Origin of the sequence: Liquorilactobacillus mali KCTC 3596 = DSM 20444 (genome assembly GCF_000260415.1) — a bacterium.
Taxonomy (GTDB): Bacteria; Bacillota; Bacilli; order Lactobacillales; family Lactobacillaceae; genus Liquorilactobacillus; species Liquorilactobacillus mali.
In genome coordinates this window covers 1-57,671 of sequence record NZ_BACP01000068.1, presented here as the reverse complement: position 1 = coordinate 57,671, position 57,671 = coordinate 1, and the positions used below count along the sequence as shown (strand labels likewise).

Annotated in this window: 54 protein-coding genes, 1 tRNA gene and 1 pseudogene (1 of these 56 running past the window's edge); 13 read left to right on the top strand and 43 right to left on the bottom strand. The window is 36.4% G+C overall.

Annotated features, from left to right (window positions below; translation table 11 throughout):
* Together mfd and pth are read right to left on the bottom strand one after the other, a co-directional pair.
* On the bottom strand, positions 1-480 hold the beginning of the coding sequence (gene mfd, locus GSM_RS12665) for a transcription-repair coupling factor (protein ID WP_010078375.1). The gene continues 3,078 nt to the left of window position 1, outside the view; 480 of the gene's 3,558 nt are visible here — the first part of the coding sequence; the start codon lies at positions 478-480; its stop codon lies beyond the left edge, outside the window.
* 26 nt (positions 481-506) lie between these two features.
* A complete protein-coding gene (gene pth / locus GSM_RS12660; RefSeq protein ID WP_003687302.1) occupies positions 507-1,070 on the bottom strand; it encodes an aminoacyl-tRNA hydrolase in 564 nt (187 codons plus the stop codon).
* Between the two features lie 259 nt (positions 1,071-1,329).
* On the opposite strand from pth, the gene GSM_RS12655 reads away from it, so the two are divergent.
* Both GSM_RS12655 and cbpA read left to right on the top strand, forming a co-directional pair.
* A complete protein-coding gene (locus tag GSM_RS12655; protein ID WP_003687299.1) occupies positions 1,330-2,292 on the top strand; it encodes an L-lactate dehydrogenase in 963 nt (320 codons plus the stop codon).
* A gap of 386 nt (positions 2,293-2,678) precedes the next feature.
* Positions 2,679-3,314: a cyclic di-AMP binding protein CbpA gene (cbpA, locus tag GSM_RS12650; protein ID WP_003687297.1), complete on the top strand. Its 636-nt coding sequence runs from the start codon at positions 2,679-2,681 to the stop codon at positions 3,312-3,314.
* Between the two features lie 311 nt (positions 3,315-3,625).
* On the opposite strand, the gene GSM_RS12645 is transcribed toward cbpA, so the two are convergent.
* From GSM_RS12645 to GSM_RS12600, 10 genes are all read right to left on the bottom strand, one after another.
* Positions 3,626-3,994 (bottom strand): type II toxin-antitoxin system PemK/MazF family toxin, encoded by a 369-nt coding sequence (locus GSM_RS12645; protein ID WP_003687295.1) that lies wholly within the window; start codon positions 3,992-3,994, stop codon positions 3,626-3,628.
* The gene (locus GSM_RS12640) at positions 3,991-4,260 is read right to left on the bottom strand and encodes a hypothetical protein (protein ID WP_003687292.1); all 270 of its coding nucleotides are present in this window, start codon (positions 4,258-4,260) and stop codon (positions 3,991-3,993) included. Before GSM_RS12640 ends, GSM_RS12645 begins: the two co-directional genes overlap by 4 nt.
* A gap of 80 nt (positions 4,261-4,340) precedes the next feature.
* Positions 4,341-5,462: an alanine racemase gene (gene alr, locus GSM_RS12635; protein ID WP_003687291.1), complete on the bottom strand. Its 1,122-nt coding sequence runs from the start codon at positions 5,460-5,462 to the stop codon at positions 4,341-4,343.
* A gap of 20 nt (positions 5,463-5,482) precedes the next feature.
* Positions 5,483-5,845 (bottom strand): holo-ACP synthase, encoded by a 363-nt coding sequence (acpS, locus tag GSM_RS12630; protein WP_029327456.1) that lies wholly within the window; start codon positions 5,843-5,845, stop codon positions 5,483-5,485.
* 330 nt (positions 5,846-6,175) lie between these two features.
* A complete protein-coding gene (cshA, locus tag GSM_RS12625; RefSeq protein ID WP_003687288.1) occupies positions 6,176-7,687 on the bottom strand; it encodes a degradosome RNA helicase CshA in 1,512 nt (503 codons plus the stop codon).
* 36 nt (positions 7,688-7,723) lie between these two features.
* Positions 7,724-9,091 (bottom strand): UDP-N-acetylmuramoyl-tripeptide--D-alanyl-D-alanine ligase, encoded by a 1,368-nt coding sequence (locus GSM_RS12620; RefSeq protein ID WP_003687286.1) that lies wholly within the window; start codon positions 9,089-9,091, stop codon positions 7,724-7,726.
* Positions 9,092-9,348: 257 nt separating this feature from the next.
* Positions 9,349-10,131 carry a hypothetical protein gene (locus GSM_RS12615; RefSeq protein WP_003687284.1) on the bottom strand — a complete coding sequence of 261 codons (783 nt, stop codon included), beginning with the start codon at positions 10,129-10,131 and terminating at the stop codon, positions 9,349-9,351.
* Between the two features lie 31 nt (positions 10,132-10,162).
* The gene (gene htpX, locus GSM_RS12610; protein ID WP_003687281.1) at positions 10,163-11,047 is read right to left on the bottom strand and encodes a zinc metalloprotease HtpX; all 885 of its coding nucleotides are present in this window, start codon (positions 11,045-11,047) and stop codon (positions 10,163-10,165) included.
* Between the two features lie 24 nt (positions 11,048-11,071).
* Positions 11,072-11,629 carry a LemA family protein gene (locus tag GSM_RS12605; RefSeq protein ID WP_003687279.1) on the bottom strand — a complete coding sequence of 186 codons (558 nt, stop codon included), beginning with the start codon at positions 11,627-11,629 and terminating at the stop codon, positions 11,072-11,074.
* A 571-nt stretch (positions 11,630-12,200) separates the two neighbouring features.
* Positions 12,201-12,632 (bottom strand): GNAT family N-acetyltransferase, encoded by a 432-nt coding sequence (locus GSM_RS12600; protein ID WP_003687277.1) that lies wholly within the window; start codon positions 12,630-12,632, stop codon positions 12,201-12,203.
* Positions 12,633-12,826: 194 nt separating this feature from the next.
* On the opposite strand from GSM_RS12600, the gene GSM_RS15295 reads away from it, so the two are divergent.
* Complete coding sequence (locus GSM_RS15295) at positions 12,827-12,964, top strand: hypothetical protein (protein ID WP_003687276.1); 138 nt, start codon at positions 12,827-12,829, stop codon at positions 12,962-12,964.
* A 203-nt stretch (positions 12,965-13,167) separates the two neighbouring features.
* Here the strand turns inward: GSM_RS15295 and GSM_RS12590 are convergent, their stop codons facing one another.
* From GSM_RS12590 to GSM_RS12560, 7 genes are all read right to left on the bottom strand, one after another.
* Positions 13,168-14,475 carry an NCS2 family permease gene (locus tag GSM_RS12590; protein WP_003687275.1) on the bottom strand — a complete coding sequence of 436 codons (1,308 nt, stop codon included), beginning with the start codon at positions 14,473-14,475 and terminating at the stop codon, positions 13,168-13,170.
* Between the two features lie 242 nt (positions 14,476-14,717).
* Complete coding sequence (locus GSM_RS12585; protein ID WP_003687273.1) at positions 14,718-14,975, bottom strand: type B 50S ribosomal protein L31; 258 nt, start codon at positions 14,973-14,975, stop codon at positions 14,718-14,720.
* Positions 14,976-15,078: 103 nt separating this feature from the next.
* On the bottom strand, positions 15,079-16,302 hold the full coding sequence (gene rho / locus GSM_RS12580; protein ID WP_050901475.1) for a transcription termination factor Rho: 1,224 nt from the start codon (positions 16,300-16,302) through the stop codon (positions 15,079-15,081).
* Positions 16,303-16,398: 96 nt separating this feature from the next.
* Entirely contained in the window at positions 16,399-17,661 is a 1,263-nt protein-coding gene (gene murA / locus GSM_RS12575; protein WP_003687269.1) for a UDP-N-acetylglucosamine 1-carboxyvinyltransferase, read from the bottom strand.
* 356 nt (positions 17,662-18,017) lie between these two features.
* The gene (pyrG, locus tag GSM_RS12570; RefSeq protein WP_003687266.1) at positions 18,018-19,613 is read right to left on the bottom strand and encodes a CTP synthase; all 1,596 of its coding nucleotides are present in this window, start codon (positions 19,611-19,613) and stop codon (positions 18,018-18,020) included.
* A 191-nt stretch (positions 19,614-19,804) separates the two neighbouring features.
* Positions 19,805-20,380: a DNA-directed RNA polymerase subunit delta gene (rpoE, locus tag GSM_RS12565; RefSeq protein WP_003687265.1), complete on the bottom strand. Its 576-nt coding sequence runs from the start codon at positions 20,378-20,380 to the stop codon at positions 19,805-19,807.
* 43 nt (positions 20,381-20,423) lie between these two features.
* Positions 20,424-20,876, bottom strand: coding sequence for a YwiB family protein (locus GSM_RS12560; protein ID WP_003687263.1), 453 nt, complete (start codon positions 20,874-20,876; stop codon positions 20,424-20,426).
* A gap of 126 nt (positions 20,877-21,002) precedes the next feature.
* Between GSM_RS12560 and GSM_RS12555 the strand changes: the two genes are divergently transcribed.
* Positions 21,003-22,364: an HD domain-containing protein gene (locus tag GSM_RS12555; RefSeq protein WP_029327455.1), complete on the top strand. Its 1,362-nt coding sequence runs from the start codon at positions 21,003-21,005 to the stop codon at positions 22,362-22,364.
* A gap of 231 nt (positions 22,365-22,595) precedes the next feature.
* On the opposite strand, the gene GSM_RS12550 is transcribed toward GSM_RS12555, so the two are convergent.
* The 6 genes from GSM_RS12550 to GSM_RS12525 all read right to left on the bottom strand — a co-directional run bounded on the left by GSM_RS12550 (position 22,596) and on the right by GSM_RS12525 (position 26,790).
* Positions 22,596-22,913, bottom strand: a complete 318-nt coding sequence (locus GSM_RS12550) for a hypothetical protein (protein WP_003687259.1) — start codon at positions 22,911-22,913, stop codon at positions 22,596-22,598.
* Between the two features lie 14 nt (positions 22,914-22,927).
* Positions 22,928-23,326, bottom strand: coding sequence for a hypothetical protein (locus GSM_RS12545; RefSeq protein ID WP_003687257.1), 399 nt, complete (start codon positions 23,324-23,326; stop codon positions 22,928-22,930).
* A gap of 163 nt (positions 23,327-23,489) precedes the next feature.
* Entirely contained in the window at positions 23,490-23,855 is a 366-nt protein-coding gene (locus tag GSM_RS14365) for a DUF3899 domain-containing protein (RefSeq protein WP_010078373.1), read from the bottom strand.
* 15 nt (positions 23,856-23,870) lie between these two features.
* Positions 23,871-24,848 (bottom strand): tetratricopeptide repeat protein, encoded by a 978-nt coding sequence (locus tag GSM_RS12535; RefSeq protein ID WP_010078372.1) that lies wholly within the window; start codon positions 24,846-24,848, stop codon positions 23,871-23,873.
* A 78-nt stretch (positions 24,849-24,926) separates the two neighbouring features.
* A complete protein-coding gene (locus GSM_RS12530) occupies positions 24,927-25,694 on the bottom strand; it encodes a YibE/F family protein (RefSeq protein WP_010078371.1) in 768 nt (255 codons plus the stop codon).
* A 1-nt stretch (position 25,695) separates the two neighbouring features.
* Positions 25,696-26,790, bottom strand: a complete 1,095-nt coding sequence (locus GSM_RS12525) for a YibE/F family protein (RefSeq protein WP_003687245.1) — start codon at positions 26,788-26,790, stop codon at positions 25,696-25,698.
* Between the two features lie 158 nt (positions 26,791-26,948).
* Between GSM_RS12525 and GSM_RS12520 the strand changes: the two genes are divergently transcribed.
* Entirely contained in the window at positions 26,949-27,917 is a 969-nt protein-coding gene (locus tag GSM_RS12520) for a biotin--[acetyl-CoA-carboxylase] ligase (RefSeq protein WP_003687244.1), read from the top strand.
* A gap of 374 nt (positions 27,918-28,291) precedes the next feature.
* On the opposite strand, the gene nagB is transcribed toward GSM_RS12520, so the two are convergent.
* Together nagB and GSM_RS12510 are read right to left on the bottom strand one after the other, a co-directional pair.
* Positions 28,292-28,999, bottom strand: a complete 708-nt coding sequence (gene nagB / locus GSM_RS12515; protein WP_003687242.1) for a glucosamine-6-phosphate deaminase — start codon at positions 28,997-28,999, stop codon at positions 28,292-28,294.
* Positions 29,000-29,274: 275 nt separating this feature from the next.
* On the bottom strand, positions 29,275-29,955 hold the full coding sequence (locus GSM_RS12510) for a DUF6198 family protein (RefSeq protein ID WP_003687240.1): 681 nt from the start codon (positions 29,953-29,955) through the stop codon (positions 29,275-29,277).
* A gap of 171 nt (positions 29,956-30,126) precedes the next feature.
* Here GSM_RS12510 and GSM_RS12505 point away from each other — a divergent pair, with 171 nt between their 5' ends.
* Together GSM_RS12505 and GSM_RS12500 are read left to right on the top strand one after the other, a co-directional pair.
* Positions 30,127-30,714 carry a GNAT family N-acetyltransferase gene (locus GSM_RS12505; protein ID WP_003687238.1) on the top strand — a complete coding sequence of 196 codons (588 nt, stop codon included), beginning with the start codon at positions 30,127-30,129 and terminating at the stop codon, positions 30,712-30,714.
* Positions 30,715-30,782: 68 nt separating this feature from the next.
* On the top strand, positions 30,783-31,742 hold the full coding sequence (locus tag GSM_RS12500; protein ID WP_003687237.1) for an aldo/keto reductase: 960 nt from the start codon (positions 30,783-30,785) through the stop codon (positions 31,740-31,742).
* A 218-nt stretch (positions 31,743-31,960) separates the two neighbouring features.
* On the opposite strand, the gene GSM_RS12495 is transcribed toward GSM_RS12500, so the two are convergent.
* The 6 genes and pseudogenes from GSM_RS12495 to GSM_RS12470 form a co-directional block, all read right to left on the bottom strand.
* The gene (locus GSM_RS12495) at positions 31,961-32,935 is read right to left on the bottom strand and encodes a ribose-phosphate diphosphokinase (protein WP_003687235.1); all 975 of its coding nucleotides are present in this window, start codon (positions 32,933-32,935) and stop codon (positions 31,961-31,963) included.
* A gap of 81 nt (positions 32,936-33,016) precedes the next feature.
* Positions 33,017-34,429, bottom strand: a complete 1,413-nt coding sequence (gene glmU / locus GSM_RS12490) for a bifunctional UDP-N-acetylglucosamine diphosphorylase/glucosamine-1-phosphate N-acetyltransferase GlmU (protein ID WP_003687233.1) — start codon at positions 34,427-34,429, stop codon at positions 33,017-33,019.
* A gap of 200 nt (positions 34,430-34,629) precedes the next feature.
* Positions 34,630-35,469, bottom strand: a complete 840-nt coding sequence (gene purR / locus GSM_RS12485) for a pur operon repressor (protein WP_003687231.1) — start codon at positions 35,467-35,469, stop codon at positions 34,630-34,632.
* Between the two features lie 469 nt (positions 35,470-35,938).
* Positions 35,939-36,985, bottom strand: a complete 1,047-nt coding sequence (locus GSM_RS12480; RefSeq protein WP_003687229.1) for a PTS sugar transporter subunit IIC — start codon at positions 36,983-36,985, stop codon at positions 35,939-35,941.
* 25 nt (positions 36,986-37,010) lie between these two features.
* Positions 37,011-37,984: pseudogene (locus GSM_RS14360) on the bottom strand (D-2-hydroxyacid dehydrogenase).
* Positions 37,985-37,999: 15 nt separating this feature from the next.
* Positions 38,000-39,178 (bottom strand): aminotransferase class I/II-fold pyridoxal phosphate-dependent enzyme, encoded by a 1,179-nt coding sequence (locus GSM_RS12470; protein WP_003687224.1) that lies wholly within the window; start codon positions 39,176-39,178, stop codon positions 38,000-38,002.
* A 602-nt stretch (positions 39,179-39,780) separates the two neighbouring features.
* Here GSM_RS12470 and GSM_RS12465 point away from each other — a divergent pair.
* Both GSM_RS12465 and argH read left to right on the top strand, forming a co-directional pair.
* Positions 39,781-41,016: an argininosuccinate synthase gene (locus GSM_RS12465; protein ID WP_003687223.1), complete on the top strand. Its 1,236-nt coding sequence runs from the start codon at positions 39,781-39,783 to the stop codon at positions 41,014-41,016.
* Between the two features lie 2 nt (positions 41,017-41,018).
* Positions 41,019-42,407 carry an argininosuccinate lyase gene (argH, locus tag GSM_RS12460; protein WP_003687221.1) on the top strand — a complete coding sequence of 463 codons (1,389 nt, stop codon included), beginning with the start codon at positions 41,019-41,021 and terminating at the stop codon, positions 42,405-42,407.
* A gap of 305 nt (positions 42,408-42,712) precedes the next feature.
* On the opposite strand, the gene ispE is transcribed toward argH, so the two are convergent.
* The 8 genes from ispE to GSM_RS12420 form a co-directional block, all read right to left on the bottom strand.
* Positions 42,713-43,573: a 4-(cytidine 5'-diphospho)-2-C-methyl-D-erythritol kinase gene (gene ispE / locus GSM_RS12455; RefSeq protein WP_003687219.1), complete on the bottom strand. Its 861-nt coding sequence runs from the start codon at positions 43,571-43,573 to the stop codon at positions 42,713-42,715.
* A 131-nt stretch (positions 43,574-43,704) separates the two neighbouring features.
* Entirely contained in the window at positions 43,705-43,947 is a 243-nt protein-coding gene (locus GSM_RS12450; RefSeq protein WP_003687218.1) for a Veg family protein, read from the bottom strand.
* Between the two features lie 94 nt (positions 43,948-44,041).
* A complete protein-coding gene (gene rsmA, locus GSM_RS12445) occupies positions 44,042-44,938 on the bottom strand; it encodes a 16S rRNA (adenine(1518)-N(6)/adenine(1519)-N(6))-dimethyltransferase RsmA (protein ID WP_003687215.1) in 897 nt (298 codons plus the stop codon).
* Positions 44,928-45,491 carry a ribonuclease M5 gene (rnmV, locus tag GSM_RS12440; RefSeq protein ID WP_003687213.1) on the bottom strand — a complete coding sequence of 188 codons (564 nt, stop codon included), beginning with the start codon at positions 45,489-45,491 and terminating at the stop codon, positions 44,928-44,930. The genes rsmA and rnmV overlap by 11 nt, the downstream gene beginning before the upstream one ends.
* Positions 45,488-46,255, bottom strand: a complete 768-nt coding sequence (locus tag GSM_RS12435) for a TatD family hydrolase (protein ID WP_003687211.1) — start codon at positions 46,253-46,255, stop codon at positions 45,488-45,490. Before GSM_RS12435 ends, rnmV begins: the two co-directional genes overlap by 4 nt.
* A gap of 68 nt (positions 46,256-46,323) precedes the next feature.
* The gene (metG, locus tag GSM_RS12430) at positions 46,324-48,363 is read right to left on the bottom strand and encodes a methionine--tRNA ligase (protein WP_003687210.1); all 2,040 of its coding nucleotides are present in this window, start codon (positions 48,361-48,363) and stop codon (positions 46,324-46,326) included.
* 119 nt (positions 48,364-48,482) lie between these two features.
* The gene (locus tag GSM_RS12425; RefSeq protein ID WP_003687207.1) at positions 48,483-49,436 is read right to left on the bottom strand and encodes a hypothetical protein; all 954 of its coding nucleotides are present in this window, start codon (positions 49,434-49,436) and stop codon (positions 48,483-48,485) included.
* Positions 49,414-50,700: a hydroxymethylglutaryl-CoA reductase, degradative gene (locus GSM_RS12420; RefSeq protein WP_003687204.1), complete on the bottom strand. Its 1,287-nt coding sequence runs from the start codon at positions 50,698-50,700 to the stop codon at positions 49,414-49,416. Before GSM_RS12420 ends, GSM_RS12425 begins: the two co-directional genes overlap by 23 nt.
* 96 nt (positions 50,701-50,796) lie before the next feature.
* Here GSM_RS12420 and GSM_RS12415 point away from each other — a divergent pair, with 96 nt between their 5' ends.
* The gene (locus GSM_RS12415) at positions 50,797-51,552 is read left to right on the top strand and encodes a hypothetical protein (protein ID WP_003687202.1); all 756 of its coding nucleotides are present in this window, start codon (positions 50,797-50,799) and stop codon (positions 51,550-51,552) included.
* Positions 51,553-51,879: 327 nt separating this feature from the next.
* Here GSM_RS12415 and GSM_RS12410 read toward each other — a convergent pair whose 3' ends face one another.
* Entirely contained in the window at positions 51,880-52,821 is a 942-nt protein-coding gene (locus tag GSM_RS12410) for a Ppx/GppA phosphatase family protein (protein ID WP_003687200.1), read from the bottom strand.
* Positions 52,822-52,858: 37 nt separating this feature from the next.
* Complete coding sequence (gene trpS, locus GSM_RS12405; RefSeq protein ID WP_029327452.1) at positions 52,859-53,875, bottom strand: tryptophan--tRNA ligase; 1,017 nt, start codon at positions 53,873-53,875, stop codon at positions 52,859-52,861.
* A gap of 323 nt (positions 53,876-54,198) precedes the next feature.
* Here trpS and helD point away from each other — a divergent pair, with 323 nt between their 5' ends.
* The 3 genes from helD (at position 54,199) to GSM_RS12390 (ending at position 57,491) form a co-directional block, all read left to right on the top strand.
* Positions 54,199-56,469: an RNA polymerase recycling motor HelD gene (helD, locus tag GSM_RS12400; RefSeq protein ID WP_003687197.1), complete on the top strand. Its 2,271-nt coding sequence runs from the start codon at positions 54,199-54,201 to the stop codon at positions 56,467-56,469.
* 152 nt (positions 56,470-56,621) lie between these two features.
* A tRNA-Thr gene (locus GSM_RS12395) sits at positions 56,622-56,694 on the top strand.
* 206 nt (positions 56,695-56,900) lie between these two features.
* Positions 56,901-57,491 carry a sigma-70 family RNA polymerase sigma factor gene (locus GSM_RS12390; protein WP_003687196.1) on the top strand — a complete coding sequence of 197 codons (591 nt, stop codon included), beginning with the start codon at positions 56,901-56,903 and terminating at the stop codon, positions 57,489-57,491.
* Positions 57,492-57,671 lie beyond the last annotated feature (180 nt).

Here is a 57,671-nt window from a genome sequence, read left to right as displayed (position 1 = left end):
CTCAATCAAGCTATCAATTAACAGACTCTGATCAATATTGTTGCCAATGGTTAAGTTGATTTTTGCTTTTTTCCATACATTGGGCAATGGTACAATACTTTTTAGCCCTCTTGCTGAAGTAATGACGATTTTTGGTGTTTCCTGCTCTTGCAACGCCGTCAGTGCTTTTATTCTTTCACTGCGATATTCAGGTGAACTAATCGCAACCTCTGCTGCCATTGTCTCATCAACTGCAAATAAAAAGACTTGTTCTTTACCTACATAACCTAACAGTTCTTTTTCTAATTGCTGTGCATGATGCAATGAATCTGTCACGAAAAGTATATTTTTTCTCTTTCTTTGCAGCAATTCTGCCAAAAATAAAGGCTTTGCAGATGCAATCAGGCCCGTCAAGAGATTTCTTTGCCCTTTCCCTTCATCTAAGTTCTTCAAAAAGACATTAAGTTCGGGAATCTCCGTAAATATTTCTTGCAACTTCATCTTCTTTTAAAAACCCCCAAAATTATCTACTTGTGATTGTACTTATTCATTGTTCCCATAAAGTTGTCAGTATCAATCCAGTTATCCAAAGCAGCAAGTGCCTCGTTAATTCCTCTCTCTAATTGATTCTGCTGTTCCTTAGTAAATCTTGATAGTACCCAATTAACAACACTCATTCGCTGTGGATGATCAATTCCTATCTTCATGCGTTTGAATTCTTGTGTGCCAAGATGTGAGATTAAGCTTTTAATTCCATTATGCCCTCCAGCTGAACCCTTTTGACGCAATCTTAAGTGTCCTACTGGTAAATCCATATCATCATGGATAACAATCACATCTTCCACTGGGATTTTATAGAAGTCCATTAACGGACGTACACTTCTTCCGGATTCATTCATATAGGTAAGTGGTTTTGCCAAAATTATTTTTTCACCCTTGAACATAAAATCAGCCAAAGTTGCCTCATTTTTAACTTTATTAAAAGAAATTCCTTCTCTTTTGGCTAATTCATCCAAAACCATAAATCCGACATTATGTCTTGTACCATCATATTCTTTGCCAATATTTCCTAAACCAACTATTAATTTCATTGTAAAAACACTCCATATCATTCTTTTTGAAAACTATCCTGTAAATATTTTTGATAAAGTCATTCTGATTTTCAAGAACAGCAAAAAATCGGAACTTTAGCCAGTCCCGCTAGTTTTAATATTTTGCTACACCTGAAAGTATACCATAATTTGATAAAGTGCTTCTGAAAAAAGTTTGAAAGTTTCTTCACATTTTTCAGAAAAACGTGCTATACTATGCTTGTGTTAATAATTTCACTAATGAAGGGAATGCATTATAGTGTCAGAAAACAAAAATCATCAAAAAGTTATTTTAGTCGGAGACGGCGCCGTTGGTTCTAGCTATGCTTACGCAATGGCTCTTCAAGGAGTTGCCGAAGAATTCGGTATCGTTGATGTTGTGAAAGAACGTACAGAAGGTGATGCACTTGATTTGGCAGATGCAACAGCATTGTCATATCCAAAGAAAATCTATTCTGCTGAATATTCAGATTGTAAAGATGCTGACTTAGTTGTTATCACAGCTGGTGCTCCTCAGAAGCCAGGCGAAACTCGCTTGGACTTGGTTAACAAGAACTTACGTATTCTTTCAAGTATTGTTAAACCAATCGTTGACTCCGGTTTTGGTGGCATTTTCCTTGTTGCTGCTAATCCAGTTGATATCTTAACATATGCTACTTGGAAGTTATCAGGTTTCCCTAAGAACAAAGTTATTGGTTCAGGTACTTCTCTTGATACTTCCCGTTTACGTGTCGCTCTTGGTGAATTATTTGATGTCAACGACCCACGTTCAATCCATGCATATATTATGGGTGAACATGGTGACTCTGAATTTGCTGCTTACTCAGCAGCAACAATTGGTGGACTTCCAGTTCTAGATTGGGCTAAGAAGAATAACGTAACTACTGAACAACTTGCTAAAATTGAAGATGATGTCCGTAACAAGGCATATACAATTATCAGCAAGAAAGGTGCTACGTTCTATGGTGTTGCCACTGCATTGGCTCGTATTTCTAAAGCTATCTTACGTGATGAAGATGCCGTTCTTCCTGTTTCAGTATACATGGATGGCCAATATGGCTTGAATGATATCTATATTGGTACACCAGCTGTTATTAACGGCCTTGGTGTTGCACAAATTCTTGAAGTTCCTCTTAATGAAGAAGAAAGCAAGAAGATGACTGATTCAGCAACAACTCTTAAAAAAGTCCTTACAGATGGTCTTAAGACAATCGAAGCATAATTTTTGTAATTATTTGTACCTTAAAAAGATGTATTAGAAAAAAGATTGAAATTCAAACTTTTGTTTTTGTTTCAATCTTTTTTTTTATCAAAAATCTGGATTTAGAGACACTTTCTCCCGATATTGTGGGGCTGGGCCAAAAGTGAAATTTTAACCTAGCTCCTCTACTTATTTCGAATAAACGTGTTCCATAAGTCAAAATTTTCCGTCTAACCTCGAATCACTCATAACGATTTCTTGTTTAGTACTCAAATTTTACCGACTTATGCCACACTCCCAATATCATAATCCTGAATAAATTTTAAAAAATTCATTTTAGTTCTCTTTTTAATATCATTTTATGATAATATAGATTAGAAGTTTTTAATCGATGGAGGAGTTATTATATGCTATTCAAGTCTTTAGTGCACAAAAAAAAAGATCTAACAACTGTCCGTGAAGATGTTACTTTGGAACAGGCATTAGAAATCTTAGAAAATTCAGGGTATCGTTGTGTCCCGATTCTGGATGAAACGGGACAAATTTTTCGTGGAAATATTTATAAGATGCATATCTACCGCCATAAGTCACGTGGTGGTGACATGAGTCTTCCCGTAACTTATTTGTTAAAAAATGCTACAAAATTCGTAACACTTGACTCAGCTTTTTTTAATATTTTCTTCTCAATCAAGGATTTACCCTATATTGCGGTTCTTGACGAACAAAATTTTTTTTACGGTATTCTAACTCATTCTAGTCTATTGAATATGCTTTCACAATCTTGGAATGTTAATATTGGGAGTTATGTATTAACTGTTATTTCTTCAGATGAACGTGGTGATCTTGTTGAAATGTCTAAAATCATCACAAAGTATACTGCCATTGCAAGCTGCATAACTCTAGATGTTGAAGACAAGGGGTTAGTTCACCGAACATTGTTCACACTACCAGCTGGTGTAACTCCTGAAAAGCTTGAAAAAATAATATCTAATCTTGAAAGAAAGAGTTTTAAGGTTTCTGAAATAGAAGATTTACAAATTTAGGTAATAATTTTGTTCTATATATCACGCTTACCTTCGACCATTTTATAGTCGAACCAGAAAGATCTGATTATTGAAAAGTAGATGAGCTTACTAAATAAGGAGCTGAGTCAAAAGTTATCTTTTGATCCAGCTCCTTTATTCCGTATAAATATGTTCTGAAAGCCAATTTTTTTCGTCCAATCTCTAATTAGTACTCAAATCATACTGACCCTTATCACAATCCGTTTCAACTTACTATTTGACTTACTACTCAGACGTGTTTTTTACCCATTTGTCAGGTAACCATCCTATTTGACAGACTTCTATGTAAACTATCTATTATGTATATCTGTCAGTCCTAAGCTGACATCTAGTGCTTGATTAATCTCGTTCATTTCTAACTCACTAATATGTGCAATCTTATCTTTTAATCGCTGCTTATCAATTGTTCTAATTTGTTCCAACAATACGACTGAATTCTTCTCAATCCCCACTTCAGCAGCAACCAGCCCAACATGTGTCGGCATCTTGGGCTTCTGTATCTTCGCTGTAATTGCAGCAACAATGACAGTTGGACTATAGCGATTACCAATATTATTTTGAATAATCAAAACCGGGCGCATTCCGCCTTGCTCAGAGCCAACCACTGGTGACAGGTCTGCATAAAAAATGTCACCACGTTTAACTTCATCAGTTGTCATATAACCCCTCGATCTTTATTTTCATATTCTGTTTCACAATCGCATCCAATAAATTCATCACAAATTTTCTTATTTAACGGTCCCATTTCCTTATAGCCACTAATCAATTCGTCTAAAATATAGCGGTGTGCCTCTACATACTCAGCAACAACATTATCTTCTTCCAAGTCTTTTCTATTGATAGAATAATAATCACAATAAACAGAAATTCTCTCATTATTATCACTACTTATATCCTCAGTCATACTTTCAAATCGATATGCCATCTTGTGACCCCCAACTATATTTTATCCATCAATGATACCACAAATTCATATTAATGTAACATTAAAATCTTAGTTTATTCTTAATAAATTCTTGGAACGCGTTCTGAAATCAAACAAATAATTTCATAATTAATTGTTCCAACTTGATTTGCAACATCTTGTACTCGAATTTCTTTTTGACCCTCTTTACCTATCAAAGTTACAGTTGTACCAACCGAAACCTCGTGAGGAACTTTAACCATGATCTGATCCATGCAGACCCTACCAACAATTTCACAAAAATTACCAGCAATCAGAATTTTGAATCCTTGCATCTTTCTTAACCATCCATCCGCATAGCCGATTGGAACTGTCGCAATCCATTCATCTTCCCTTGCAGTATAAGTCTTACCATAACCGACTGAATCGCCTCGTTGTATTCTTTTAATAGCAGCAACTTCACTCAAAAGACTTATAGCCGGCTTAAACTCAGGAGGCATACTTAACTCATCTCCTGAAGGATTCAAGCCATACATTGTTATTCCAAATCTAATTGTATTACCTCCGCATTTTTTATGCCAGATCGATGCTGCAGAATTCGCTACATGAACATATTTAGGAAGCTTCTTTAAACAAGAAACAAGCTCATTGAACTTGGCAATCTGCTTTTTATAATAGTCAACCGCTGTTTTTTTATCCGAGTCAGCTGTTGAAAAATGGGTAAATACACCTTCGAAGTTAAACTCTGTATTATGTTGATTTATAAAAGCAACTGCCTCTTTTAATTCCTGCTGTGTTCTGAAACCAATTCTTCCCATTCCTGTATCTAACGCCAGGTGAACGGGTAATTGCAATCCTTCATTTTTTAGTACCACTTGTGCATTCTTCAAGAAATCAATATCTCCAACTGCTGTCGAAATATTATTCTTTGCCATCAGCGGTGCATACTCAAATGGATTAACTCCAAGTACCAAAATTAGTTCCTCAAGTCCCGCTTTTCGCAGGGCCAAAGCTTCATCAATTATTGCAACACAATAACCATCAACCCCGACATCATGTGCTGCTTTTGCAACCTCAACAATTCCATGACCATATGCATTTGCTTTGACAACCGCAAAAATATTTTGATCACTTGCCGTCTGCTTTTTTTCAACCGTTATATTATGCTTAATCGCATCCAAATCAACTTTTACATAAGTTTTCCGATGAATACCTACAACCATTTTTATAACTTCCTTTACAGTTAATTACTTTCTATAATAACCTCTGTCATTACCAGTTTATCAGTATGTGAAATTGATATATGTGCTTTCCCACTCTTTAGTGGCTGTTTCGTAATAATTGGTCTTCCACTTTTTTCATCATTCAAAATTTCTACTTCCTGAAAACTAACTTTATTTCCTATCCCTGTTCCATAGGCCTTGCTATATGATTCCTTAGCAGAAAAACGACCAGCTAAATATTCATTCTTCCTACGGTTACTCATCTTCTCAAAACACTCGAACTCTGCAGCAGTCAAAATTTTTGCTGCAAAATTTTTGTGGCGCTCTTGGGCCTTTTGAATACGCGTAATCTCGGTTATGTCTATTCCAATTCCTTGAATCACACCACTCACCCTTTTAACAATCTTTATAGATTCCATTATTCCGCTTTTTATGACAATCATCTTACCACAATTCTTACATTCACAAAAGATAACATATACTTGTTTTTTCTTATGAACAAGCCTACACTCCATTTTACTACTATAAATTAATTATTAGCCCTCAGATTCAAATTTACTATAAACAGTACAAAAAAAGACCGAATCAAAAGCCAATTTCGATCTAGTCTCCTTTTTAATTCCTTATAAACATGCTCTATAAGTCAAAACCCTCCGTCTAACTTTGGATTTTATAAACTCATATACATCCTCAACATCATGACCAAAATTTACTTAGCCTTCTTTGGTTCTAATAGTAAACTTTCTTTTCTTCTTATTGTCACGGTTGAATTTGTCACGATTTTGATCCTTTTTCGGTTTACGACCATTACTATTCTTATAATTACCTGATTTATTGTCTCTTCTTTGATAACCGCCCTTATTTCTGCGGTTACGATCGTAGTGCTTAGAAGATCCCTTCTTGTTATGCCTTGGTAATGGTCTCTCAGGTGTAATTTTAACTGGAACCTCATTTGCAGTCGTCATTTCATTCAACAATGCTGCAACTAAATCCTGGACATCATATTTTGCCAACAATTCAGAAGTTTGCTTTTCAAATTTCTTATTATCAGTCTTCTTAACAAGATCATCAATATCATCAATTGCTGAAGTAATTTGTCCATTGAATGCTTCTTGTTCCGTAGGTGGCTTCAGATTGCTCATGCGTTTCTTTGTCAATTTCTCAATAACACGTAAATAATCCATTTCATTTGGTGTTACAAAAGTAACTGAAACACCATGATGTCCTGCACGACCAGTACGACCAATACGATGAACATAACTTTCAGGATCCTGTGGAATATCATAATTATAGACATGAGTAACACCTGAAATATCAAGCCCACGTGCTGCAACATCAGTAGCAACTAAGATATCCAGTTTACCCGCCTTAAATTGCTTAAGAATGCTCATACGACGTTGCTGTGACAAGTCTCCGTGAATTCCCTTAGCATTATACCCTCGAGCTTCTAACCCCTTTGAAAGTTCATCTACTCGTCTCTTAGTTCTACCAAAGACAATTGTAAGCTCAGGTGCTTGAACATCGAAAATCCTTGTCATTACATCAAATTTCTCAAAGTCACGCGCACGAACGTAATATTGGTCTACCAAATCTGTTGTTAGTTCCTTTGCCTTAATCTTAACAACACTTGGCTTATGCATAAACTTCTCACCAATTTTTAGAATTGCTGGTGGCATAGTTGCAGAGAATAACAATGTCTGTCGTTTCTCTGGAACAGCTTTAATAATGCTCTCAATATCTTCAACAAATCCCATATCAAGCATTTCATCAGCTTCATCAAGTACCATCACATTGACAGAGTCAAGCTTGACAGTTCTTCTCCTGATATGATCCAAAAGGCGACCTGGTGTACCAACCAAAATCTGTGGAGCTTTCTTTAATGAGTTGATTTGACGACGAATATCCGCACCACCATACACTACTTGTACCTTTGCATGCTCATCGCGCCCTAAGCGATATAACTCCTCTTGTGTTTGTATTGCCAACTCACGAGTAGGTGAAACAATTACTGCTTGTATTTCATTCTTCTTCGTATCAATCTTATTTAAAATTGGTAGTCCAAAAGCAGCAGTCTTCCCCGTACCTGTTTGAGCTTGTCCAATAACATCCTCACCCTTCAAAACCAATGGAATTGTTTCTGCCTGAATAGGTGTTGCTTCCTCAAACCCACTACGGTTTATTGCCTTTAAGATGTTTTCTGAAAGACCAAGTTCTGTAAATTTCAAAAATTATTTCCTCCTGTTTTATCAAAAACTATTCTTCTATATTAACTTTTCTAGTACATTCTCCAAGTGAACTCCATGACTGCCCTTCAATAATACCGAATCACCTGCCGAAATTTCACTTTGCAAATCTACAACCAATTTTTTCTTATCAGTTGCCTTATACAGATGGAGATGTTCTTTACCAAATTTTAACGCTAACTTCGTAGCTAAATATTCTACTTCTTCCCCACAGAGGTACACACTATCAATTTTATCTGGATCAATAACTTCAGCCAAACTTTCATGCATTTCCTTCGAATTGCTTCCAAGTTGCAACATGTCTCCGATCACTATAATTCTTTTTCCTGCTGTTGCTGCATTTGAAAATGCTGTTATAACTAACCTTGCAGCTGATGGATTAGAATTATACACATCACTTAAAATTCGCTCACCTTTTGCCCCTTGTAACCACTGAGTTCTATTCTTGGTTAAATCAAAAGACCTGATTGCCTTTTTCATCTCCTCTACAGGTATTCTGAAAAATTCTCCTACACTCAGTGCTGCCAGAGCATTAATCACGTTATATGATCCAATCATTGGAATTACGAAATTCTCGTTCTCCCACTGCGCTACCCTAAAACTCGTTTCTTTATCATTGCTTACTATATTCAAAGCGCGCAAATCAACATTATCCGAAGTACCGAAAGTAGTAGTCTCCTGGTCTATCTTTTTAGTCCTCTGGACAAGCAAAGGTTCATCACCATTATAAATAAGTAACCCATCTTCTTTTAAGCCATGCGTTATCTCCATCTTTGCATCAGCAATCTTGTCTCTTGTTCCAAAAAACTCAATGTGTGCTTCGCCAATCATGGTAATAACCGCAACATCAGGTTCAACAAGTCGACTAAGCTCATCTAGTTCACCAAAATGATCCATACCCATCTCAATAACCAAAGCTTCGGTATTCGGTTCCATTGATAACACTGTCATCGGAACTCCAATAAAATTATTAAAATTGTCATGTGTTTTTTTTACATTAAAACGTCTTCCAAGAATAGCAGCTACCATATCCTTGGTAGTAGTTTTACCATTACTCCCAGTAATAGCGACAACTTTGGGATTTATCTTCTGAAGATAATAATGCGCTAATTTTTGCAGTGCTTGCAAGTTATCAGGTACAACCAGCTTAGGAATTGACACTGTACTTTCATCATGGCCTTCCTGCCACAATGTCGCAACGGCTCCACTATCAATTGCATTCTTGATATAATCATGCCCATCATGTTCCGCAGCTAATGGTATAAATAGAGCACCTTGTTCAAGTGAGCGAGTATCAAAAGAGACGCTAGTTACAACTATCTCTTCCCATTCTTCCTTTGGTTCAACCTGTAGAGCTTTCGCAATTTCCGCTAATCGCATCTTCATGTAAATTTCTTCCCTTCATGACATACTGCTTTGAAAGCTAATTTCTCAGCTTTTCATCAAAATATACAGTACCTCCATTAAAATTGTCCTATGCTATTGTATCACAAAAAATAAAATATCTTAAACTAAACACAAAACAAGACAGAAACTATTTATTGGTCTCTAATACTCTCATCATTTGAGTATTCCTTCACTACTCTGCCAACAAAATAATTCTGTCTCCCTAGTATTCAAGAACTTCATGAAACGATAAACGATCATAGATTTAAACTATCTTCAAGTAACTCTGGTGCCAAAATTTTTAATTTCCATTCTGCAGTATTTAGATAATACTTCAGTTTACCAACAAGCTTAGATTTTTCAATCAACATTGTGGGTTCATGCCACTTTAATTGATATACTGAATCTGGTGCCAAGAAAAAAGGAATTGACAGTTCCTGTCCCTTTATTTGAATTTCACCAAAATCAAAAACTGTTCCATCTACAAGTAAGGAATCAATTTTCTTAACTATTGCAGTATCAAGCACTTGAAAACGATGACGTGACCTTAAAAAAGGTTTCTTTTCACGATAAGTGCTTGCTAACTTATTGGTTAAGCAAACTGCGAGAATTTGGTAAAAATGTGGCAAATAACGATAGTATACCCTTTTTGCACCATTTGGTAAAGTTAAGTATACATAATTATTTTGTAATTTATAGTAAAAAGGAGATTTAAGATGCATATACGCATGCCCTAAATACAATAATTCAGCAACTTCATGCGGTGTTAACGCCTCTAAATCATTAAACTCATCAAAATCTATCCAATCAATATTGGGATTCGTATTTTGAAGAAGAAATTTCTGTACATTATCTTCCTCTAAGTACATATTAAAGCCAGAATAAATATCTATCTCTTGGTTTGGGTCTACATTACCCAAAGATAACAAATTTTGTGGTTTAATCTTTACACCTCTAAAAAAATCTAAATTTGAAATCCCATATGTCAATGTTAAATGCGATACCTTTTCGATGTGCACATATATAAGGTTATTACGCATTACCAATCCTCTATTCTATTTAAAATAATTATTACATCTTTCTCAACCGTTTAATCCGCTCTTCGGTTGACGGATGTGTATCAAACAAATGTGTCCAAGAGCCCTCCTTGAATGGGTTAGATATATATAATGATGAGCTGCTAGGATCAGCTGATTGCATCGGTTCACTATTTGAAATCTTTTCCAACGCACTTATCAGCCCTTGGGGATTACGTGTCAACTGGACTCCAGAAGCATCGGCAAGGAACTCGCGATTACGTGATAAAGCCATTTGCGCTAACGATGCTGCTAATGGGCCTAATATCAAAATGACAACCGATAAAACAAGAACCAGCCAACCACCATTATTTTCATTATTACGCTTTCGGCCACCGCCCCACCAAAATGAATTATACCCAATATTTACTAGAAGTGAAATCACAGCAACAAGTGCCAAAGCCGTAGTTTGTAGACGGATATCGTAATTACGAATGTGGGATATCTCATGTGCGATAACACCTTCTAACTCTTCTCTGTTCAAACGAGTCAACAAGCCTTGTGTTACTGCAACTGCAGAATGTTCAGGATCTCTCCCTGTAGCGAATGCATTAGGGCTCTCATCATTAATTGTAAACACTCGTGGCATAGGAACCTTGCCCACAAGCGCCATGTCTTCAATTATGTGCCAAAGTTCTGGAAAGTCACTTTCTTGTTTAACTTCTACCGCATTATTCATTCCCATTACAATGTCAGTTGAACGTGCCAGCATAGAAAACATATAAAAAATTCCAATAACAGCAGCCATCAAAATACCCGCAACAGAGCTATTGAAAAAAACATAGCCAATTGCTGCGCCAACAAGAATTACTAACAAGAAAAAGGCGATCATAACATAAACTGTTCGCCTTTTATTACGTGCTATTTGCTGAAATAACATCTTCAAAACTCCTTCAACAAAATTTTATTCAAAAGATACTTTTGGTGCAGCTTTTTCTTCCGATGGAACTTCTAGGTAGTTTATCTTTGTTAAACCATGCATCTTAGCAACAAAATTAGATGGGAAGGTCATAAGTTTTTGATTGAATGAAGCTGCTGATGAATTAAATAGCTGGCGAGAATATGCTATTTTATTTTCAGTATTACTCAATTCTTCCATTAATCTAGCAAACTCTTGGTTAGCTTTCAAATCAGGGTAGCTTTCAGCCAAAGCAAAAATTGACTTCAAAGAACTGGAAAGCTGATTTGATAATTCCATCTTTTCCTCATGAGCATCAGCTGGTAATTGCACCATTTGATTACGTAATTCTACGACCTTGGCAAATGTCTCCCGTTCATGTTTAGCATATCCCTTAGTAGTTTCAACTAGATTAGGAATCAAGTCATTCCTACGTTTAAGCTGTACATCAATTTGGCTCCATGATTCTTCCGTATAAACTTTAGCTGTTTGTAATCCGTTATAAAGAGCAATGTATCCAAAAACAACTAAAGCAATAACTACGATAATTATAATCCAAACCATTATAAATTCCTCCACTGTCTATAATTGAGAATAGCATAAAGTATAAGTTACATGAAAGTCGTTAAATCAACACCTGTACCCTCATCTAATGCATAAAAAACATACCAGTACAAATCGATCTTCAAAAACCATTTTACCCTGATAGCTGCAAATTAAACTCTTAACAAAATCTCTTTAACTAATCATAGCAAAATTATTTACTATTATAAAGCCGATTACATTATAATTTGAAAATTATTAAATTTTGCTTTCAATTCACTAATAACAGTCCACAATAACTATGATCTTAATTCTTTGATACAATTAAAACACTGCAGAAATTCATTTATTATTTTCAAAAAAAAGTAAGCCATAACAAAAGAGTTATGACTTACAAAAATAGGTACCATTAATTAAAATGATAGTAGGGTCATTCCACAATGAACACCTACAGGCACGCTGGAAATCCGTCAGCATTTGTGCCCCTCTCGAAAAAAAATCACTAGCCGCCGCAGCGGAACGAATAAATTCGTCTGATTACTTCGACTCATCGCATGTATTAAAATATACTCTTTTCTTACAAAAAAGTCAACTATAATTTTTTGTTCATCTTATGATGCGAAATTCCAGCGTCCAAAAAGCCCTCACCAACTACTTTGAATCCTAGTTTAGAATAGAAATTTTGTGCCTGATCTTGGGCTCCTAATGTCAAATAAGGAATCTTTTCTTCTACTGCCATTTCTTCAATACACTTCATTAATTCTTTTGCGTATCCTTTATGACGCTGACTGTTCAAGGCGGCCACTCTTTGAATATGCCACGCTCCATCATCTTCTTCAATTGTTCTAGCAGTCACTACAGCCTGGTTTTCTACATACCCGACATAGTGTGTGGCTAATTCTTCTGCATCAATCTCTAACTTTTCAGGTACTCCTTGTTCTGATACAAATACTTCTTTTCGGATTGAGAGGGCATCCTGATAAACTTTAGATGTTACATCAGTGGTTCTATAAAAGGCAATCATCTATTTTACAGCCTCCTTATATTTTATCAATAATCATTTTACATGGTTAGTCTCGGCAATAAAAGAGGAGATCTTAAATAATTACAACGTTATTCAAATTAGTACATTTTTTTTTGAATTTTATTCGTGATTGGACTAAAATATGGTTGTGGAGCAATTCCATGTGTGGATTCCAAAAAAAAGAGGCGATTACAATGTCAAAGAAATTGAGTAAGGAAGAAAAGAAAGCATTGGCTCGCAAAGCTCTAGAGGACCGCGCAAAGCATCCTGCAAAAAAGGATGGTTCCGGTTTTGCACGACTTGATGCTGATGCAAAGAAGTTTGAAAGGTAATTTATAATCTTTTAGACTATTTTTATTTTGTCAAATAAAATTATAAATTAAAATGGGACTGGGTCAAAAGCTAGCTTTTGACCCAGTCCTTCTATTATTATTGTTCCGAATAAATTCCATAAGTCAATCATACTAAAGTGATTGACATTTATTTTTCACAAACTTTTATATCATACTTTTTTGAACTTATTAACCAATATAGATTAATTATTCAAAATCCAGAAAAAGAGCAAAAAGACAAGGAACAAAGCATACATAATTGGATGAACTTCTTTTCCTCTCTTAGCAGCTATCATCGTAATAGGATATGCAATCACACCAAGTGCTAATCCATCTGATATGCTGTAAGTCAATGGCATACCCAATAAAATCAAGAATGATGGAATTGCAATCTCCATTTTGTCCCATTCAACTTTCTTCATATTTTGAGCCATTAATACACCAACAATGATTAAAGCAGGTGCCGTTACTTGGTTCGTAACAACGCTCAAAAGAGGTGAAAAGAACATTCCAAAAATAAACAAAACTCCTGTAACTACTGCAGTCAGTCCTGAGCGACCACCAACTGCAATCCCTGCTGACGATTCCACATAAGCACCCACAGGCGATGTACCTAGCAATGCTCCAGCAGTCATCGCTGTCGAATCAGATAATAAAGCCTTACCTACTCTTGGCATCTTATTGTCTTTCATGAAACCAGCCTGTTGTGCCAATCCCACCAAAGTACCTGCCGTATCAAAGAAAGTAACCAGTAAGAAAGTTAATACAACAACCACCAACTGCATTGAATTAATGTTTCCAATATGTTGTACTGCTACCAAGAAAGTTGGTTTCAAGCTCGGAGCCCCTGAAACTACAGCGGTAGGCAACTTAATCATTCCTGTGACCATTCCTAAAATTGCTGTTGCAGCCATACCGATGAAGATGTTGCCGGGAACACGGCGTACTAATAAAATTGCAGTAACCACAAGCCCAAAAATAGTTAACCATGTTGTTCCAGAAAAACTACCTAAAGCAACTAGCGTAGATTTATCTGCAACAATAATACCGCCATCTTCTAACCCGATAAATGCAATAAACAAACCAATTCCTGCCGAAATTGCATATTTCAAGTTAGCAGGAATTGCATCAATAATTAATTCCCGTAATTTAAAAATTGTAATTAATAAAAAGATAACTGAGGCTATTAAAACCCCTGCTAAAGCGGTTTGCCAAGGAACTTTCATTCCGATACAAACTGAATAAGTGAAAAATGCGTTAATCCCAAGTGCTGGAGCTGTAGCAATCGGATATTTTGCATATAGTCCCATTAAGATACAGCCAATCGCGCTTGCGATGGCAGTTGCAGTGAAAACAGCACCTTTATCCATCCCTGAATCGCCTAGAACACTAGGATTAACAAAAAGGATATACGCCATTGAAATGAATGTTGTAAATCCAGCCAGTAACTCGCGTCCAATAGTCGACCCTAATTCATTGATTTGAAAATAAGACTCGATTTTTTCTTTCAAAATACTTACCCCTTTTTTACGAACATTAAAATTCGTATTTAAATATAAAGCACGTTGATTAATATACTACAATGTAAAAAAAATGTAAATACGAATATTATGTGCCTATAATGTTCGTATTTTGCCATAAAATACCTTATTAATAAATAATTTTAAAATCTTGACACTAATTTAAAATAAAAAGATGCCATAATCTCCTTACGAGATTACGACATCTTTCATGTTTATTCCATAATAAAAAGTTAGTCTTCTTTGTTTGCAAAACCATATTTTTTGTTGAAACGATCCACACGTCCGTCTGCTTGTGTAAACTTCTGACGTCCAGTGTAGAATGGATGTGAATCACTTGAAATTTCAACACGAATTAATGGATATGTGTTTCCGTCTTCCCATTCGATCGTTTCTGCTGAGTTCTTAGTTGAACCTGAAATAAACTTATATCCTGTGGATGAATCTAAGAAAACAACTTTATGATAATCTGGATGAATTCCTGGTCTCATTTTATACTCTCCTTTGCCCTGACCCATTTGCTGAGCCAGAGTTAATCTTTATACAACAACAAACATTCTAACATGAATAAAAAAGATAAGCAATTATCTTTTTTTATTTCTTTTGCGATAAACTAGCATTAATTTCATTAATAAAGGTTTCGTTATTTTTTGTCTTTTTTAAAGCTGTAATGACACGCTCAGTCTGTTTGGCAATATCACCATTCAATTCTTTGCGGAATCTCCACATAAAATTCAGTTTTTCCTCGGAAAGCAGTAGTTCTTCCTTACGAGTTCCTGATTTTTTCAAATCAACTGCTGGAAAAATACGTCGTTCTGCCAAATCTCTGGCCAATTGAATTTCTTGATTACCTGTGCCCTTAAATTCTTCATAAATGACATCATCCATGCGGCTGCCAGTGTCAACAAGCGAAGTCGCCAAAATCGTCAAACTGCCACCTTCTTCAATATTTCGAGCAGCTCCAAAAAACTTCTTAGGTTTAAATAAAGCTGCCGGATCAATACCACCAGAAAGCGTCCGTCCGCTTGGAGGAACCACTAAATTGTATGCCCTGGCCAGCCTTGTTAATGAATCCAACAAAATCACAACATCTTGTTTGTCTTCCACCAATCTCATTGCACGTTCCAAAACAAGTTCCGAAACCTTAACATGGTTCTCAGGTTTTTGATCGAAAGTTGAATAAACAACCTCCCCCTTCACCGTTCTTTCAAGATCAGTAACTTCTTCGGGACGCTCATCAATTAATAATACAATCAGCTTAACTTGTGGAAAATTTTGCGTAATTCCATTAGCAATTGCCTTCAACAAGCTTGTCTTTCCAGCTTTGGGAGGCGCAACAATCAAGCCACGCTGACCAAAACCAATCGGTGCAAATAAATCTAAGATTCTAGTAGATAAAACATTTTGTGTTGTTTCTAACTTCAATTGTTTTGTTGGATACAAAGCAGTCAATGCAGGAAAATGCGGTCTTTCTTTTGCCTCTTCAGGATGTTTCCCATTAACGCTATCAACATGCATCATCCCATAATAGTGTTCGTTTGGCTTGGGCTGACGAACCTTCCCTGCAACTAGGTCACCATTACGTAAGCCAAAGCGTCTAATTTGCGAAGATGAAATATAGATATCTTCTTGCGAAGAACCATAATTAATTGGGCGCAAAAATCCGAATCCATCTTGCTGCGTTGATATATCCAGAACACCGGACATGTAATAAAAACCTTGTTCCTGTGCCTGGGCTCTAATAATCGCCAGCGAAAGTTCCTTTTTATTCATCTGACTGTAATACGGAATTTTAAAATCGCGAGCATATGAATAAATCTCTTTTAAATTTTTATTTTTTAAATCAACTAATGTTAGATTTTTCGTAGTCTCTTCTCCTCAACTATCCCTGATCTGATTGTTTCGATATCTAGTTTATTCATCAATTATTTTAATTTCAACATCCAAGCCTCTTAATTTCTCGACAATTCGTTCATATCCTCGTAAAATATTATCAGCATTTGTGATTGTCGTTACTCCCTTAGACATCAGTGCTAATCCTAGTAAAGAAACACCTGCTCTAATTTCACTTGCCTTAACGGTTGCTCCACGCAAATTATCAGAATGTCCAACAGTAATTACCCCGTCACGACTTGAGATAGCAGCTCCCATCTTTTGCATCTCAGCAATATGTTTAATACGTTCAGGATACAGTGTATCAATAATCTTACTTTCACCATTTGCTCTCATCAGCAATGGCGTTATCGGTTGTTGTAGATCTGTTGCAAATCCGGGGAAAGGTGAGGTCTTAACAGTTACTGGATTTAGGTTCTCACCGCCTTTTACGTAGATACTGTCTTCATTAACTTCTAAATAAATTCCCATTTCAACAAGTTTGGCAATAAACGGCTCCAGATGTTCTGTGATAACATTCTTTACTAGCACACCATTCCCGTTTGCAGCAGCAAACGCCAAATAGGTCCCTGCTTCAATCCTATCTGGAATAATCGTATGTGTATTTGTAGCTTTCAGACTCGAAACACCTTTTATTCTGATAACATCGGTTCCCGCTCCACGAATTTGAGCACCCATATTATTTAAAAAGGTCGCTAAATCAACAATTTCAGGTTCCTTTGCCGCATTTTCAATAATTGTTGTCCCATTTGCTCTAACTGCGGCCAAGAGGACATTAATTGTTGCACCAACAGAAACAATATCAAAGAAAATCCGTGCGCCTTGTAAGCCATTTTCTCCAGTTGTAATTCTTACTGCATCATTTTCTTCGATTACCTGTGCTCCGAGGGCTTTAAAGCCCTTAATATGCTGATCAATCGGTCTTGGACCTATATTATCTCCACCCGGGAAGCCAACAATGGCCTCACCAAACTTTCCTAAGAGTGCCCCCATAAAATAATAAGATGCACGTAAACTTTTAATTGCTCCACCTGGTAATGGTACACTTTTTATTTCTGTAGGATCTATTTCTAATTCACCCTTATCAAACACTGATTTAACATTCATTGATTCTAAGATTAACATCAAATTATGAACATCTAAAATATCTGGAACTGAATCAAACTTAACCGGTGTATCTGCTAAAATTGCAGCCGGAATGAGGGCAACTGTACTATTTTTTGCTCCGCCTATCGTGACCTTGCCTGACAGTTTTTGCCCTCCTCTAATAATCATTTTTTTCATTTTTTTAAAATCTCCACTCGATTATCAAGTCAATATAATATGCAATTAAGGTGCCTATATATTTTATATGGTACACCAACATTTGACACGAAAAGTGTCTCTTCTAATATTACAAGATAGGCAGTCAGGTTTCAATTAAAAAAGGCCTAATTTAAGAAATTTATTCTTAAACATTCAGCAAAAAAATTAATTAATCCTCATTAATACACATTCTCTGCTTCGCTAACTACTTTGAAAATGTAAAAAAACTAGTTTCAAACGTCTGCAAGCACAATAAAAAGCAAGAAATTATCATACAAAACAACCTTTGTGATAATTTCTTGCCGTTTACTATTGTGACTAATAAATTTAAAATTTTATTTAGAGCTCGCAACTACAAAAGCCTGGAACAAGCCTTCTGGTCTCTGTGGCCTTGAAAGAAATTCAGGATGATACTGTGAAGCTACAAAGAATTTGTGCTTACTTAACTCAATAACCTCAACTAAGTGATTATCAGGGGAAGTTCCCGCAAATGTCAATCCATTTTCAATAAATGATTTACGATATTCATTGTTGAATTCATAACGGTGACGATGACGTTCTTGAATCACTTCTTGATTGTTATAGGCTGCAGCAGCAACTGAGCCTTGCTTTAGCTTACATGGGTATAATCCTAATCGTTGTGTCCCACCCATTTCTTCAACATCTTCTTGATCAGCCATTAGATCAATAATTTTATTAGAACATTTAGGATCAACTTCTGTTGTATTTGCATCTTCGAGTCCCACAACATTACGAGCAAACTCAATACATGCCATTTGCATTCCCAAACATATTCCTAGGAATGGTACATTATTTTCACGGGCATATTTAATTGATTCAATCATGCCCTCAAGCCCACGATCTCCGAATCCACCAGGTACAATAATGCCATCATATGGCCCCAATTCAGTTGCTACGTTTTCAGCATTCAACTTTTCTGAATCAAACAGTGCAACTTCAATATCGGCGTTTATTGTATATCCTGCATGTTTCAAAGCCTCAGCAACCGAGATATAAGCATCCGGTAATTTTACATATTTTCCTACTAAGGCGATCTTCACTAAGCGATCAAGATGCTTAACCTTATTAGTTAGTTCTTCCCATTCACTCATATCTGATTCTGGTGACTCAATGTGCAATAACTTGCAAACAATGTCATCCATGTGCTGTGCCTTTAAATTCAAGGGAATTTCATACAGCGTTTCAACATTCATTGACTCAATTACAGCTTCAGGTTCTACATCACAGAAACTTGCAATTTTGTTGCGCATACCCTCAGAAATATGCTGTTCGGTTCTTACTACCAAAATATTCGGTTGAATTCCTAATCCACGAAGTTCTTTAACACTATGCTGCGTTGGTTTAGTCTTCATCTCACCGGCAGCTTTGAGGTATGGTACTAATGTTGTATGAATATAAACCACATTCTCACTGCCAACCTCTGTCCTCATCTGACGCAAAGCCTCTAGAAATGGCAAAGACTCAATATCACCAACTGTTCCCCCGACTTCTGTAATTACGACATCAGCATTGGTAGTAGTTCCCGCACGCATGATTTTTTCTTTAATCATATTAGTAATATGTGGTATTACCTGAACAGTTGCACCTAAATAATCACCACGACGTTCCTTACGAATAACTTCTGAATAAATCTTACCGGTTGTAACATTTGAATATTTGTTCAAATTAATATCAATAAAACGTTCATAATGTCCCAAATCCAAGTCCGTCTCAGTACCATCATCCGTTACAAAAACCTCTCCATGTTGGTAGGGACTCATAGTTCCAGGATCGACGTTGATATAGGGATCGAATTTTTGAATCATGACTTTCAATCCCCTGTTTTTAAGCAGTCTTCCAAGAGATGCAGCAACAATTCCCTTTCCTAATGATGACACAACGCCACCTGTCACAAAAATATATTTGGTCATTAAAGATTCTCCTTTGAATATTTTTTCAGGGTAGACACGCAATTGACACACCTATAAAAATAAAAATAACAAGCTCCCTATTCTGGTGAATAGGGAGCTTGTATAATTACCGTCCAACGACTCCACATAAAAACATGAAGTGCCCAATAAAGATTGTACCCAAAAACAATTAACTAGTCAAGACCTAGTAATTATAATTCGTCATCTTCCTCAACATCATCATCTGACATCTCAGTTAATTGGCCTTCAATCCCATCAGGTAAATCCTCATCTTCGTCATCAGCGTCATCAATATCATTTAAATCTTTGCTATATTCTTTAAGTTCAGTATTGTCGCCTTCGTTTGCATAATCAATATCCAAATCATCATCTTCTGGATCATCATCATTGTAATCGATGACATCATCATCTTCACTTGCATCGGCCATGAATGCATTGACCTTTTTACGCTTCTTACTCTTTGGCTCATCAGTTTCTTCATCTTCAGTATGAACAACTGCCTCGTCAATAGAATCATACGGATACCATGAACGCAAGCCCCAAAGATTGTCACCCAAAGAAATGAAGCTACCATCTACATTTAAGTCAGTGTAAAATTGTGAGAGTCTTTCTCTGATTTCTTCATCGCTCTTGCCAAGATATTCTTGTGCAGCATTCACCAAATCGGCAAAAGGAGTAACATCCCCTCGTTGACTTAAAATTGCATGTGCAACTTCAATCAATGATAGTTCACTTCTGTTAGCATCCTTGAATTTTTCTAGCTCCAAACGGTACACGTCCTTTCTACAGTCTAAATATTATCATACATTTTTATGTCGTAAATTGCAATCTTATTTTATACTCACCCAAAAGTTTACTCCCACTATACAACAAATAGTCAATATGCACTGCTCCTGCCAATGGAAAATCATTGATGTTGACACTTAATGATGGGGTAACCGTCTCAATCGGAATCTCCCCATATGGAGTTCGGTAAGTAGCGGATACTCTTTTGTTATTTTCAAAAAAGAGCTGCATCCGCATCTCCTTACTCTTTCGCGTCAGTTGGATACCACCGTTATTGTTGATTTTAAAGGTAACAACTGCGGTTTCTTGGTTATCATCCTCAGTATACCGAAGATAAATTGAGTTCCCCATCTGAAACAATTGGCCCTCAAATTTACGATCGTATTTAATGACCTCGCTATCTTGTTTGGTGAAAGTTTGGAGAGTTATTAAAATAGCTATCCCATTACTCAAAGAATCATCCCTTTTTGTCATCATATTATATCATTTTTTCAAGTCATCTACTACAATCTTACCATTGCTTACTATGCAAGAAATATTATATTAAGTTATAATCAATATAGTTGATTTATCAGTGCATATCAATATAGGAGTTGATTAGTTATCACTGTTTATACAAGTAAGAAATTAAAAAGAGAAAAAGTTTTGAGAGATCCAATCCATAGCTATATTTACGTCCAGCATCAGGTAATTTTAGACCTTATTAACACACGTGAATTTCAGCGATTACGCAGAATTCGTCAGCTCGGAACTGCAAGCAGTACTTTTCACGGTGCAGAACATTCGCGCTTTACTCATTCAGTCGGCGTATACGAAATTACTCGCCAGATCTGTGACAACTTCCAACGTAATTATCCTTCCAAAAATGCAAATGATGGTCTTTGGAATGATGATGAGCGTCTAGTTGCTTTGTGTGCTGCGTTACTCCACGATATTGGTCATGGTCCGTACTCACATACTTTTGAGCATATTTTTGGAACCAACCATGAGGATGTGACCGTCAAAATTCTAACTTCGCCTTCCACTGAAGTTAACAAGGTTTTGCGTGAAGTTGCCCCTGATTTTCCAGAAAAAGTTGCAAGTGTAATTCAAAAAACATATCCCAATCCGCAAGTCGTTCAAATGATTTCAAGTCAAATTGATGCCGACCGGATGGACTATCTCCTCAGAGACTCATACTATACAGGTACTAATTATGGAACTTTTGATTTGCGCAGAATCCTACGCGTCATGCGTCCATACAAGAATGGTATTACTTTTCACATCAGTGGAATGCATGCAGTTGAGGACTACATTATGAGCCGATTTCAGATGTATCAACAGGTCTATTTTCACCCTGTCTCACGTTCCATGGAGGTAATTTTAAATAGACTGCTACAAAGAGCAAAGTTTCTTTTTGAAAACAGTCGTTTATTGCAAGAAAATTCACCACAACTTCTGTTACCTTTTTTTGAAAATAACTTCTCAGTCGAAGACTATATTCGCCTTGATGATGGCGTTTTGAATACTTATTTCATCCAATGGTCTATGAGTACCGATAAAATACTGAGTGATTTAGCGAGCCGTTTCTTGAATCGCAAACCCTTAAAGTCCGCACGCTTTTCTGCCACCACTAGTGGTCAGATTCCTAAGTTGCGTAAATTAGTTTCTGCTGCTGGTTATAATTCAACTTACTATACAGCAACTAATGATAGCTTTGATTTGCCCTACGATGTTTATGCACCCAACCAAAGCAAAAAAATAACACAAATTGAATTATACCAAGACGATGGCACACTAATTGAACTCTCGAAAGTCAGTAAACTTGTTGCTGCAATTACCGGAAAAGTTTCTGGTGATGAGCGTTTCTTCTTTCCTAGAGAAATGCTGACGTCTTCAAAACAAATTGATTTGTTTGCACCCATCTATGAAAAATTTCAAGGATATTTAAAAAATGGTTGGTTAATTGAGAAAAAAAATGATTGAGAAAAAATACCATAATTTGATGATATTCGATTTAAACATAGATTTTTGATTCACGGAATATTGTTTCTTATATATCGAAGGGACTAGGTCAAGATTTAACTTTTGACCTAGTCCCTCTCTTTATTTTGGATAAACATGTTCAAAAAGATCAAATTTTCCGTCTAACCTCCAGTTACTCATAGCATTGTAGCTTTATTCGCAATTTTGAATTAGTACTAAACTTTTGCCGACCTATTTCATGCCCTCTATATTTGTTACTGTAGCAAAAAAACCTTTTTCTTTTCCATTGAGCTGTTTTACTAACTTCACACCAGCATCGGTCAGAGTACCGGGGGATAAATTTACAAAGCTTGTTCCAACTTTTCTGGGACGCTTTGTAATTATCTTCGCCGTAAAGAGTAAAACTTCAGTAGTTGCTAATTGTTGTATTCCTACTCCATTTGAAATAGCAAAATCAATCACCTGATGCTCTTTGATCTCTACTTCATCTTTAGAGAATGCCGCTAAAAAGACTAAAAAATCAGCAATAAAATCATAATCTATCACCATCGTTCTTCCCCCATTCAGACTTTAAAAAGACAACATTTATCAATATTTAAAATATTGGCTCTTTTTAATCTTGTTTGTTTACATAAATTTGGATTCTCGTCTATCTTTTTTTCAAAAATTTTTAGAACTGCTATCATTTTCTCTAAATTAAATATGTGTTCTTCCATTTTTTGCTTTTTTTCCCATCTGCTAACCTCACTCGAAATTGATTTCAAACAAGAAACATCACTTAGAATTTTTCGGTACCTTACCAATGCAAATTTAATATTTAAGGTAGATGAAATTGTTTTAAGGTTTCCAGAATCTTGACAATTTTCAAGTAAACTGAAAAATTCAGGATAGTGCCATAACTTTATGGTGTAATTACCATAGTATCGTTCGAAAACTTGTTCATCACTTCTTATATCGCTCATTTTCAATGCATTCTCCTCAAAATTAAGTAATTATATTACATATAATTGTACTATCACCTCAGGTACCAGAATTTTCTTATTTTTCAACAAAAACAAAAAAAAGAAACCAACTGTGAAATATGTGCACTTATTGCAAATTTCACTGCAGTTTCTTTTTTAATTATCATAAGGTAATAATTATAGATAATACTATATATGTGACTCCTATTATTGAAGCACTTTTACCGAATTTACTAAAATGAATCGGCTGATTTTTTATACTCCCAACTTCTCGCACATTTATTTTAGCTTGTTGGTACTCATCGTCGGTTTCACCCTTTTTCTTATGTTTAAACCAGCCAGCCAATAAATGCGCACCCAGCAAGATATCAACAATCATTAGGCAAACGGCTGCTAAACCTACCATAAACAAAATATTAGAAATCAAAATTTTGTCTATGCCCACTGCAGCCGTACCCATCAGTATAATTCCAACTACCTGAATAGCTGTGACACTTTTAAAATAATATTTTTGTTTGAATCGGTTCATCTAGTTTCCATCCATTTAATTAATATTTGTATACTCTCCAGTAAGTTCATCAGCTTTTTGGACTTTTCCAGTAGTGTAGTCGTACTTATACATGCCCTTTAAGTTAGAAACATTTACATTATCTGGGCTAGTATGTCTAATTTCAATCTGGTATGTGTTGTCATCTAGTTTCGTAACATAATATTGGTCTCCTGCCTCCTGCGGGATTCCTGTTACTGTTCGAAATTTCGTTAAAATTTGCGTATCGGACAACTCCGCAACTACCGACGAAACCTGGCTATTTGTTGCACTACTAATTGAACTTCCAGTCTGACTAGCATAGGTTGAACTGACAATTTTAGAATTTCGTGCATTAGTATAGCCACTAGTTGTTGCCTGACTAGTTGATTTTGCCTGGGACGCAACGCTTTGATTTTGTGCAGCTGCGATCTTTTGCTGATAACTTTTCGCTTTTTCCTGATAGGAAGCCACAGCCTGGTACTTACTAGATAAGGCCATTAATGTTTGATAACTTCCCCCAGCTTCAGAATATTTTCCTGCATCGTAGTATGCTACCGTTTCATTATAATAGATTTTTGCAAGTTTAACAGCTTGATACTCTTTCTGCACAGCATTGATTTGTTTAACCAACTTATCTGGTTTCTTAACTTTAGCTAATTGCTGCAATTTTTTATCTGCTTTAGATAATTTGTTTTCAGTCACTGCTCTTTTAGCAGAAAGTAAATTACCAAGATTTTTGTATAACACTTTAACTTTCTTGTTTCCGGCATTTTTTGCAATTACTTTTGATAGCTCACTGTATGCCTGTTGAGGAGTTCCCTTATCAAGGTAATTTAAAGCCTTCGTATAATGAGACTCAACCTGTTCTGTTGTCATTGAAGAACTTTTGTTACTACTGTTACTACCATTACTACCTGCAGAACATCCAACCGTTACGGTTGCCAACAAGGTTACCGCCGCTCCCCAAAAGGCCTTTCTCAATCGTATTCTCATAATTGCTGCCTCCCTACTAATTATTATGCTCCCTACAAAAATTATAACATGGTAAGTATCATTTAGTATTCAACTGATTTATGATTTCTTTGGATTATTTTCTTTATTTGTTTTAAAAACCGTTATCTCAATCGTTACCCAGATGACTAACACCACTGAAATTGCCGCATAGATTACCAACATTGTCTCGCTTGCAAAAATCTTAGAGTTTGCATAATAACCAAAACTGGCATCTAATTTTGAAATCAATATGAATAACGCTAGATTACCGCCAAACATACCGAAAAATAGCGTGTTAAATGTCATCCCCATGATTTGCAATCCAATATTTCTGCCACTTGTCCTCAATTCCTGCGCTGTTTTAGCTGCTCCTTGTTCAATTATTTCCTCCATCCCACTTGCAACAGCGATTGCTGCCTCAGCAATCGCTCCAAGTGTACTTAAAATCGTCGTTGCAATCGCAATCGAAGCAAAATTTACACCAATTGCAACATTGAAGGCTTCAATTTCCTCTGACTGTTCATTACTGAATCCATATATCTGCATCAAATAGTTCATTGGGATGATTAACAGTATCATTACTGCTAAAACTAGTAAAGTTGATATAAAAGCTGTATTCGTCTGTGACTCATTATTATTGCCAACATAAATAATGATTGCAAGAATTGATATCCCAGTAAACATCATTACAAAAACAGGCGGAAAGCCACCGGCAATCAAAATAACTGTTAAAAAGAGTAGCCCAAAGTTGACAATTAGTGTAAAAAAGGCAGACAAGCCTCTTCTTCCACCACTTAAAATCATCAGTAAAGCCAAGATAATTATCAGAGCCATTATTGTGTTCATTTCATGCTTTACTCCTTTCTAACGACCAAGCGGCAAATAAACTTGCTGCCGGAATTACTAATGCTATTCCAATCCCACTAATCACAGCTTGCAGTAAACCAAGTGACATGGTCCATGAAAAAGTATACCCGATCGTATTCTTGGTTCTGAAATAGAGAACAGCCATTGTAAAAGTTTCAGCAAAGAAAATCAAGAGCAGCACATTTATCAGCGGCCCCATAATGTCTTTGCCAACTTCCCTTCCTGAGCGATAAAGCTGCTGAAATGAAACTTCTGGCTGACTGCGCTTTAACTCGAATAATGTCGACACAATATCCGTTGCTGCATCCATAACTGTTCCCAATAAGCCAATCAAGGTCGCAGATAGAAATAATTGCTTTGGCTGTTGTGTGGCAAAATCCAGTGCTTCATAATGCATCCCATTATCCTGTGTCAGCCACATGACACCCACTGAAATAAGCAATGCAAGGGCTGTACCACTAAAAATTGCCGCAAACGTAACCGCAAACTGCCTATTAAGACCAACTATTATAGCCAATGTTATTGCTGTGAAGATAATCGCACTGACCGCAAAAATTATAAAAAAGTTTGTAATATTCCACGAAACATCAAGCTGCACAATTATCAAGAACAATATAAAGTTAATCAAAACACTTATAATCGTCCTCACTCCATCAATCTTCATCACCATAAATAAAAGACATACCATTATCCAACACATCATAAACAGATAGGTATCCCGTTTATAATTTAGCGGAGTCACTTCAAATTTACCATTATCATGATTAAGTGTGACAAAAAGTTGCTGGCCTTTTTGATACTTTTGGCTCAATCCTCCAGATGCAGTATATGTATTCTGAAATTTAAATTTTTCTCCTTTTTTATTGCTGTTCAGAAGTACTCCATAGACTGTCTGATCAGTTTTTTTATCATGGTTTCCATATTCGTCTGAGGATTTGAATGTTTTTCCTTGTTCAACTCGTGTAACTTGCAAAATTGATTGCTTATATAAAAAAGCATCATGCGTTGATACAATAAAAATTAAAACTGCCCCCAAAATCAAAATAATACATTCAAAAAAAAGCTTTTTTTTCATCTCGTACTCTCTTTTCTTATTACTTTGGGTAAAAGATACCATTCATAACACTTTTTTGAAAGAAACAATCTATTTTCTTAAAAGAAAAAAGACAATTTGAAAACTTGACCTTTACTCTTTATAATTTATATTAAACAATACTAAGGATGGCACACTTTATGAATAATACACAAAAGGTTCTAGAGCTCCTGTCAAATTCAACCAATTACCTCTCTGGTGAAAAGATCGCAAGTGAGGTTGGTATCTCGCGAACAGCAGTCTGGAAAATTGTTAAAAATCTGCAAGATCTGGGTTATCCAATCAAAAGTAAGATGCATTCAGGTTACTATTATAAAGATAACAATAAGCTTAATGAATTTATTATCAAAAAGAATTTACCCACGGATCTTAAAAATATTGCTTTCGAACTTCACGATTCGCTTAATTCAACTAACATAAGGGCAAAAGAGATTAGTGCAAGTCAAGTTGACTCACAGCCCTTAATAATTATCAGCGATCAACAGACTGGAGGCTATGGTCGTTATGGGCGCTCCTTTAGCTCGCCTAAGACAACTGGGATTTATATGAGTATTTTGCTAAAGACGCAATCGAAAGAATTAAATCCCGGATTGCTAACAACCGCCACTGCTCTTGCTGTAGCACGCACAATTGAAAAAAATCTAGGTGTTGCTACTCAAATAAAGTGGGTAAACGATGTCTTAGTAAACCAGAAAAAAGTTGTTGGTATACTGACTGAAGCAGTTAGTGATATTGAAAGTGGCTCTATCAACCAAGTGATTATTGGTATTGGAATCAACTATCTATCTGATATTTCTCTTTTCCCGCCCGAAATTCAAGAACGTGTCGGTACTTTGCGAGAATATGTTGAACAATCCCACTTATCTCGTAACTACTTCATCGCACAACTATTAGGCGAATTTTTTGCACTGTATTCAGATTATCAATCGGGCGATTTTATAGATGAATATAAAGAAAAATCATATCTCATTGGAAAGAAAGTCACAATTATCCAAGGGGAACAAAGAGTCAGCGGAATTGTTGCTGACATTGATAAAAAGGGACGGCTTGTCTTACAGGATGGAACTATTCTTTACTCTGGTGAAGTTACAAAAGTACGCCTAGTTTAAAAAGAGCGTCTCAAAAATTGGGAATCTTCGCACACTGATTTACAGTGATCGTAAAAAGCCAATTTGAGACACTCTTTTATTTTGGGGTTGACTAGAAGTTAAATTTTAATCTAACTTCACTATTTATTCCATAGGTCAAAATTTTCCCTCTAACCTCGAATTACTCATAGCAAAGCACTCGCTTATGATTGTAAATTGGCGTTAGTGCTCAAATTTTACCGACTTGAGTCACACTACCTTTAAGTACTGACTTTTTATTTAAATATGGGCCATAAGGCAGTATACTTATGCTCTTTGACTTTAGGGTCGGAGAATGTGTTGCCCTTTAGTATTTGAACACAAGCTACTGGCTTATAGCCCATATCGCTAATCAACTATTTTTTTAAGTTAGCTGCAGCTGCTTCATCAACAATGACAGTAACATTTGAATGCTTCTGCAAGACACTCGCAGGACATTCCTCAGTCACAGGTCCTTCAATCATTTTTGCAACTGCATCGGCTTTATTGTCTCCAAAAGCCTCTAGTATTATACTTTTAGACTTCATTATTGATCCAATCCCCATAGAGTATGCATACTTAGGTACATCTTCTTCATCCTCAAAGAAACGCGCATTTGCTGCAATCGTTGAAGGTGTTAAAGCAACTTTATGAGTTGTTAAATCAAAGCTTGAACCTGGTTCGTTGAATCCAATGTGCCCATTGCGTCCAATTCCTAACAACTGCAAATCAATTGGATTGTCAGCAATCACTTTATCATACCGCTTAACTTCCTCTTCTGCATTTGCTGCATCACCTTGTGGCAAATAAGATCTTTTGAAGGGCTTAAACTCAAACAAGTTTTTCTCCATATAATACCGGTAGCTTTGCTCATCCGTTGGTTTTAAGCCGACATATTCATCAAGGTTAATAGAAATACATTTTGAAAAATCAATCTTACTCTTCACGAGATGCTGATAAGTTGTCACAGGCGTACTTCCAGTTGCTAATCCAAACACCTTTGCACCGTTCGCACATGCATCATAAAAAAGTTTGCTTGCTTTCTTTCCACCTTCGGAACTATCTTTAACAATAATGATATTCATTTTAATTACCTCCATTTTTTAGTACAACTCCATTGTAATTGGGCTATACCAAAAAAGCAAGTAACTAAAATAGTAAGTTTGCCTCATTTACTTTACAATCGTAACATATCTGTAAGCGCTTGTAAATATTTAAAAGCATTTATAAGTCATTTTAAGCATTTGATTGCAAAATATAACCTAGGCTTCCTTATTAAACACGTAAAAACCCTAGTCGAAGGGGCTCTCGAAATGTCTATTACAACATAACTCCCTCCAACTAGGGCTTCCATGCTAAATTAAATATCTAATTTGCGATGTTTCAACGAAGGTAACACCCTCCGGTCAGCTACTCCAACAAAATATCCTTGAAATAACAGTGAGAACACCGTTCCAACATTAACAGCAAAAATCTGCTTATTACTAATCACCGTGATAATAATAGCGGCTATTGGAATAAAGAATGATGCTAACTGGGCAACAACGGGATTCCCTCTGAAAAATTTAAAACGGATAATCTGCATCATATCGTCACAAGGATGCAGAATTAAGTTCACTCTCTGATAGATTGAAATTGCTGTCGCAATGCAAATTATACCAACACAATCCAATACCACTCTAATTGTTAACGGTAAATTTCCAATTCCCAGAAGGACAAACTCTCGTGATAACAATCCCACAAGATATGCAAATGAAAACATAAAAATCAAATACCCCGCAACTCGTCTAGGTGAAATTTTTCCAACTAAGACTAAATTCACGATAATAGCAAAAATTCCTTCCAATATAAGAACAATGCTTAACGGTATTAAAGTCGCATGTGCAATATTAACTGCAGCTGCAGTCCACAAAGCACTTCCTAGATTCAATGAAACTGTTAATGCATTTCCAAAACTATTTAAGATAATTGAAAAAATAAAGTACCCTATCATCAAAGGCATATCGTGATGATAAGCATTTATAACTGGCTGTTTTTCCATGGCTATTTACGTAACTACCTCGCTAAATATATTATGTTTAAACTCACAGATTATCTTACTTTATCCACTCTAATAGTTCAATCTCTTTTTGCAAAAAAAACCAATATCTATTCTTGTTTATTACAAATAATACGTTTAGAATAATTAGAAAAAAAGAAAGAATGTGACTAGATGACCATTCCTGATATCAAACTAAGATTAGTAAGGTTAGAAGATGCACCTGCGCTTTTACATATCTATCAGTACTATGTTCAGCAAACTGCAATTACATTCGAATATGATACTCCTTCTGTCAAGGAATTTGAAAAAAGAATATCTACTATTTCCCTTAAATATCCTTATCTAATTGCTTACACAGATAATAAAATACTGGGTTTTGCATATTTGAGCGCTTTTCATCCCCGTGCTGCGTATATTTGGGCTGCGGAAATCTCGATTTATCTATCACATGACATACAGCATCACGGCATTGGCACATTGTTATACAAAGAGCTCGAGAAAATAGCTGCCGCACAAAATATCCTAAACATTAATGCATGCATAAGTTTGCCAAAAACTATTGATCCGCACCTTCCAATGACAAGTATCTATTTTCATGAAAAAAATGGATTTAAAAAGGTTGCTCATTTCCACAATGTCGGATACAAATTCAATACTTGGTTTGATATGATTTGGATGGAAAAAACCAACAATTCTCATCCAACGCCTATGAGCCCTTTTATTCCATATTGCGATATTAAGAATACTTTTTACGCTTAATCCTTAATTATTACAAATTACTTGGCAAGTGATACAATAAATACATGATAAATTAAGGAGGTTTTCTAATGAGTGAAAATGTTTTATTTAATCAAGGTCAGGCGATCTCAAGTAAATATGATTTTAGCAAAACATACCTTTCGGCAGAACTTTTTAAGAAGAAGAATGGCAGTGGACCCGAGCCGTCCGCTAATCAACCAGAATTAATAACATTAAGCGATGGAAATGAGATTCCATTGATTGGATTTGGAACATATACTCTTACCGGAGGATCTGGTGTTAATACAATGATGCAGGCATTATCGACCGGCTATCGCGCACTTGATTCGGCTGTTAATTATGAAAATGAGGGTGCTGTTGGCGAGGTTATCCGCAGGTCTAGTTTAAAACGTGAAGACCTATTCATAACTTCAAAATTACCAGGACGTCATCAAAAGTTTGACGAGGCAATCACAACAATTCAAGAATCACTGTTTAGGATGCACCTTGATTATTTCGACCTTTATCTAATACATTGGCCTAATCCACTTGAAAATCATTATGTAGAAGCATGGCAGGCTCTAATCGAAGCACAAAAGATGGGCCTTATTCGTTCAATTGGTGTTTCTAACTTTCTTCCAGAACATTTAGAAAGACTTGAAAAAGAGACTGGTGTATTACCGGTTGTAAACCAGATTGAACTTCATCCTTACTGGTCTCAACCTGAACAACGCAAATTCGATAAAGAACACGGTATCTTCACGCAAGCCTGGAGTCCCTTGGGTCGTGCAAATGCCGTTTTGCACGATGAAATAATTAAAAAAATTGCTGAAACTCATCATAAATCAATTGCACAAGTTATCTTGCGTTGGGAACTTCAACTTGGCGTAGGTGTCATTCCAAAATCAAGTTCTACAAAACGACAGTTTGAAAATTTGGATCTTTTTAACTTTGAATTATCGGATGAGGAAATCTCCTCAATATCAGCACTTGACAAGCCTGATGGACGGACAAATAGTCAAAATCCTGCAGTATATCAGGAGTTTTAGACTCATTGCTTATTTTTTCCTTATAAATTAATCATAATTATTTACACTCACTAAAAGAGGAGTTAGGCCAAAATTTAACCTTTGACCTAACTCCTCTACTTATTCTGGGTAAACATGTTCCATAAGTCGAAATTCTTCATCTAACCTCAGATTTTACCGACTTATATCACTATTTTTGATACATCACAATATCTTAAAATATTGTCATTTCAATAATCTTAAATATTATGAAATCTATTTTTGAACAGCGGACTTACTGATTTATTTTCATGGATGCGCGTAATTGCATCCCCAATCAACGCTCCAACAGAAACTTGAACAAGCTTATCAATACGCTTTTCTTCAGGTAACTTAATTGAATCAGTAACTACCAACTTTTTAATAGGCGAATTTTCAATACGTTCAATAGCTGGGCCTGAAAGTACCGGATGCGTAGCACACGCATACACTTCAGTTGCACCAGCGTCCTTCAAAGCTTGAGCAGCCAGCGTAATCGTTCCGGCAGTATCAATCATATCATCAATTAAAATACATTTTTTACCATCAACCGAGCCAATAATATTCATAATCTCAGCAACATTAGCCTTAGGACGACGCTTATCAATGATAGCAATTGGGGCCTTTAGAAATTCTGCCAGTTTACGTGCCCTTGAAACTCCACCGTGATCAGGTGAAACAACAACAGCATCTTTTTCAAGACCATTTGTCAGGAAATAGTCTGCTAATAATGGGGCTCCCATTAAATGATCCACCGGAATGTCAAAGAATCCTTGAATTTGGGCTGCATGCAAATCCAGCGCAACAACCCGAGTAGCTCCGGCCTTTACCAACATATCAGCAACCAGCTTAGCCGTGATTGGTTCACGGGGTCTTGCTTTGCGATCTTGTCTAGCGTATCCATAATAAGGAATTACGACATTAATGACAGATGCACTAGCACGTTTAAGTGCATCAATCATGATTAACAACTCCATCAAATTATCATTGACTGGAGCCGAAGTCGACTGAATTATAAAGACTTCATCTCCGCGAATACTTTCTTCAATATTAATACGAATTTCACCGTCACTAAAACGGTCAACAGATGTTTTACCTAAAGTCACACCAACAGCAGCAGCAATTTTTTCTGCTAAGGGCTTGTTCGAATTCAAAGCAAATATTTTAAGCTTCGGATCAGCATATTGTTCAGACATGATAGCCTCCATTTTTCTATTTCTCTATAACAATACTATTCATTTCTTACAATAAAATCAAGATTAATAATGGATTTATCATTAAATATTTTTATGCGTACTCATTTCGGCCTTCTCAGCAGCATCCGCAACTGGATAATGGTCAAAATAACCTTTTTTATTTACTTGTCTTCCACGAGCAATCGCCATGTCATGTGCATCAATATTGTTCGTAATTGTTGAACCTGCAGCAACGTACGCATGATCAGCTACTTCAAGTGGTGCAATCAAATTAGACCCACTTCCGATGAAAGAGTAATCACCGACATTGGTATGATGCTTGTTGATGCCATCATAATTTACAAAAATAGTTCCACAGCCAACATTTATATTTTTGCCTAGAGTGGCATCACCAACATAGGTCAAATGTCCGACCTTCGTATTCTCACCAATTTCAGCCTTCTTAACTTCGACAAAGTTGCCAATATGGACATTTTTACCGATTTTAGCAGCAGGTCTGAGATGACTATATGGCCCAACATTGCTTCCTTCAGCCATCGTTGATTCTTCCAACAGTGAGGCAGTCACAGTTACATTATTTTCAATTACTGTATCCCGAATTTCAGAGTGTGCTCCAATAAAACAATCTTCTCCAATAACTGTTCTTCCCTTTAAAACAACACCTGGCTCTATCACTGTATCCCTGCCTACTTTTACATCAACATCAATATAAGTCGTTTGTGGATCAATCAGAGTCACACCATTTTTCATATGTTTTTCATTGATACGCTGTCTCATCAACTTATTTGCTTGAGCAAGAGCAACACGATCATTGACACCCATTGACTCATCAAAGTTTTTCATCTTATAAGCGGCTATCACTTTACCAGCATTTTTAAAAATTTCCATAACATCTGTCAGATAATACTCGCCTTGAACGTTATCATTTTTGACCTGATGCAGCGCCTCAAATAATTCTTTATTATCAAAACAATACACTCCTGTATTGATCTCTGTAATTGCCGTTTCCTTTTCGTTTGCATCTTTTTGTTCAACAATCTTCTCTACAATTCCTAATTCATTGCGTACAATTCTTCCATAACCAAACGGTTTGGGTGCTTCTGCTGTCAAAACAGTTGCAACAGCGCCCTTTTGTTCATGATATTCAAATAACTCAGAAAATGTTTGTGCCGTGAACAACGGTGTATCACCACATACAATTAGTGTGACTCCATCTTTGTCTTTCAATAATTCTTCAGCTTGCAGTACCGCATGGCCTGTCCCTAGCTGTTTAGCTTGAAGTGCATATTTCGTCCGCTTTCCCAATCTCTTCTTCACATCTTTTGCACCATGCCCGATAATTGTAACAATTTCATCCATCTTATTTTCTTCAACCTGTGATAATACATGTTCAACCATTGCCTTACCGCAAACTGGATGTAGCACCTTGTACAACTTAGATTTCATTCTTGTTCCTTGCCCCGCAGCAAGAATCACTGCAAACTTTGAAGTCATCTTAAAATCTCCTCTGATTAAACCAAATTTTCTCTATAATCATAACCTAAGTGACGTAAAACGTGCAACTACTCTTACTAATTAAATCATTGATGCTTTCTCTCGCACATTTTTATAATAAAAAAGTTCTGAAAAAATCAGTCTTCACTAATCTCTCCAGAACTCCTTTTTTTACTTTTTTATCTGTTTGATAAGTCAACCTATTTTGATGGCGTACCAAAAACTTTTTCGAGATAATTACCCGCACTGACATGAATCGTCTTGTCCAATGTATTCACCTTATCCACTTTCAACAATGATGTATATTCATCAATCATTCTATGGCCCTCAAAAGTTGCTTCAGCAAATACAGTAATTCCAACTAATTCAGATTCAAACTCTTCAATCATGCTCTTCATCCCATTGACGGTTCCACCGCCTTTCATGAAATCATCAACTACTAAAACATGCGAACCTCTCTTCAAACTTCGCTTTGATAATTCCATCTTTTCAATTCGTTCGCTTGATCCAGACACATAATTGACCGAAACCGTTGAACCCTCTGTAATTTTAGAATCTCGACGTAAGATTACAAACGGAACATTTAAATAGCTTGAAACACTTTGTGCAATCGGAACACCTTTAGTTGCAACAGTCATAACTGCATCAATTTGCTTATCAAGATACTGACGAGCAATTACGCGTCCCACTTGACGTAAAACGTCTGGTCTACCCAGTAAATCTGAAAGATATACATATCCTCCTGGTAAAAGGCGATCCTGTTCTGACATTTCGGTCATCATAGATCCAATAAAATCACGACATTCTTCTTCACTGATAGACGGAATAAATCTTGCGCCGCCCGCAGCTCCAGGAATAGTTTCTAAAATACCAATTCCACGACTCTTGAATGTTCGTTTTACGATTGCTAAGTCTTCACTTATTGATGATTTTGCAGATTCATAACGTTCAGCAAAATATGTCAAAGAAATTAATGTATGCGGTCGCTCAAGCAAAAAACGAGTCATATCAATTAAGCGATCGCTTCTTCTTGTTTTCACTCTTTATTCCCCCTACTTGTATCTCTTTATTAGAGTAATGCCCTAAAAATAATCTACCCAACATTATAAATCATTTTACGTAATTTGAATAGTTTTTTTATCATTTTTATTAAAATTGTTCGCATTTAATGCTAAATTTTAATTTTTATACGAATCACACTTGATTACTATTCATTATTTTCTAACATTCGGTTTTAGTAAGTTCACATTTTTCACAATTTTAAGAATTAGTATCCATAAAAAAAGAGAGTTTGACATGAATTGGTAAAACTTGAGTACTAATACGAAATTGCAAACATAGCATGTACTTCCCTATAAGTAATTCGAAGTCGGAGAATTTTGACTTATGGAACACTTCTTCCTGAAATCAACAAAAAACTAGGTCAAAATATAACTTTTGACCCAGCTCCTCTATTGATTCGTATAATTGTGTTTCAACTATGAATAAGCCTCTAGAATTTCTTTCTGCCTACTTAATATCTAGCAACACATCTTCCGGTTTAATCCATCCCAACCGTTTGATGAAAATGTACCGTGAAACATATGCCAATAGCACAGGTAAGATTACGAAGATAAGTGCTAGGATAATAAAACTCATTATGTTTTTATCCATTCCCGCATATGCTGCCATAGGACCAATTAATCCACTAAATCCAAATCCTGCACTCATCGAATTGCCTCCGATGTGTAAAATTGCCCCAATGAATCCCATGATACCCGCATTAATACAGACTGGTAAGAATAATAATGGCTTCTTTAACATATTACCCATTTGAATTTTCGGTGAACCAATAAAGTGTGCGAAACTTGTCCCAATTGGATTTACAGAACTCCCATAAACTGCCAGCATGAAGCTCCCAGCTGTAATTCCTAAGTTAGCTGAACCTGAACCAATTCCTGCTAATCCAATCGCAGTTGCAATTCCTACAGAACTAATCGGAGATACAATTAGGACTGCAAAGCAAATTCCCATCAATGTTCCCATTAATAATGGCTGTAAGCTAGTTATGTTACTGATAATCATTCCAATTGTCGTTGCAATCATCCTAACGTAGGGTAAAATGACCAACCCAATTCCTCCAGCTATAACAATCACTAGCAACGGCAACAGTAACATAGTAAAGTCCTTTAGACGATTACCAATCAACAATGCAACCCAAACGGCAAGCGCTATTGTTAATCCAGTGTTGATGATATCACCCGTTCCTTTCAAAATGAATGTCCCATTACCCGGCTGCATTACCCCAGAACCGACCATTGCCGCGATTGCTACTGCAGAAATCTGGATTGGATTGAGTTTGAAGTATAAGGATACACAGACACCTGTAATGATAGGAAGCAGACTCATTGCAAAACTTGTCATCATAATAATTGTAGTTGCATATGGGAAAAAGCCTTTGATGGCTGCCATTAACTGTCCTACTAAAGCCGATGGAATTAGCGCAACCACGACTCCTAAACTGATCCCATTTAAAATATTCATTGTGTATTCTTTACCAGAAATTCTTGCTTCCATTTTTTATTCACTCACCCTCTGTTTTTTAAGATACTTGGTGTTCGCTCTTTTTGCCATTAAGAATCATTACCACATCATCTAAACTGATATCTACCATATTCTGGACTGCAATATTTGTAAAAAAGCCGACATGTGGAGTCAAAATTACATTCTCCATTTTACGTAATTTAATAAGTTGCTGACTTGGTAATTCTTTATTTTGCAAATTAAAATTAAAGAAGTTCTCTTCTCCTGTCAGTGTATCAAGTGCTGCTCCAGCTATTTTTTTTGTTCCAGTGCCTCTATCAATGCATCTGTGTCCACCACAGGTCCACGGCATTCATTTACTAAATAAGCTGTTGGTTTCATTAAAGCTAACTCATCTTTACCTATTAAGTTGAAAGTTGAAGGGTTTAAGTCAACATGCAAACAGACTACATCTGCCTTTTGCAGTACTTCTTCTTTCTTCATATAGGTAACAAATGGTTTAAGCTCTTCTCGTTCAACTAAGTCATGTGCAATCACTTTTGCTCCTAATGCATCAAATATCTTGGCTGTTGTCCCACCAATCCGTCCGGCTCCGACGATTCCTACTGTAAGTGAATGGATTTCAGCTGCCTGCAACCCTGCCCATCTGAAATCTTGTTTTGCTGCTCTCTCATCAAAAATTTCAAGTTTGCGAATTAATCTCATTGTATGTGCTAGCGCTAACTCAGCAACTGATCGTGGAGAATAAGCTGGTACATTAGTGACAACAAGGTTATTTTTTCTAGCCGCATCAAGATCGATTACATCAAACCCAGCTGTTCTTGTCGTAATCTGCTTTATTCCAGCCGCTTTTAGTGCCGGATAAACTTCTGCCTCAACTTTACTGCGTTGCTGAATAACGATTCCATCATAACCTACTAACTCAGATACATGATCTGGATGAAGTTCCCAATTAACAGTATCGACCTGAATATTATTTCTTTTTGCCCAGCCTTCGATAGCAGCCTTTTCATCGTCTCTCACACTCATCATCAAAATTTTCAACTTTTAGCCCTCCCGATTTTCTTTGACGTACACTGCCAAGCGCTTCATTGCTTCTACTATGTCTTCCATACTTGCTGCATAGCTGATTCTGATGTAACCTTCACCACCAGGTCCAAAGCTGCTGCCGCTGATAACAGCTACTTTCCCTTTTTCTGCCAAATCATAAATAAACTTCTTATCGTCCTGAATCAGGCCTTCTGGGATCTTAGCAAATAAATAAAATGCTCCATCTGGTTGTGCACACTCAAAACCAAGTTTCACCAACTTATCAAGTAAATAATCTCTGCGTTTCCGATATTCCTTTTTCATTGTCGGACCATCGTCAAAACCATTTGCAAATGCTTCAGCTGCTGCCTTTTGTGTCATTGTTGACGTTGTAGTAATCGTAAATTGATGTACTTTACCCAATTCTGCTGTGATTTCTTTTGGTGCGCACATCACACCTATTCTCCACCCTGTCATCGCATGAGACTTAGAAACTCCATTGAGAAGAATTGTTTGTTCTCGTAAACTGTGAACCATTGATGCATGTTGCCCCTTGTAGTTGATCTCACTATAAATTTCATCGCAAATCGCAAAAATCGGTTTATTTCTAAGTACGTCTGCCAATCCATCTAGCTCTCCCTGTGTATACGTAACACCTGTTGGATTAGATGGATAATTCAACACAACTGCCTTAACGGAATCTCCCTGTTCCTTGAGCGTTGCCTTCAAATCTTCAGGTGTCAACTTAAATCCTGTCTTAGATGTATTCACAAAAATTGGAGTTGCTTGATTCAAGATTGTGATTGCAATGTACAATGGAAAAATTGGTGTTGGAATAATTACTTTGTCACCTGGGTTAAGGATTGACGTAAGTGCAGTATAAATTGCCTCCGTTGCCCCATTTGTCACTATAATTTCATTTTCAGGATCGTAGTGTTGGTCATACTTTGCAGAAAGAAAATGTGATGCAGCTTCTAATAACTCTGGGATACCATTGGACGGAGCATAATGACTTTGATTGGCCTCAATGCTCTTGATTGCAGCTTTCTTAATGTGCTCTGGGGTCGCAAAATCTGGCTCTCCCATTGTGAACTTGATTATTCCCGGAATTTTTGAAGCAAACTCATCGAATGAACGTATATCTGATGGTTGCAGCATTGCAAGTTCCTTCTTCATACTTTTGACAAGTGATTCCATACTAAAACATCCCTTCTATATCTATTTTCCTAAACTATTTGCAAACAACGTTAAAAGCCCGCAGACTTGATTCATAAGTCTGCAGGCTTGGATTTTCACATCAGCATTATCATTTTTCTTGCTTCAGGCCACACAGACTCTTTAATTGACATCTGTGTGGCTTGCTAAAATTGCTAGCAAAATAACTCTTATCTTCCTCACAGGTGCATAACACTTTACCTACGTGTCTGCACCTGATTTCTTAATCAGTTACAAACACTTGCGAAAAAAATAAAAGTAATAGTAACTATTCAATTGTGCGAGTCTATCAGAATTAACCATAATTAAAATCCCCTTAAAATTGAATAAGTAAAATATATCTTACTAATCAATAGCTGTCAACCATTTTTACATTATTTTCAAATATTATTTCCATTCTCATTTTCAAATTTTAGTTCTACTTAACAAAAACATTTTACTTTTTTATGAATATATTCGTTTTTAAAAGCATATATATTCATAATAAGGCTTTTTTTAGGTTTTTTGTAAATATTATTGCATTTTAAGTATATTGATGTTAAAGTTTAGTCAATCAAAAATAATCACATTCAGGAGGATTAGAAATGGATAAAGAAAAAGTTGTTTTAGCATATTCAGGTGGTCTTGATACTTCCGTTGCAATCGCTTGGTTGAAGAACAAAGGCTACGATGTTATTGCTTGCTGTATTGATGTTGGTGAAGGCAAGGATTTAGTTAAAATCAAACAAAAAGGATTTGAAGTCGGTGCAGTTGAATCAATCACAATTGATGCAAAGGAAGAATTTGCAAAAGAATATGCATTGGTTGCTCTCCAAGGTCATACTTATTACGAAAACAAGTATCCGTTAATATCCGCACTTTCTCGTCCTCTGATTGTTAAAAAACTAGTATCCGTTGCTAAAGAATATGGGGCAACTGCAATTGCTCACGGCTGTACAGGAAAAGGTAATGATCAAGTACGTTTTGAAGTTGGAATCCACGCTCTTGCACCCGAAATGAAAATCGAAGATCCAATTAGAGAGTGGCATTGGTCTCGTGAAGAAGAAATTCAATACGCTGAAGATAACAATATTCCCGTTCCCATTAATAAGAAAAGTCCGTATTCAATTGACGAGAATTTATGGGGTAGAGCAAATGAATGTGGTATTTTGGAAGATCCTTGGGCTAGTGCACCGGAAGATGCTTACGACCGGACAGTCGCTATAGAGGATGCTCCGGATACAGCAACTACAATTGAAATTACTTTTAATAATGGTGTTCCTACCCACCTAGATGGTAATTTCTACCCCCTCTCAGAATTAATTATGAATCTCGATAAGATTGCTGGAGCACATGGAATTGGAAGAATCGATCATATTGAGAATCGTCTGGTGGGTATCAAATCCCGTGAAGTTTATGAATGCCCAGCTGCAACAGTTTTGATGAAGGCTCATAAAGACTTAGAGGACTTGACTTCAGAACGTGATCTTGCTCATTTCAAACCAGTTATTGAGCAAAAGCTGAGTGAAATTATCTACAATGGTTTGTGGTTCTCTCCAATTATGCCCGCTCTAACTGCTTTCTTAAAAGAATCACAAAAAAACGTTTCAGGTATCGTTCGTGTTAAATTATTCAAAGGAAATGCAATTTGCATGGGACGTAAATCACCAAATTCTCTCTACGATAAAAACCTTGCGACATACACTTCAGCTGATGAATTTGACCAAGAAGCAGCAGCTGGTTTCATTAAATTATGGGGACTACCATCTCAGGTATATGCACAAGTACAGCAAAAAGACAAGAAAACCAAAGCAATATCAATTCCCAGTGAGGTCAAGTAATTATGGCAAACGGTAAACTTTGGGGTGGACGCTTTTCAAATCAAAGTGCTGCCTGGATAGATGAGTTTGGAGCTTCAATCAGCTTTGATCAAGAGATGGCACATGAAGACCTTGAAGGCTCTATCGCGCATGCACAAATGCTCAAAGAAACAGGTATCATCCCTGCAGAAGATACCGCTAAAATAATAACTGGTTTGCAAGATATTCAAGCGGACTTGCATAATAATCAGCTTGAATTCAAAACATCGCTAGAAGATATTCATATGAACATCGAGACCATTTTGACAGCCAAGATTGGTCCCGTTGCGGGTAAACTGCATACCGCCAGAAGTCGTAATGATCAGGTTGCTACCGACTTACATCTTTATCTGAAAAATCGTCTTCCAGAAGTTATTGCTGTCATTCATGACTTACAGGTAGTTTTGGTGAAAAAAGCAGCAGTAAATGTTGAAACGATTATCCCAGGATATACACATCTTCAGCATGCACAACCCATCTCTTATGCTCATTACTTACTAGCTTACTATGAGATGTTGCAGCGTGATATTGAGCGTTTTAATTTCAATATTAAACACACTGATATTAATCCTCTTGGGGCAGCTGCGCTAGCTGGAACTACTTTTCCAATTGATCGCGCATATACAACTAAGCTTTTGGGTTTTGAAACACTCTATTCGAATTCGCTTGATGCTGTTTCTGATAGAGACTTTGTCTTAGAATTTCTAAGCAATGCTTCGATTCTAATGATGCATCTGTCACGTTTTTGTGAGGAGATTATTCTCTGGTGCAGTTATGAATTTGGCTACCTAGAATTGGACGATAGCTACTCCACAGGAAGTTCTATTATGCCCCAAAAAAAGAATCCGGATATGGCGGAACTTATTCGTGGAAAAAGCGGTCGGATCTTTGGTCATCTCCAATCGCTTTTGACCACAATGAAGGGTATTCCTCTTGCTTATAACAAGGATATGCAGGAAGACAAAGAAGGCGTTTTTGATACTGTCAAAACACTTATTCCAAGTCTTAAAATATTCACCGGAATGGTTGAAACCCTTAAGATTAACCAAGATAAGATGTTGCATGCAACCGAAAGAGACTTTTCAAATGCTACAGAATTTGCGGATTATCTTGCTAGCAAAGGAATGCCTTTCCGTCAAGCACATGGAATTGTGGGCGAGTTGGTTTTAGAAGGAATTCAATCACATAAAACCTTGCAGGAGATTCCATTCTCAAAGCTCAAACAGATTTCTCCTCTGATCGAAAAAGATATTTACGATAAATTAACTTCAAAACAAGCAGTTTCCCGGAGAAATTCATTTGGAGGAACGGGCTTCGAACAAGTTAAAAAACAAATTGATCTTGCTGCAAAGAAACTTAACATCAACCTTTAGAAATGCTATCCACAAAGAAAGAGACTAGGCTAAATTTTGACCTAGTCTCTTTCTTTGCGGATAATTATTGTGTTCCACAATTCAAAATTTTCAGTAACTTTGCCTACACTAATACACAAATTTTACTAACTTATGCCACATTGAATTTTTGGACACACTTTCTTGTTAAATATTTAAATTTCTTAAATAATTATGTATAATCAAGGGAATATGCTAACAAGAAAAAATTAGCGCATATTACCACTTACTAAGCGCCACTTCTAACCTATGCCTATTTTATTCTTCTCGTATGCAACAATCACTTATTAATCTAAGTTACATGGACGAACAAGGTAAACCTCATCACAGAACCCCTTGAGACTGTTATAAACATGCTGTGCTCGCGACATCTTTGAGCACAAGCCAAAAACTGTTGGGCCGCTACCAGTCATTTGAGCTGCTTGCGCACCAAAGGAAATCATCTTGTCCTTTATTTTTGCAACTTCAGGAAGTTCTGCAATAGTTAAGTCTTCTAAAGTATTCCCCATGGCTTTGAAAAGCCTTATAGAATCCCTTTTTTTAATTGATTCGACAACCTCGTCAACATTTTGATGAGAAAGTTCTGAGTATGATATTTTTTTCAAAATTGTAGGTGTTGAAACACTGGCGCGCGGCTTTGCGATAACAATCCACATTGATGTTAATTCCCCCAGCGGAGTTATTATCTCCCCCTTGCCAGTCACTAATGCAGTTTCACTAAAAACACAAAATGGTACATCAGAATCAATTGTTAACCCGATTTTTGCCATTTCTGTTCGTGTTAAGTTCAACTTCCACATTTTATTCAAGCCCCGCAAGACAGCCGCCGCATCCGCAGAACCTCCTCCCATCCCAGCTGCAACTGGAATATTTTTCTTTATTTTGATTCGTACTCCTTGATGACCTGCAAACAATTGCTGCATCTTCTTGGCGGCTTGGTATGCTAAATTTCGCTGATCCTGCGGTAAGAATCCTGCATCCGTTTCCACCTGTATGCCCTTTATATCGCTAGCAGATTCAATCTTGACATAATCGGCTAAGTCTACTGCAGTCATGACCATTCGCCACTCTGGACTGCCATCAAGATTACGAAATGGAGTATCTAAAGATAAATTAATCTTGGCTGGTGCCTTTTCAATTATCTCCATCTTGTCACCTACCCAAATGTTTTAATCTCATTATACTTAAAAATATTGCATCTTGAAAAGACTTTTTGTATAAAAAAAAGCCTTGCAATAATCCACAGGCTTGATTCTTAAATCCAATCTTAAGTTATATATTAAACTCCTTCACTAAAATCAAGCTCAATATTTTTTGTGAGGACGTCCGTATAACTATAAGAAACTCTTTCAAAAGCATTCTCTTCTTGGTTCAAGTCGACTACGAAAACTGCTGGGTAGGTCTCACGCAATATTCCATGTCGCCTTACTGTCTTTTTTCTACCAGTTTGTGCGACAACAGTTAAATTCTCTCCGATACAACTATCAAGCTTACTTTTGATTGTAGCTAGTGTTAATGGCATTGTCTTCACCTCTCCTGTGAAACATATTGTATCATAGTTTCACAAGAATTGCAATTATACCACAACACATATAATAATTTCAATAATAAAAACATTATTTTTCAATGATTTTGGCTTCAGATAATTTGTTTGCAAGTGAAATAAATTCATCAACACTGAGTCTCTCGGCTCTAATTTGCGGCGAAATCTTCAAATCGGTTAGGACTTGTTGTATCTTTTCTCTTACTTCGGGATTTTTCCCGTAAATTCCTTGCAAATTATTCCACAGACTTTTACGCCTGTGTGCAAAGCAGCCTTTGACAAGTGAAAAAAACTGTTCTTCTGAATAAGGTTCTAGATGCTTCTCCTGCAATGGTGTGAGAACAACGATCGCAGAATCAACATTAGGCTGAGGAATAAAAACTGTCCTTGGAACTATAAATGCTGTCTTGCATTCCATTTGATACTGAACCCTAGTTGTCAGTGCACCATAATCTTTGGTACCAGGTTGTGCACTTAACCGATTAGCTACCTCTTTTTGCATCATTACCACAATTGCTGAAAAAGCTATTTTTGTATCTAGCAAATGCATGATGATCGGACTGGTAATATAATATGGTAAATTAGCAACAACTTTGATTGGATGTTTTCCGTCAAAATTATTCCTAATTAATTCTTTCAAGTCAGCTTTCAAGATATCTTGCAAGACAACCGTTACGTTATCATACTGACCTAGTGTCTCAGCTAGCACCGGTATTAATTGTTCATCAATCTCAAGTGCTAAGACCTGGTGTGCTGCCTTGGCTATCTGCTCAGTCAATGCTCCTATACCAGGACCCACTTCAATCACATCATCGTTTTCTGAAACATCTCCTGCCGCAACGATTTTGTGCAGAATATTGATATCTGTTAGAAAATTCTGGCCTAAACTTTTTTTGAAGTTAAGACCATACGTTTCCATAATTGCACGAGTACGCACCGGTGAGGCAATCTCTGGATTTTCATTCTTCATTTTGTCCATTCTCCATTTCATCTAGTGCACGCTTAAGTTGTTCTGGGGTAATTTGAAACAAGTTAAGTCTGTTATATAGCTGCTTGCCATTTGTATATCCGATTTTCAAAGTCTCTCCCAATAGGGCTCTTTTCTTTTTGGCAGTCGGACCAGCTAATAAACCAAGATCCCACAAATCTTCCCTGGTGATTAATGGTTCAGAGTCGGGAACTTCTGTATACAAATTAGATAAAGCTTCCCTGATTGCCTCAACAGACGCATGCTCGACGCCCAGACTTCCTTTTGCACTCGGTGCTGCATCTTTTTTATTCAAAAAAGCATGCTTGACCCCAGGAACTTCACGCGTAATAATATTACGAATCTTCTCACCGGAAAAATCAGGATCAGTAAAAACAATCACACCTCTGGTTTCTTGCAGTTTCGCGATTTGTTCAATCGTTTCATCGCTAATTGCAGAACCACGTGTCTCAAGCGTATCTGCATTGACAGCCAGCTTGATTCGTTTTGTATCATCTTTTCCTTCAACAACTAGAACTTCTTTTATTTTCTTCATTTTATACCTAAAATCTCCATTGTATTTTGATATGTTTGTTTTGCCAGAATATCTGCCTCAATTCCTCTTAACTGTGCCAGATACTCAAGGGTATATCTTATATATCCTGGTTCATTTTGCATCCCTCTGAAAGGAACAGGCGCCAAATAAGGTGCATCAGTTTCCACCAGAATTCGATCCAACGGTGTTGCCATGAAGGCTTCACGTACCTCTGCTGCATTTTTAAATGTACTAACACCACTATACGAGAGTTTCATCCCCAAGTCTAAAAACTTTTTTGCCCAAGTTGCATCCCCGTTAAAACTGTGCATGATACCACCAATTGAGCTAACATCCTCGTCCTTCAAGATTCGATAAACATCATCAAAAGCATCCCGATTATGAATCGTAACTGGAACATTAATCTCATGTGCTAAACGTAGCTGAGCACGAAATACATCTTGTTGCAGCTTATGCTCAACGGCACAGTGATAATCAAGACCAATTTCTCCAAGCACATTTAGCCTATCTACCCTAAGATCTTCTTTAATCTGTTTTATATATCCTTCATCAAATTTTTCTGCATCTTCTGGATGACATCCGACAGCACCATATATCTGCGGATAAATGCTGATCAATTTCTTTAATTTCTCTGTGCTATTTTTATCGTACCCAACGACTAGCATTGCCGTAACATCTAAAGCCGCTGCTCTTTCAATAACATCTGGAATATCATTGTCAAACTGTGGTGCATTTATGTGTGTATGTGAATCAAATATTTCCATACTTTCTCCTTTACCAACAAAAAGAAGTCAATCCCACAAAAATTGTGAAAAAGACTTCACTTGTGTTTCTAACTAATTAATGAACCATTGGGAATCGCTTCAGAAATCGTTAAGAGCTCAACTTTATCCCCATATTCAGCAGATAACAACATTCCTTGACTCAATTCTCCGCGCATCTTACGTGGTTGCAAGTTAGCAACAATTATAACTTTTTTCCCGACTAACTCTTCTGGCCTTGGATACCACTTAGCTATTCCAGAAAGAATTTGTCTAGGTGCTTTATCCCCTGCATCAAGGCTAAACTTAAGCAATTTGTCTGCTCCCTCTACGTGCGAAACAGCTAAGATCTCTGCAGACTTGAGCTCGACTTTATCAAATTTATCAAAACGGATCTCCTTCTTTGTTAAATTCAATTCAGATTCTTCTGCAAAATTATTATTGGTTTCTTGTTTTTGATTTGCAGCTTCTGCCATCGCTTTTCTGCCTTTTGCCTTTTCATTCTTGGTCATCTTAGATTGAATAAAAGTCACTTCTTTTTCAACATCCAAACGTGGAAAAATCGGAGTTGCTTTATTGACAACTTTGGTATTACTTGGTAAATCAGTATAAGAAATATCCTTGATTCCCATATTACCGTGCGCTAGCCCTAGTTGTGCAAAAATTTCTTTTGGAGCATGTGTTAAAAATGGCTGCAGTAAAATGGCAATTACTCTAAGACTAGCCGCCAGATGAGCCAACACACTGTATAATTCGTCCTTACGTGCTTGATCCTTTGCTAACACCCATGGCTCTGTCTCATCAATATATTTATTAGTACGACTAACAAGCGTCCATACCTCTGCCAAAGCATTTGAGAAGTGAACCTCATCCATTTCTTTTTGATAATTTGTAATCGCTTGTGTTGCAACTTTTTCTAAGTCTTCATCAAAAGAAGTAACATTGGACTTCAATTCTGGTACGGTCCCACCATTGTATTTATTTATCATTGCAACAGTTCTATTCAACAAGTTTCCCAAATCATTGGCTAGGTCAAAGTTGATTTTATTCACAAAGTCTTCCGGTGTAAAAACCCCATCATTACCAAATGGTACGGCACGCATCAAGTAATAGCGGAGCGCATCTAAGCCATAACGTTCAACTAGCATTTCCGGATAAACAACATTTCCCTTTGATTTAGACATCTTGCCATCTTTCATTAGCAACCAACCATGTCCAATTACATGTTTTGGCAATGGTAAATCGAGTGCCATCAAAATAATTGGCCAATAAATTGTGTGGAAACGTACAATTTCTTTACCAACCATCTGAACATCGGCTGGCCAGAACTTGTTAAATAACTCTTGATTATCAGTTCCATAACCAAGTGCAGTAATATAGTTGCAGAGCGCATCAATCCAAACATAAACAACATGCTTGGGGTCACTAGGGACTTTTACTCCCCAGTTAAATGTTGTTCGTGTAATTGCTAAGTCTTCTAATCCTGGTTTAATGAAATTATTTAGCATTTCATTTTTTCGAGAAACTGGAATAATAAAGTCCGGATGTTCGTCGTAATACTTAACCAGACGATCAGCATATTTACTCATCTTGAAGAAGTAACATGCCTCTCTGACAAGTTCAACCTCGTGTCCGGATGGTGCCTTGCCTCCAATGACATTACCTTTTTCATCACGATAAACTTCTGCTAACTGGGATTCGGTAAAGTATTCCTCATCAGAAACCGAATACCATCCAACATACTCACCCAAATAAATATCGCCCTTTTCCAACAATTTCATAAAAATCTTTTGAATTGCTAATTCATGATAATCGTCGGTTGTTCTGATAAATTTATCATTCGAAATTTCGAGCAGTTTCCAAAGTTTCTTAATTTGTGCGGCCATCTTATCAACATACGCTTTTGGTGTGACTCCAAGTTCTTCAGCCTTTTGCTCAATTTTAAGTCCGTGTTCATCTGTCCCCGTTAAGAAGAATACATCATAGTCTTGTAACCTCTTGTACCGTGCCATCACATCACATGCAATTGTTGTATAAGAATTACCAATATGCAACTTTCCTGATGGATAGTAGATCGGTGTTGTAATATAAAAGCTTTCCCTTGTGCCCATTAATTCAAGTCCTTTCGTACGGTCTTGCAGTATTCATGACCCATTTTCCTTATTTAAATTAATTGTTAATTATTGCAAGTATATCATATTTTATGATATCAAATTTAAAAAATTACAAATTAGCGTTTTAGATATGGTATTTCGAACTTATCAAAAAAAACTGCAACTCTCATCCCATATAAATTTTTGAAAAATTTATCTGAATTTACATTTGGGGCGGTAATTACAAATGAGTTTTGTTCGTTGTATATACCTAAACCAATATATGCTGGCTTGTCCTGATACACATCATGCATTTGTGAATTTTTAATATTGAAGACTTGGCGAACCTCTAATTTTAACTGACGCTCACTAACTACAGGTGTCAGAGTAATAAATTCACGCAGATTCATCCCCATCAGACCCAGCTCATCTAGGCATTCATCAAATTGGGTAAATACACGAATTACTGCACGATGAAGTCCTTGTACTCCGGTTAAATCCTTTTTGGTTGCAGCCTCAAATAATTGTCTAGCAGCACGATAAGCACGCGGATAGTTTTTCTCAAAAACAGTTGCAACTTTCTGAACTTCTTTTCCAAAAAAGACAAGTGCATCAAATAACTGCACTATTCTTAAAACCATCACGTTATCTACTTCAGTTTCTGGCTCTGGTTTAAGTGTTTCCGTAATCCCCTTCAAGTACAAATCTTGAATTTTCTCGGAGAAGAGTCCCATTTGTCGCTGCATATCGTATATTTCAAAATGTAAAATCGTATTATATAATTCAAAACCAGTTGCAAGAAAGTTATTATCCAAATTCTGATTCTTAGTAGTCAGATTAAAAATAATCTCTGGTACATTATTAATTCTTACAAGTAGGTGCAGCAACTCGTGAGTAAGAGTGTAATCAGGGCAAGTAATGTCATTTACTTCAATTATCAAGTCTCCACCACTCAAGTATTGTTGAGCTTGATCATGTCTGATAAATCCAGCTTTTTCATCTTTATAGATAATTTTAATCTCATTTGGAAATCCAATTTTAGCTTTTTTTAACAAATCCTTTGTCTGTTCATTCAAGCTGACTTCGGTCATTTTTATCCCTCTTTCGATAATCTCTCAATATTTTTTTTGCACTGTCTGCGTCGCGCTTACCCTCTTGCAGCATTCTATCAACTATCGCATCTTCTTCTGTTGCATCAGCACCTGCCGCTATAACCAGTGATTTAAGCTGCAACCTCATGTGTCCCTTTTGAATTCCTTCTGACACTAATGCTAATAAGGCAGCCAAATTTTGTGCTAACCCTACTGATACGATAATACTTTCAAGTTCCCGTGCACTTGTAATTTTCATCAATTTTTGATTAATACTGACTAAGGGGACAATACCAATTGAACCTCCTACAAAGCCTACAGGTAGTGGCAATTCTAATTCTCCAATCAAATAGCCACCACTCAACTTCCATGTACTCAGACCCCTATATTGACCATTCCTAGCCGCATATGCATGTGCACCGCTCTCAATAGCACGCCAATCATTCCCGCTTGCCATTACAACTGCATCAATTCCATTCATAATTCCTTTATTATGAGTCGCGGCTCTGTAGGTATCTAACTGTGCTACACGACCTGCTTGGGCAATTTTTTTTGCAATAATTTCGCCTGCAATTCCATTTCTGGATAATAGCTCAAACGGGATTTTACAGGTTGTCCTTGCAAGACATTCAGTTGCGTAATTCGACAAAATCGACATTAACACTTGTTGGTTTAACACCTCTTCAAGTTTCTTGGCAACAGCTTCTAACATTGTATTAATCATGTTAGCCCCCATTGCTTCTTGCACATCAATTGCAATATCAATTGCCACTAGATCTTTTGCAAGTATTCGTGTTTTCAACCAGCGTGCTCCGCCGCCACGTCTTTTAAGTGAAGGATGGGCTCGATCAGCTACTGACAAGAGGTTCTTCGTTAATTCCTTAATCTCCAAAATTAATTTTTTTGAATCTTCAACGTTCTCTAAAATAATCTGCCCAATCATTAGTCTTTCACTGGTGCTCGCTACAAAGCCACCCGCCTTAGCTATAATAGATGCTCCATGACTACTGGCGGCAATTACTGACGGCTCCTCTGTAACCATCGGAACTAGATAGTCTTTATTGTTTACTAGATAATGAAATGCAATTCCTTCAGGATAGCTATAATCAGTTATATAGTTTTCTATCATTGTGTCACCTAGAAATCTATTTTGAGCAGAACTTTTCAAAATCTGTATCTGATCTTTTGTCAATTTCTCATTCTGACTGATAAGATTTATTCGTTCTTTCCATGGCTTTTGATAAAATTTCCCATAATTTTGCATTCCTTATCTTCCTTTATACTAATATTTTGCACAAAACTTGTTCTTTCATTATATAATAATATCTATCAACACCACAAAGGGGTAACGTTTTTTATTATGAATAAAAAAACTTCTATTTTTAGAATTACCATTGGTTTATTCGTCTGCTTATTTTTTCTGCTTTTTTTAGGTCTTCACTTCCATACCACTCAGAATAGTACCCAAGAAAAATTGACAGTTGCTATCGTTAAGGATTCCACTGAAAATAAAAAAATATCGACATTTAACAAAAAAATTGCCAGTGCTATTGGGAAAAAGCTTAAGAAAAAAGTTATTTTAAAAACTGTAACTGCCACAACTGCAATACAAAACAAACAAAAATATTCTGTAATCATTGGATTACATGAAAAGGCAATGAACAAACAGGAAATTAAACATTCACTCGTGTATCTCTACATTCCCAATGAATTAGTATCTCTTAAGGACAAAGGACTATCAAATCTATCAGCAACAACCAAAAAAATATCGATTGTCAAAAATATTGATTATCCTCAAAGCCTTGTCCTTTCAGATATCAAACTTCATTTTGAACGTGAATCTTCCGCTGCTGACGCAATCAATTCGGTCATGACAAAAAGGACCAGAGCAGCTATTGTGAGCGCACTAGATTATACTGCATTGACATCCAAAAATATCGATTACCTAGAAAATCTTAAGACCAATCAGTCAACTCCTCCTGTTTCGGCTCAAGCCTATTACCTCTATGTTAATAAAGATACTAGTGCTAAAAAGGCTTTTACTTCATTTCAAGGGTCGCAGGCACTTGCAAGACTATCTTTTAATATTCTCGGACAAGACTATACAAAACAATAGTGATTCTGTTGTATAGATATCATGAATATATTCCAATAAGTACAACTCAACTAATATAATAGTAAAATATAGGGGCTGGTTCAAAATTAAACTTTGAGCTGGCCCCTATATCCTATATTATTCTGTATAAATATGTTTCATAATTCCAAATTTTTCGTCTAATTTCGAATTACTCATAGCAAGCTTCGCCTTAGTACTCAAATTTACCAACTTATGTCCCACTTTCTCTGCATCATTAATTAAAGCTGCTTATCGTGCTGGCAGATTATCGTGTGAATGACATTCCATTTCAACTTTCTAATTCAAAATTATTTCTTTACAACAAAGTCATATTTTCTTTTTATCAACCATCTCATACAGAAGACCCTCACGCACACCGCTCTCAGAAAAAACTATTTTTTTACTGTCCAAGCGCTTAAGCAACACGTCAAGTGGCGTCATTCCACCAAGAATTATATCAGAACGGGCTTCTTCCATTCCCTTGATGTTCAAACGTTCCTTCGTAGAATATTCTAATAGATTGGCATAAATCCTCTTAAAATCAGCAACATCTAATTCAAAACCATGAATGTTATCCAAATCTGCGAATCCTTCCTCAGCCCTTTTAATTCGGGCAACTGTCCTATTGCATCCTCCTAATAAAACTAATGGTGAACCCTTTGCCTCATTCAGCCATGATAAACCATCAAACAGCCTACTGCTAAAACTCTTGAATGCTTTCAAACTTTCTTCGGGCAAAGCACCATTTTGACAGAATTGTTCGCTTAAACCTACAGCGCCATAAGGTAAGCTAATAGAATGCATCAATTGCCGTTTTTTTACAATGGCGAGCTCCACACTTCCACCGCCCATATCTACAATCATGAAGTTTTTGATAGGTAGCGTTGAGATAACACCTAAATAATCATAGTAAGCTTCATCATTTCCAGATAAAACATGTATCCGTGAGCCAGTCAAAGCCAAGACTTCATCAATAAATTCTTGACTATTGGTTGCCTCACGAACCGCAGCTGTCGCAATTGACAAAACCTGATAGTCAGGATAGGTCTGATAGACACGCTTAAAATACTTAATTGCTTGAATAGTTCTCTTGATAGCTCCTGGGGATAATTTTTTTTGTTCTTCATTACCCATTCCCTCAGCAAGTCGTGTCGTTTCTTTCAATCTCTTTACTTCAGCAAATCTATGTCCATTATCAATTTTTTCCATCTTATTAATCGATAGCCGAACTGAATTAGAGCCAAAATCAAGAACTACCAAATTCTTCAAACAAATCCCCTCCAGCTTCATTCATCACTTGTCAAAACTACTTGAAATAGTTAACACCGATTGCAGCTCTAACTTCACTTAGAGTCTGTTCTGCTACTGCATTGGCACGGGCACTACCTTCTTTTAAGATATCATATACGGAAGGAATGTCTTTGGCAAATTCTGCACGTCTTTCTCTTATTGGTTTCAATTTTGCCTCGAGAACTTCATTTAGATATCTTTTTATTTTGACATCCCCTAGACCACCAGCTTGATATTCTTGTTTTAATTGCGCAACTTTTTCTTTATCTTCATCAAAAACATCTAGATATGTGAATACCATATTGCCTTCAATCTTACCTGGGTCCTCTACATGAACATGATCAGGATCCGTATACATTGACATGATTTTCTTCTTTAAAGTATCTGCATCATCGGAGAGATAAATACAGTTATTCAATGATTTACTCATCTTCGCATTACCGTCCAATCCAGGCAATCTGCCAGCACCCTTTTCAGGGAAAACTCCTTCTGGCTCAACTAGGATTTCTTGACCATAAATCGTGTTAAAGCTTCTGACAATTTCGCGAGCCTGTTCAATCATTGGTTCCTGATCATCGCCCACTGGTACAAGATTTGCTTTAAAAGCCGTAATATCTGCAGCCTGGCTCACTGGATAAACAAAGAAGCCCGCTGGGATAGAACGCTCAAAATTTTTCTGCTGAATTTCTGCTTTCACGGTAGGATTGCGCTCCAAGCGAGATACCGTTACTAAGTTGAGGTAATATGTTGTCAGTTCAGATAAAGCAGGAATTTGTGATTGTACAAAAATAGTTGATTTTGCAGGATCAATCCCAACGGCCAAGTAATCAAGGGCCACCTCGATTAATGACTTACGAATTTTTTCTGGATCACGTGCATTATCTGTGAGTGCTTGCTGGTCAGCAATCATGATGAACGTGTTATAGTCACCTGTATTTTGTAGTTTAACACGGCTTTTCAATGATCCAATATAATGACCAATATGAAGCTTTCCTGTTGGTCGATCTCCCGTTAAAATTGTTTTTTTCATTATCAATTACCCCTTTCAAAATAAAAAATCCCATCGCTAAAAAATAGCAATAGGACGTAATTAAGCGCGGTACCACCTATCTTGCAGTATAAACTGCCTCTCATTACAACACATATTTCATTAATTTATATTCTCCCAGTCCAATTCGTTTGACATTGCATCTCTCAACCGTTCAATGCATCTCTGTTAGAGTTAAACTACTATCTGATCATCGAATAAGGTTATTTTACCGCAAAGCCTTTATTAAATCAAAAGCTTCTTACGTTGTTGTCTTGCCTTGTTTGTGATAATATTATTCTCTACTAAAGGATAAAAGGGAGATTCTATTGGGTAAAGAAAGAAATTTCGAACAAAAAAGAGTTGATACAGTTGTTGGTAAGATAGAGAAATCACTCTTGAAAACTCAGCATGAATATGATAAAGCACGTACTGAGCGCTCATCAGTTGAGAAAAACTATGTCCAGAATGCTAAAATCAATACGTTTGAAGTTGATGATCAAATGGAAACCAACGCTGAAGTTCAGCAGCAGAAACAATTAATCGCAAAAAATGTAGAAACTGAAAAGATTTTAAGCAGACAGATCCATCTTCTATCTGATTTGGAGGATTCTCCTTATTTTGGACGGATAGACATCCATGAAAAAGGAGAAACTTCTCCCGAAACGCTCTATATTGGGACATCCTCCTTCAATGATGACATGGGAAACTTCTTGATCTATGATTGGCGCGCACCCATTTCAAGTATTTACTATAATGGCACACTTGGAACCGTCAGCTACACTACGCCTATAGGAGAACAAGAAGCACAACTATTGAAGAAAAGGCAGTTTAGGATTCAAGCTGGAAAAATCACTAATATGTTTGATACCAATGAAACAGTTGGTGATGAGCTTCTACAGGAAATGCTTGGTGAACAAAGCGATGAATATATGAAAAATATCGTAGCTACCATTCAGAAGGAACAAAATGACATAATTCGTGATACCACACATGATCTGTTAATTGTCCAAGGTGTTGCTGGCAGTGGAAAAACTTCGGCTATTTTACAACGTATTGCATTTCTTTTATATCACAGCCGTTCTGAATTAAGCGCAGAACAAATCGTTTTGTTCTCACCCAATCTGCTATTCAGTCATTATATTTCTGAAGTACTTCCTAGTTTAGGTGAGCGAAATATGCGACAGGTAACTCTTGCTGAATTTTTTGCTCAACGCTTTGAGGGCTTAAAAGTTGAAACCCTTTTTGATAACTTCGAGAAAAAAAGTTCATCTTCTGTTAATACTGAAATAACGGTCAAAGAAGATGCTGATTTTATGCGTACAATCAAAGAATATGTAACAAATTTAGACAGTTCTCATATTTTCTTTAACGATTTAATTCTCGTTGACCAAGTTATTTTCTCAAGTTCTGAAATCAGGTCACTGTATTCCAAGCTTCCCGTAGCACAACCACACCACATACGGCACTTCGAACTTAAAAATATTCTTATTAAAGAATTAAAAAAGAAAATAAAAAAAGAGTTAAATGCCCAATGGGTACTCAAAAAAATCGATAGCTTAACGGAAGAGGAATATTATTCACTTCTAGGTAATTATCAACGGGGCCGTTTTGAAGACATTGAGGCTGAGATAAACTACCTTAGCAACAAAATTGTCAGTGCTAAGTTTGAACCAATCTATGAAGCAATCTACAATAATTATTTCATAGATGTATATCACCAATATAGTGAGTTTTTGAAAGAAGTATTATCAGATGATGTTGTAAGATTCAATAATGAATTAGAGTACCACCGTATCCGACTAGAAGATTGTGCCCCAATTTTATATCTGCGTGATCAAATAACTGGCGAGGGACAAAATCATTCAATTCAGCATCTTTTTATTGATGAGATGCAGGATTATTCACTTGCACAGATATACTATTTGCACGCAGCCTTTCCAAATGCACACCTTACCCTCTTGGGTGACAGTGAACAAGCCTTATACCATGAGATTCAGGCACCGCAGGAATTAATGAAGGATCTCAAGCAAACAATCAACCCTAAAAGGGCCAGGATGATCGAGTTAAACAAAAGCTATCGTTCAACTTTTGAAATTACCTCGTTCATGAAGGCATTATTACCTGATGGTGACAAAATTCAAGCTTTCACCCGCTCCGGCTCGTTACCAAAATTAGTACTAACCGATGAATCAAATACTATTTCAAAACTCTTGACGGAGGCGAGACTGCTTCTTAAAAAGAACGAAACGGTCGCTATAATTACAAAGGATGTCGCCACATGTCAAGTATTATTAAAGTCCTTCAAGACTAAGGATGCACCAACACTCATCACGAATAATGATCGTTCACTGCCAAAAGGACTTGTCCTTTTACCTATTTATCTTGCAAAAGGGCTTGAATTTGATGCAGTAATTGCTTTCGAGGTTTCCCAGAATAATTTTGCAGATGATTCTTCCCGTGGAGTTCTCTATACCATCTGCTCGAGAGCGATGCATGATTTAGTTTTAATTAGTGTTAAGGGGATCTCAAATCTTATAACGGCTATTCCTAGTGGCCTCTTTACCATTGAACAAGATATTACGTTTAAACAAAAGTAATTTTTTATTATTGTTAGTTTAATTGAAAATCAAGTATTGACCTTTTAATAGTATTATTATACTGCCTTTTCAAGCATATAGTTATATCTATCACGCTTAAGGTCTTGCATTTAATAATACGATATAATATACTATTTTAGTCAGTATTTGTTGCCACTTTAGCTCAGCAGGTAGAGCACCACCATGGTAAGGTGGGGGTCACCGGTTCAAATCCGGTAAGTGGCTTACATGTGTTATATCATATCGTGAATAAAGGACTGCAAAGAATTTAATTTTATTTTTCTGTGGTCCTTTTTATTTATGTTTAATTTGTATATGTAACTTTTTATCAAATTTATTTGCTGTTTTGAGAAGAACTTCTCTTTTTATTATCTCCACGCCTGATATTATTAAACAATAAATATATCAAGCAGAATGGTGGCGTTAATAGCATGGCAAATTCTTTAGATAATAAAAGTATAACTGAACAAATTTTAAGTATTAGGAACACTAATGATAATGAAGATTTTCAAAAATTATTTTTACAATACCGTCCACTTGTTTTAAGCTCAATTAATCGCTATCATTTTAGATTTTATGAAATAGATGATCTGTTGCAGGAGTCAAGAATTGTTTGTTATCAAGCAGTTCTAGCATATAATATCGATGGAAAAATTACATTTGGCAAATTTTACCAGCAAAGTTTGCTTAACTGTTTTTGCAGTATTTTGCGTAAAGAAAGTGCGACAAAACGTCAGGCAGATAGATTTGCTGAATCTTTTGAAAATATTTTAGAAACACAAGGTGAGTACTATTCAAAATCTGCAATTTCCAATATTTCACCTGAAAATACAGTTATCATTAATGAGGCCGTTAATAGTCTGCCCTACTTGCTTTCAGATTTTGAATATCATGTTTTTTCATTACTTTATTTTAAACATCAGTCTCCAGAAGCAATTGCCATTTTGCTTAAAGAACCTCAAAATAAGGTTAATCGAGCTGTTAATCGTTGCAAAAATAAGTTAGCGGAAGAACTTTTTTGATTCTTTGTTTTATGTATCATTTTTTTATAAAAAGAGCAGTAGAATTAAGTACTAACTGGAAGCACACCATGTTCCTTACAGTTGTGTTATTCAAAATTCTTGCTTATGAAACTAGCTTATTTATGGAGACAAAAAAGGATTAGATTAAAAGTTATCTTTCAATCTAATCCTTTTCATTTG

Coding starts and splice junctions, on each gene's coding strand:
- alr (WP_003687291.1), bottom strand. CDS start 5,462: ATGGTTGTAGGTATTCATCGGAAAACTTATGTAAAAGTTGATTTGGAT.
- GSM_RS12450 (WP_003687218.1), bottom strand. CDS start 43,947: ATGCCATTAACACTAGCTACAATCAAAAGTAAGCTTGATAGTTGTATC.
- GSM_RS12470 (WP_003687224.1), bottom strand. CDS start 39,178: ATGGAATCACTTGTCAAAAGTATGAAGAAGGAACTTGCAATGCTGCAA.
- GSM_RS12420 (WP_003687204.1), bottom strand. CDS start 50,700: ATGCAAAATTATGGGAAATTTTATCAAAAGCCATGGAAAGAACGAATA.
- GSM_RS12390 (WP_003687196.1), top strand. CDS start 56,901: ATGGCAAATTCTTTAGATAATAAAAGTATAACTGAACAAATTTTAAGT.
- GSM_RS12535 (WP_010078372.1), bottom strand. CDS start 24,848: ATGAGAATACGATTGAGAAAGGCCTTTTGGGGAGCGGCGGTAACCTTG.
- ispE (WP_003687219.1), bottom strand. CDS start 43,573: ATGGAGATAATTGAAAAGGCACCAGCCAAGATTAATTTATCTTTAGAT.
- nagB (WP_003687242.1), bottom strand. CDS start 28,999: ATGAATATCATTATTGTTAAAGATAGTTCCGAAGGTGGAAAGAAAGCA.
- argH (WP_003687221.1), top strand. CDS start 41,019: ATGGCAAACGGTAAACTTTGGGGTGGACGCTTTTCAAATCAAAGTGCT.
- GSM_RS14365 (WP_010078373.1), bottom strand. CDS start 23,855: ATGAACCGATTCAAACAAAAATATTATTTTAAAAGTGTCACAGCTATT.
- rnmV (WP_003687213.1), bottom strand. CDS start 45,491: ATGAAGAAAATAAAAGAAGTTCTAGTTGTTGAAGGAAAAGATGATACA.
- GSM_RS12425 (WP_003687207.1), bottom strand. CDS start 49,436: ATGACCGAAGTCAGCTTGAATGAACAGACAAAGGATTTGTTAAAAAAA.
- pyrG (WP_003687266.1), bottom strand. CDS start 19,613: ATGACCAAATATATTTTTGTGACAGGTGGCGTTGTGTCATCATTAGGA.
- GSM_RS12510 (WP_003687240.1), bottom strand. CDS start 29,955: ATGGAAAAACAGCCAGTTATAAATGCTTATCATCACGATATGCCTTTG.
- GSM_RS12415 (WP_003687202.1), top strand. CDS start 50,797: ATGAATAAAAAAACTTCTATTTTTAGAATTACCATTGGTTTATTCGTC.
- GSM_RS12600 (WP_003687277.1), bottom strand. CDS start 12,632: ATGATTGCCTTTTATAGAACCACTGATGTAACATCTAAAGTTTATCAG.
- glmU (WP_003687233.1), bottom strand. CDS start 34,429: ATGACTTCAAAGTTTGCAGTGATTCTTGCTGCGGGGCAAGGAACAAGA.
- pth (WP_003687302.1), bottom strand. CDS start 1,070: ATGAAATTAATAGTTGGTTTAGGAAATATTGGCAAAGAATATGATGGT.
- htpX (WP_003687281.1), bottom strand. CDS start 11,047: ATGTTATTTCAGCAAATAGCACGTAATAAAAGGCGAACAGTTTATGTT.
- GSM_RS12605 (WP_003687279.1), bottom strand. CDS start 11,629: ATGGTTTGGATTATAATTATCGTAGTTATTGCTTTAGTTGTTTTTGGA.
- GSM_RS12480 (WP_003687229.1), bottom strand. CDS start 36,985: ATGGAAGCAAGAATTTCTGGTAAAGAATACACAATGAATATTTTAAAT.
- GSM_RS12465 (WP_003687223.1), top strand. CDS start 39,781: ATGGATAAAGAAAAAGTTGTTTTAGCATATTCAGGTGGTCTTGATACT.
- GSM_RS12435 (WP_003687211.1), bottom strand. CDS start 46,255: ATGGAAATATTTGATTCACATACACACATAAATGCACCACAGTTTGAC.
- GSM_RS12560 (WP_003687263.1), bottom strand. CDS start 20,876: ATGATGACAAAAAGGGATGATTCTTTGAGTAATGGGATAGCTATTTTA.
- murA (WP_003687269.1), bottom strand. CDS start 17,661: ATGAAAAAAATGATTATTAGAGGAGGGCAAAAACTGTCAGGCAAGGTC.
- GSM_RS12495 (WP_003687235.1), bottom strand. CDS start 32,935: ATGTCTGAACAATATGCTGATCCGAAGCTTAAAATATTTGCTTTGAAT.
- GSM_RS12615 (WP_003687284.1), bottom strand. CDS start 10,131: ATGCGTAATAACCTTATATATGTGCACATCGAAAAGGTATCGCATTTA.
- GSM_RS12525 (WP_003687245.1), bottom strand. CDS start 26,790: ATGAAAAAAAAGCTTTTTTTTGAATGTATTATTTTGATTTTGGGGGCA.
- GSM_RS12620 (WP_003687286.1), bottom strand. CDS start 9,091: ATGAAGATGCGATTAGCGGAAATTGCGAAAGCTCTACAGGTTGAACCA.
- GSM_RS12545 (WP_003687257.1), bottom strand. CDS start 23,326: ATGAGCGATATAAGAAGTGATGAACAAGTTTTCGAACGATACTATGGT.
- GSM_RS12500 (WP_003687237.1), top strand. CDS start 30,783: ATGAGTGAAAATGTTTTATTTAATCAAGGTCAGGCGATCTCAAGTAAA.
- rsmA (WP_003687215.1), bottom strand. CDS start 44,938: ATGAAGAATGAAAATCCAGAGATTGCCTCACCGGTGCGTACTCGTGCA.
- cbpA (WP_003687297.1), top strand. CDS start 2,679: ATGCTATTCAAGTCTTTAGTGCACAAAAAAAAAGATCTAACAACTGTC.
- GSM_RS15295 (WP_003687276.1), top strand. CDS start 12,827: ATGTCAAAGAAATTGAGTAAGGAAGAAAAGAAAGCATTGGCTCGCAAA.
- GSM_RS12645 (WP_003687295.1), bottom strand. CDS start 3,994: ATGACAACTGATGAAGTTAAACGTGGTGACATTTTTTATGCAGACCTG.
- GSM_RS12505 (WP_003687238.1), top strand. CDS start 30,127: ATGACCATTCCTGATATCAAACTAAGATTAGTAAGGTTAGAAGATGCA.
- GSM_RS12585 (WP_003687273.1), bottom strand. CDS start 14,975: ATGAGACCAGGAATTCATCCAGATTATCATAAAGTTGTTTTCTTAGAT.
- metG (WP_003687210.1), bottom strand. CDS start 48,363: ATGGGCACAAGGGAAAGCTTTTATATTACAACACCGATCTACTATCCA.
- GSM_RS12520 (WP_003687244.1), top strand. CDS start 26,949: ATGAATAATACACAAAAGGTTCTAGAGCTCCTGTCAAATTCAACCAAT.
- GSM_RS12640 (WP_003687292.1), bottom strand. CDS start 4,260: ATGGCATATCGATTTGAAAGTATGACTGAGGATATAAGTAGTGATAAT.
- GSM_RS12550 (WP_003687259.1), bottom strand. CDS start 22,913: ATGGTGATAGATTATGATTTTATTGCTGATTTTTTAGTCTTTTTAGCG.
- GSM_RS12530 (WP_010078371.1), bottom strand. CDS start 25,694: ATGAACACAATAATGGCTCTGATAATTATCTTGGCTTTACTGATGATT.